41 protein-coding genes and 1 pseudogene are annotated in these 50,094 nt (G+C 71.9%); 20 read left to right on the forward strand and 22 right to left on the reverse strand.

The window, feature by feature from the left end:
- The 3 genes from ACOJTC_RS31650 to ACOJTC_RS31660 form a co-directional block, all read left to right on the forward strand.
- A partial coding sequence (locus tag ACOJTC_RS31650; protein ID WP_420119630.1) for a hypothetical protein occupies window positions 1-425 on the forward strand: 425 nt, incomplete at its 5' end.
- Entirely contained in the window at window positions 422-1,216 is a 795-nt protein-coding gene (locus ACOJTC_RS31655) for a response regulator (RefSeq protein WP_208565009.1), read from the forward strand. The genes ACOJTC_RS31650 and ACOJTC_RS31655, both read left to right, overlap by 4 nt.
- Before the next feature lie 266 nt (window positions 1,217-1,482).
- Window positions 1,483-3,570 (forward strand): copper-translocating P-type ATPase, encoded by a 2,088-nt coding sequence (locus ACOJTC_RS31660; protein WP_420119631.1) that lies wholly within the window; start codon window positions 1,483-1,485, stop codon window positions 3,568-3,570.
- 77 nt (window positions 3,571-3,647) lie between these two features.
- Here ACOJTC_RS31660 and ACOJTC_RS31665 read toward each other — a convergent pair.
- Window positions 3,648-4,356: pseudogene (locus ACOJTC_RS31665) on the reverse strand (TioE family transcriptional regulator).
- An 80-nt stretch (window positions 4,357-4,436) separates the two neighbouring features.
- Here ACOJTC_RS31665 and ACOJTC_RS31670 point away from each other — a divergent pair.
- The gene (locus tag ACOJTC_RS31670; protein WP_420119632.1) at window positions 4,437-6,023 is read left to right on the forward strand and encodes a DUF6194 family protein; all 1,587 of its coding nucleotides are present in this window, start codon (window positions 4,437-4,439) and stop codon (window positions 6,021-6,023) included.
- A gap of 19 nt (window positions 6,024-6,042) precedes the next feature.
- Here the strand turns inward: ACOJTC_RS31670 and ACOJTC_RS31675 are convergent, their stop codons facing one another.
- Both ACOJTC_RS31675 and ACOJTC_RS31680 read right to left on the reverse strand, forming a co-directional pair.
- Entirely contained in the window at window positions 6,043-6,522 is a 480-nt protein-coding gene (locus ACOJTC_RS31675; protein ID WP_420119633.1) for a GNAT family N-acetyltransferase, read from the reverse strand.
- A 21-nt stretch (window positions 6,523-6,543) separates the two neighbouring features.
- Window positions 6,544-7,470 (reverse strand): zinc-binding dehydrogenase, encoded by a 927-nt coding sequence (locus ACOJTC_RS31680; RefSeq protein ID WP_420119634.1) that lies wholly within the window; start codon window positions 7,468-7,470, stop codon window positions 6,544-6,546.
- A 95-nt stretch (window positions 7,471-7,565) separates the two neighbouring features.
- On the opposite strand from ACOJTC_RS31680, the gene ACOJTC_RS31685 reads away from it, so the two are divergent.
- From ACOJTC_RS31685 to ACOJTC_RS31695, 3 genes are all read left to right on the forward strand, one after another.
- The gene (locus tag ACOJTC_RS31685) at window positions 7,566-8,231 is read left to right on the forward strand and encodes a TetR/AcrR family transcriptional regulator (RefSeq protein ID WP_420119635.1); all 666 of its coding nucleotides are present in this window, start codon (window positions 7,566-7,568) and stop codon (window positions 8,229-8,231) included.
- A gap of 336 nt (window positions 8,232-8,567) precedes the next feature.
- Window positions 8,568-9,680: a serine hydrolase domain-containing protein gene (locus ACOJTC_RS31690; RefSeq protein ID WP_420119636.1), complete on the forward strand. Its 1,113-nt coding sequence runs from the start codon at window positions 8,568-8,570 to the stop codon at window positions 9,678-9,680.
- 282 nt (window positions 9,681-9,962) lie between these two features.
- Entirely contained in the window at window positions 9,963-11,204 is a 1,242-nt protein-coding gene (locus ACOJTC_RS31695) for a serine hydrolase domain-containing protein (RefSeq protein WP_420119637.1), read from the forward strand.
- Between the two features lie 174 nt (window positions 11,205-11,378).
- Here the strand turns inward: ACOJTC_RS31695 and ACOJTC_RS31700 are convergent, their stop codons facing one another.
- Window positions 11,379-11,591 (reverse strand): hypothetical protein, encoded by a 213-nt coding sequence (locus ACOJTC_RS31700; RefSeq protein WP_204925386.1) that lies wholly within the window; start codon window positions 11,589-11,591, stop codon window positions 11,379-11,381.
- A 155-nt stretch (window positions 11,592-11,746) separates the two neighbouring features.
- The gene (locus ACOJTC_RS31705) at window positions 11,747-11,953 is read right to left on the reverse strand and encodes a hypothetical protein (RefSeq protein ID WP_204925385.1); all 207 of its coding nucleotides are present in this window, start codon (window positions 11,951-11,953) and stop codon (window positions 11,747-11,749) included.
- Window positions 11,954-12,088: 135 nt separating this feature from the next.
- Here ACOJTC_RS31705 and ACOJTC_RS31710 point away from each other — a divergent pair, with 135 nt between their 5' ends.
- Window positions 12,089-13,324: a sensor histidine kinase gene (locus ACOJTC_RS31710; RefSeq protein ID WP_420119638.1), complete on the forward strand. Its 1,236-nt coding sequence runs from the start codon at window positions 12,089-12,091 to the stop codon at window positions 13,322-13,324.
- Window positions 13,312-13,971 carry a response regulator gene (locus ACOJTC_RS31715; protein ID WP_420119639.1) on the forward strand — a complete coding sequence of 220 codons (660 nt, stop codon included), beginning with the start codon at window positions 13,312-13,314 and terminating at the stop codon, window positions 13,969-13,971. The genes ACOJTC_RS31710 and ACOJTC_RS31715 overlap by 13 nt, the downstream gene beginning before the upstream one ends.
- Before the next feature lie 131 nt (window positions 13,972-14,102).
- Here ACOJTC_RS31715 and ACOJTC_RS31720 read toward each other — a convergent pair whose 3' ends face one another.
- The 4 genes from ACOJTC_RS31720 to sigJ all read right to left on the reverse strand — a co-directional run bounded on the left by ACOJTC_RS31720 (window position 14,103) and on the right by sigJ (window position 19,818).
- Window positions 14,103-16,613 carry an ABC transporter permease gene (locus tag ACOJTC_RS31720; RefSeq protein WP_420119640.1) on the reverse strand — a complete coding sequence of 837 codons (2,511 nt, stop codon included), beginning with the start codon at window positions 16,611-16,613 and terminating at the stop codon, window positions 14,103-14,105.
- Window positions 16,614-16,616: 3 nt separating this feature from the next.
- Window positions 16,617-17,390, reverse strand: a complete 774-nt coding sequence (locus ACOJTC_RS31725; protein WP_420119641.1) for an ABC transporter ATP-binding protein — start codon at window positions 17,388-17,390, stop codon at window positions 16,617-16,619.
- A 214-nt stretch (window positions 17,391-17,604) separates the two neighbouring features.
- Complete coding sequence (locus ACOJTC_RS31730; RefSeq protein ID WP_420119642.1) at window positions 17,605-18,792, reverse strand: NAD(P)/FAD-dependent oxidoreductase; 1,188 nt, start codon at window positions 18,790-18,792, stop codon at window positions 17,605-17,607.
- A gap of 81 nt (window positions 18,793-18,873) precedes the next feature.
- The gene (gene sigJ, locus ACOJTC_RS31735) at window positions 18,874-19,818 is read right to left on the reverse strand and encodes an RNA polymerase sigma factor SigJ (RefSeq protein ID WP_420119643.1); all 945 of its coding nucleotides are present in this window, start codon (window positions 19,816-19,818) and stop codon (window positions 18,874-18,876) included.
- A 120-nt stretch (window positions 19,819-19,938) separates the two neighbouring features.
- On the opposite strand from sigJ, the gene bla reads away from it, so the two are divergent.
- A complete protein-coding gene (gene bla, locus ACOJTC_RS31740) occupies window positions 19,939-20,844 on the forward strand; it encodes a class A beta-lactamase (protein WP_420119644.1) in 906 nt (301 codons plus the stop codon).
- Between the two features lie 26 nt (window positions 20,845-20,870).
- Here bla and ACOJTC_RS31745 read toward each other — a convergent pair whose 3' ends face one another.
- The 3 genes from ACOJTC_RS31745 to ACOJTC_RS31755 are packed head-to-tail and all read right to left on the reverse strand — an operon-like array spanning window position 20,871 to window position 23,124.
- A complete protein-coding gene (locus ACOJTC_RS31745; protein WP_420119645.1) occupies window positions 20,871-21,836 on the reverse strand; it encodes an ABC transporter permease subunit in 966 nt (321 codons plus the stop codon).
- Window positions 21,833-22,732 (reverse strand): ABC transporter ATP-binding protein, encoded by a 900-nt coding sequence (locus ACOJTC_RS31750; RefSeq protein ID WP_420119646.1) that lies wholly within the window; start codon window positions 22,730-22,732, stop codon window positions 21,833-21,835. The genes ACOJTC_RS31745 and ACOJTC_RS31750 overlap by 4 nt, the downstream gene beginning before the upstream one ends.
- On the reverse strand, window positions 22,729-23,124 hold the full coding sequence (locus ACOJTC_RS31755; protein ID WP_204925376.1) for a GntR family transcriptional regulator: 396 nt from the start codon (window positions 23,122-23,124) through the stop codon (window positions 22,729-22,731). The genes ACOJTC_RS31750 and ACOJTC_RS31755 overlap by 4 nt, the downstream gene beginning before the upstream one ends.
- A gap of 219 nt (window positions 23,125-23,343) precedes the next feature.
- On the opposite strand from ACOJTC_RS31755, the gene ACOJTC_RS31760 reads away from it, so the two are divergent.
- From ACOJTC_RS31760 to ACOJTC_RS31775, 4 genes are read left to right on the forward strand one after another with little or no spacing between them, the layout of a single operon-like run.
- Window positions 23,344-24,606, forward strand: a complete 1,263-nt coding sequence (locus ACOJTC_RS31760) for a serine hydrolase domain-containing protein (protein ID WP_420119647.1) — start codon at window positions 23,344-23,346, stop codon at window positions 24,604-24,606.
- Window positions 24,607-25,296 (forward strand): VanZ family protein, encoded by a 690-nt coding sequence (locus ACOJTC_RS31765; RefSeq protein ID WP_420119648.1) that lies wholly within the window; start codon window positions 24,607-24,609, stop codon window positions 25,294-25,296.
- A gap of 40 nt (window positions 25,297-25,336) precedes the next feature.
- Window positions 25,337-26,020, forward strand: coding sequence for a response regulator transcription factor (locus ACOJTC_RS31770; protein ID WP_204925374.1), 684 nt, complete (start codon window positions 25,337-25,339; stop codon window positions 26,018-26,020).
- A complete protein-coding gene (locus tag ACOJTC_RS31775; RefSeq protein ID WP_420119649.1) occupies window positions 26,013-27,155 on the forward strand; it encodes a sensor histidine kinase in 1,143 nt (380 codons plus the stop codon). Before ACOJTC_RS31770 ends, ACOJTC_RS31775 begins: the two co-directional genes overlap by 8 nt.
- An 18-nt stretch (window positions 27,156-27,173) precedes the next feature.
- Here ACOJTC_RS31775 and ACOJTC_RS31780 read toward each other — a convergent pair whose 3' ends face one another.
- The gene (locus ACOJTC_RS31780) at window positions 27,174-30,044 is read right to left on the reverse strand and encodes a CHAT domain-containing protein (protein ID WP_420119650.1); all 2,871 of its coding nucleotides are present in this window, start codon (window positions 30,042-30,044) and stop codon (window positions 27,174-27,176) included.
- A gap of 53 nt (window positions 30,045-30,097) precedes the next feature.
- On the opposite strand from ACOJTC_RS31780, the gene ACOJTC_RS31785 reads away from it, so the two are divergent.
- Window positions 30,098-30,466, forward strand: coding sequence for a hypothetical protein (locus tag ACOJTC_RS31785; protein WP_204925372.1), 369 nt, complete (start codon window positions 30,098-30,100; stop codon window positions 30,464-30,466).
- A gap of 832 nt (window positions 30,467-31,298) precedes the next feature.
- On the opposite strand, the gene ACOJTC_RS31790 is transcribed toward ACOJTC_RS31785, so the two are convergent.
- From ACOJTC_RS31790 to ACOJTC_RS31830, 9 genes are all read right to left on the reverse strand, one after another.
- A complete protein-coding gene (locus ACOJTC_RS31790) occupies window positions 31,299-32,903 on the reverse strand; it encodes a hypothetical protein (protein WP_420119651.1) in 1,605 nt (534 codons plus the stop codon).
- Window positions 32,900-33,754, reverse strand: a complete 855-nt coding sequence (locus ACOJTC_RS31795; RefSeq protein ID WP_420119652.1) for a protein phosphatase 2C domain-containing protein — start codon at window positions 33,752-33,754, stop codon at window positions 32,900-32,902. The genes ACOJTC_RS31790 and ACOJTC_RS31795 overlap by 4 nt, the downstream gene beginning before the upstream one ends.
- A complete protein-coding gene (locus ACOJTC_RS31800) occupies window positions 33,751-34,428 on the reverse strand; it encodes a vWA domain-containing protein (protein ID WP_357924500.1) in 678 nt (225 codons plus the stop codon). Before ACOJTC_RS31800 ends, ACOJTC_RS31795 begins: the two co-directional genes overlap by 4 nt.
- Before the next feature lie 127 nt (window positions 34,429-34,555).
- Window positions 34,556-35,674, reverse strand: a complete 1,119-nt coding sequence (locus ACOJTC_RS31805) for a polyprenyl synthetase family protein (RefSeq protein ID WP_420119653.1) — start codon at window positions 35,672-35,674, stop codon at window positions 34,556-34,558.
- Window positions 35,671-36,813: a DegT/DnrJ/EryC1/StrS family aminotransferase gene (locus ACOJTC_RS31810; protein ID WP_420119654.1), complete on the reverse strand. Its 1,143-nt coding sequence runs from the start codon at window positions 36,811-36,813 to the stop codon at window positions 35,671-35,673. The genes ACOJTC_RS31805 and ACOJTC_RS31810 overlap by 4 nt, the downstream gene beginning before the upstream one ends.
- Before the next feature lie 13 nt (window positions 36,814-36,826).
- Window positions 36,827-37,375, reverse strand: coding sequence for a cupin domain-containing protein (locus ACOJTC_RS31815; RefSeq protein ID WP_204925366.1), 549 nt, complete (start codon window positions 37,373-37,375; stop codon window positions 36,827-36,829).
- Between the two features lie 17 nt (window positions 37,376-37,392).
- Window positions 37,393-38,508 (reverse strand): type III polyketide synthase, encoded by a 1,116-nt coding sequence (locus ACOJTC_RS31820; RefSeq protein WP_420119655.1) that lies wholly within the window; start codon window positions 38,506-38,508, stop codon window positions 37,393-37,395.
- Window positions 38,509-38,621: 113 nt separating this feature from the next.
- On the reverse strand, window positions 38,622-39,380 hold the full coding sequence (locus tag ACOJTC_RS31825) for a DUF3050 domain-containing protein (protein WP_420119656.1): 759 nt from the start codon (window positions 39,378-39,380) through the stop codon (window positions 38,622-38,624).
- A 105-nt stretch (window positions 39,381-39,485) separates the two neighbouring features.
- Complete coding sequence (locus ACOJTC_RS31830) at window positions 39,486-41,069, reverse strand: AMP-binding protein (protein WP_420119657.1); 1,584 nt, start codon at window positions 41,067-41,069, stop codon at window positions 39,486-39,488.
- Between the two features lie 1,659 nt (window positions 41,070-42,728).
- Here ACOJTC_RS31830 and ACOJTC_RS31835 point away from each other — a divergent pair.
- The 5 genes from ACOJTC_RS31835 (at window position 42,729) to ACOJTC_RS31855 (ending at window position 49,943) form a co-directional block, all read left to right on the forward strand.
- Entirely contained in the window at window positions 42,729-45,464 is a 2,736-nt protein-coding gene (locus ACOJTC_RS31835) for a BTAD domain-containing putative transcriptional regulator (RefSeq protein ID WP_420119658.1), read from the forward strand.
- 86 nt (window positions 45,465-45,550) lie between these two features.
- A complete protein-coding gene (locus ACOJTC_RS31840) occupies window positions 45,551-46,621 on the forward strand; it encodes a methyltransferase (RefSeq protein ID WP_420119659.1) in 1,071 nt (356 codons plus the stop codon).
- A gap of 82 nt (window positions 46,622-46,703) precedes the next feature.
- Window positions 46,704-47,702, forward strand: coding sequence for a methyltransferase (locus tag ACOJTC_RS31845; RefSeq protein ID WP_420119660.1), 999 nt, complete (start codon window positions 46,704-46,706; stop codon window positions 47,700-47,702).
- A 78-nt stretch (window positions 47,703-47,780) separates the two neighbouring features.
- Window positions 47,781-48,695, forward strand: coding sequence for an aromatic prenyltransferase (locus ACOJTC_RS31850; RefSeq protein ID WP_420119661.1), 915 nt, complete (start codon window positions 47,781-47,783; stop codon window positions 48,693-48,695).
- A gap of 57 nt (window positions 48,696-48,752) precedes the next feature.
- A complete protein-coding gene (locus tag ACOJTC_RS31855) occupies window positions 48,753-49,943 on the forward strand; it encodes a cytochrome P450 family protein (protein WP_420119662.1) in 1,191 nt (396 codons plus the stop codon).
- Window positions 49,944-50,094 lie beyond the last annotated feature (151 nt).

The following is a 50,094-nucleotide window of genomic DNA, read 5'->3' on the forward strand; positions in this document are numbered from 1 at the left end:
CCGCCGCCGAGGCTGGCCGGCTGGACGAGGTCGCGGCGCAGGCCCGCGCCGGCCTGGTCGCCCTGCGACGGCTGCTGCACGGGCTGCCCCAGGACCGGCCCGACCCGCCGCCCGCCGTCGCCGCCCTGTCCGACCTGGCGGCGCGCCGCCGGTCGGCGCTGCGGTTCGTCGGCGAGCCACGGTCCCGGCCCGCGCCCCTGGAGGTGGCCGCGCACCGGGCGGGCGCGGCGCTCATCGCCGACGGCGCGGTGGCCACGGTGACGTACGTCGCCGGCGGGATCGGCCTGGAGGTCCGCCGCTGCCCACCCGTCGGTGCGGAGGTGCTGCGGTCGCTGCGGGATTCGACGGACGCCGCCAGCGGTTCGGTGGCGGTCGACACCGACCGCACCACGGTCCGCGTCTGGTTGCCGGAGGCGCTGCGATGATCCGGGTCATCGTCGCCGACGACGAGGCCACGGTGCGCGCCGGCATCGCCGCGATCCTCGACGCAGAGCCGGACATCGCGGTCGTCGGCCAGGCCCACGACGGTGACTCGGCCGTCGCGCTCGTCGCGTCGACCACTCCCGACGTCGCCGTCCTGGACGTACGCATGCCAGCCCGCCGGCCCCCCACCCCGGGTCCGCCGGTTCGGGGGCTCCGCCCGGAGGGCCCGCCCTCGGGCCGGCCGACCTGCGCCGACGGGATCGCGGCGGCCGCCGCGATCGGGCAGCGGCATCCGGCGACCCGGATCGTCATGCTGACGACGTTCGGCCTCGACGAGTACGTGTTCGCGGCGCTACGGGCCGGAGCGGCCGGGTTCCTGCTCAAGGACGCGGAGCCGCAGCGGGTCATCGACGCCGTCCGGGTCGTCGCCGCCGGGGACGCGATGCTCGACCCGGGGGTCACCCACCGGCTCATCGACCGGTTCGCGACCGGGCCCGGGCCCGAGGACGCCGCACGCCTCGGCGGGCTGACCCCCCGCGAGACGCAGGTGCTGCACCAGGTGGCACGCGGGCTGTCCAACGCCGAGATCGCGGCGGTCCTGGGCATCAGCGCGTCGACGGTCAAGGACCACGTGGCGGTCGTCCTGGGCAAGCTGGGCGTGCGCGACCGGGTGCAGGCGACGATCGCGGCGTACGAGGGCGGGCTGATCCGCCCGGGGGTACGCGAGCAGCAGGCCCCGGAATCGTCGGGGCACCACGGGTCTCCACCGTCGAAGGGCCGGCTGCTCGGATGAAGGTCCGGCCGGTCGGCCATGCCGCACCCGGCCCCTACCGCCCCGTCGACTCCCTGAGTCACGCACGGCTTTTTTCAAGATCTCCTTCTCCAGCTAGTCAGGAGGTGTCCGGTCTCAGGGGGTCACTTCACTCGGGGCTGGGTGGTGACTCCTGTCGAGGGGCCGGTCCGAGACCTTCCTTGGCCGCGCGGTGAGACCGAGTGAGGCGCGAACCACTCATCAGATACCCCCGGGGGGTATAGGATCGATGGCGAGGAGGTGACGAGATGCCCCGTCACACGCACCAGCACGGCGATCACTCGGCGGCTGCGGGACACGAACAGCACGGCGCGCCCGGGCACGGGGGACACGACAAGCACGCCGGGCATGATCCGGAGGCGTTCCGCCGCAAGTTCTGGCTGAGCCTCGTGCTGACTGTGCCCATCGTGGTGACCAGCCACATGGTGATGGACTGGTTCGGCTATCGGGTCGACTTCCCCGGGATGGACCTGGTCGGGCCGGTGCTGGGCACCGTCGTGTTCGGCTACGGCGGCTGGCCGTTCCTCCAGGGAGCCGTGCGGGAGGTCCGGGATCGCGCGCCCGGGATGATGCTGCTGATCGCGATGGCGATCACCGTGGCCTACGTGGCCTCGCTGGCCACCGCGCTGGGCGCCTTCGACCTGGACTTCTGGTGGGAACTGGCCGCCCTGGTCACCATCATGCTGCTCGGTCACTGGCAGGAGATGAAGGCCATCGGCCAAGCCCAGGGGGCCCTTGCCGCGCTGGCCGCGCTGCTGCCCGACGACGCCGAACGCGTCGGCGAGGACGGCCAACCGCGGCCGGTGGCGGTCGCGGACCTGCGCGTCGGGGACGTGGTGCTGGTCCGGCCGGGCGGGCGGGTACCGGCCGACGGCCAGGTGGTCGACGGCGGCGCCGAACTCGACGAGTCGATGATCACCGGAGAGTCCCGGCCGGTCGACCGGGGTGTTGGTGACCGGGTCGTGGCCGGAACGGTGGCCACCGACGCGGCGATCCGGGTCCGCGTGAACGCGGTCGGCGAGGACACCGCCCTCGCGGGCATCCAGCGACTGGTCGCGCAGGCGCAGCAGTCCAGCGGGCGGGCGCAGGTGCTCGCCGACCGGTTCGCGGCCTGGCTGTTCTACATCGCCACCGCCACGGCGGCGGTCACCCTCGTCGTCTGGACCGTCGTCGGCAACCTCGGCGAGGCGGTGGTCCGCACCGTCACGGTGCTGGTGATCGCCTGCCCCCACGCCCTCGGTCTGGCCATCCCGCTGGTCATCGCCCTGTCCACCGCCGTGGCGGCCAGGGGTGGGATCCTGGTGAAGGATCGGCTCGCGTTGGAGCGGATGCGTACTGTGGACGCGGTGCTGTTCGACAAGACCGGCACCCTGACCCGCGGCGAACACGCGCTGACCGGCGTCGCGGGCGTCGGCGGCACCGCCGACGACGAGGTCCTCGCGGTCGCGGCCGCGGTCGAGGCCGACAGCGAGCACCCCCTGGCCCGGGCGATCGTGTCCGCCGCCGAGGCACGGCAGCCGGCCCGCCGGGCGTCGGGGTTCCGGTCGTTGACCGGGCGGGGCGTGCGGGCCGAGGTCGACGGCGTCAGCTACGCGGTCGGCGGCCCCGCGATGCTGCGGGAAATGGGCGTGGCAATACCCGAGGAGCTGACCCACCGGCAGCGGGAGTGGTCCGACCGGGGAGCCGCGGTGTTGCACCTGCTGCGCCTGGACGGCGACCGGGCCACCGTGGTCGGGGCCCTGGCGTTGGAGGACGAGGTCCGCCCGGAGGCCCGGCAGGCCATCGCCAATCTGCGGGCCCGGGGTGTCCGGAAGATCGTCATGATCACGGGGGACGCGCGGCCGGTCGCCGAGGCGGTTGCCGCAGACCTGGGCTTCCGGGCCGGCGAGGATGAGGTGTACGCGGAGGTGTTGCCCGCCGACAAGGATGACGCCGTGGCCGACCTGCAGCGGCGGGGCCTGCGGGTGGCGATGATCGGTGACGGGGTCAACGACGCCCCGGCGCTGGCCCGCGCCGACGTGGGTATCGCGATCGGCGCCGGCACCGATGTGGCCATCGAGTCGGCAGGGGTCGTGCTGGCCTCCTCCGACCCGCGTGGGGTGACCGGGGTGATCGCGCTGTCCCGGGCCTCCTACCGCAAGATGATCCAGAACCTGGCCTGGGCCGCTGGCTACAACGTCGTCGCACTTCCCCTCGCGGCGGGCGCGTTGGCGTGGGCCGGGGTGACTCTCAGTCCGGCCGTCGGGGCGGTGCTGATGTCGGCGTCGACGATCGTGGTGGCGCTGAACGCCCAACTGCTGCGCCGCGTGCGTCTGCGCCCGGAAGAGATGACGTGACGAGGTTGGCGTCGAGACCCGGCAGGAGCCCGGTGGCGTGATGACCGTGACCGGTATGTCGGCGGTGGGCTGATGGTTCACGCATTGCTGTGCGTCAGCTCGCGGAGGACAGGTAGTCCGCGAGGCGGGCCGAGCCGGTGAGCATCGCCCGACCGCGGGTCGTGATCCGCTCGCGCCACTGGTCGATCGACGCTGCCAGCGGGCCGGGGCCGCCGGCAGCGTGGACTTGCTCGATCACGGCCGCGATGTGCTGTAGTGGGTAGCCGCCTCGGCGCAGCAGGTGGGCGAGTTCGGCGTCGCGTACGTCGTCGGCGTGGTAGGCGCGTGCGGTCCGTGACCGGGTTGGGGCCAGGATTCCGGCTCGTTCCCATTTTCGCAGGGTGGCCGGGGTGACACCGAGCCGATGAGCGAGGACTCCGATCGAGACGGGCCGATCTGAGTCCAGCGTGGCCGGCGGGCCGGAGGCGAGCAGGACGACAGCTGAGGCGACTCGTTCCACGGTCTCCCGGTCGCGGTGAAGCTGTATGTGAGCGGTGTCGAGCACGGCCAGCGCCGTCGGGAGGTCGTCGCCGAGCACGGATTTCATGATCTCCCCGGCGGCGCGGTGGCCGTATCCCGCGATGAGCGCGACGTAGGCGGACAGCGCGCGCACGTGGTCATCGGTGTAGATCCGGTAGCCGCTGGCCGTGCGGGCGGCGGGCGGGATCATCCCGGCCTGCTCGTAGTTGCGGACCGCCTGCGCGGCAGCCCGACTGCCCGGCCCAGATCCACCGGCCGGTACCTCACTGTTTGAGGCTTCACGTGGCAGTCTCCGAGCGAGAGATCGGTGAAGTTTCACAGGTTGGTTCAACGATACGGTTGAGGTCATGGCTTTCGACGCCGAGTTGCTGTCCCTTGTCCGTGCCCGCCGGCCGCACCTGCTCGCGATCGGTGAGCCCTACCACGGGGAGCCGGCATTCCCCCGCCTGCGTAACCGGATCCTCGAAACCCTCGTCGGGCACGGCTTCCGGTCGATCGCGATCGAATCGGACCGGGCCGCCGGCCTCGCCGTCGACGACTACGTCCAGGGCCGGCGCGACGAGGTGGACCTGAGCACCGGCATCAGTCACGGCTGGGGTGCTCACCCGGCCACCCGTGAACTGGTGGACTGGCTGCGCGAACACAACGGGAAACTGCCACCCGCAGAGCGCGTCACCTTCCATGGCTTCGACGCCCCGACCGAGATCACCGGTGCGCCGAGCCCTGGCCCGCTGCTGCGTGAGCTGTGCGAATACCTCGGCGCAGCGACGACCGACCTGGACCGCCTGGTCGGCGAGGAAGACCGCTGGAGCGCCCCGGAGATCATGTACGACGCGTCGCGTTCACCGGGCCGTTCACCGCAGGCCGCCGCGCTACGCGGCCTCGCCGAGGATCTGCGATCCCGGTTGTACGCCGACGCGCCCCATCTCATCGGCGACACCTCCGCCCAGGCCTGGAACCGCGCCAGGGTGCTCGCCACCACGGCGATCGGCCTGCTCACCTACCACGGCGCAATGGCCGAGCCGGGCACCCAGTCCCAGCGGATCGGCCGCCTGCTCGCGGCGCGGGACGCGCTGATGGCGCAGAATCTGCTCGACATCCTCGCCCTGGAACGCGACCGCGGACCGGTCCTGGTCTCCGCCAACAACGCCCACCTCCAGCGGCACCCGAGCCGGTGGGACACCCACTGGGATGGTCAGGACCTCGCAGCACAGTGGAACGGCGCCGGCTCCATCGTGTCGCCACTGCTCGGCGACAAATACCTGTACGTGGCCGGCAGCCTCGGGGCAAGCGGGCCGGTCGGCCTCGGCCAACCGGAGGCCGGCACCTATGAGGAACGTCTCGGCCCGCAGACCGGCATCTTCGCACCACCCGACGGCGGTAACCTGCGCCCACGCGTGACGGACCTGCTCGGGTACTTCCCGCTCGACGCGGCCACGATCCAGACCTGCGACGCGATCCTGCACATCGGCTCGGAGCCCGGCGCGGCTGACGCGGCCCGGATCGCCGGCCGTCCCGCAGTGACCGAGACCCGGATCGAAGCGGGCTCCGAGATGCCGTCCTACACCTGGGGCGACCGGTTCTTCTTCGCCGGCGAGGACCGGATGCGGCCGTTCGCCACGATCGTCGGGCACGACGTGCCCGGTTTCGACGAACGATCCCGGCTGTCCGAGCCCGGACGATACCGGCTCAACATCGAGGTCGGGCGCGCCGAGTTCCGCAACCTGTTCGACTACGGGCCCGAGGAGTTCGCCGCGCACAGCGACACACTCGACTTCACGCAGACCGACCAGCTGATGCCCCATCCCGCCTACGCCGTGCAGGGCTGGGTCTGCGTGGTCAACCCGGGCCCGGCCACCGCGGACGAGGTAGATCGACTGCTGGAACGGGCACGTGCCCGTGCCGCTGATCGTGAGCGCCGCAGGAACCGGTAGGTGCGGTAAGCCCGCGGCTCTACATCTGGTCCCGGCGTAGTTGCAGGGCGGGGTGGCGTGGCGGTGCGAATCCGAGGGTCCGGTAGAGACGTTCGCCGCCCGGGGTGGCGTTGAGGTCGACCACGCTGACCGTGGTGTCGTCGGCGAACCAGCGTAGGAGCGCGTTCAGGCAGTCCCGGGCGTGGCCACGTCCGCGTGCGTGGGGCACGGTGCTGATGTTGAAGACATGACCGCGCAGCCCTCCTGGGTTGCCGGGTCCCGGCGCGTGCCGGTCGCAGAGGCCGGAGGCGTTGCTGACGATGCCGTGTTCGGGGTCTTCGATCACGAAGGCGGCGAACATCTGCGGGTCGCTCAGCGAACGGGTGAACCAGTCCAGGGCGGCGGCCCGCCACGGTGCCGTGGCGTCGCCGACGGGTGCCCCCATCGCCTCCAGCATGGTGACGCGGAGTCGTACCAGCGCAGCCGCGTCGTCGGGGACGGCCCTACGTGGTCGTGCCATTGTTCGTCCTGCTCCCTGCGGCTACCGGCCGACGTCGAGGACGACCTTGCCGCGCACCCGTCCCTCGCTCAGCGCCCGGATCGTGGTGCCGGCGTTCTGCCAACTGTCGCGCCTGGCGATGTGCGGTGTCAGCGTATTGTCCGTGACCCGCGCGGCCAACCATGCCAGGTCCTCGGACAGCCCGGCATGGGCGCCCAGGAAGAAGGAGGTGATGGAGCGGTCGTTGCGCCCGTCGTGGCCGGAGAAGGCGAGGGCGGGGAAACACTCACCCGTACCGCCGACGTTGCCGACCGACACCAGGGTGCCGTGTTCGGCGAGTTTGTCGTATGCCTGCACCAGGGTCTCGCCACCCACCACGTCAATGACGCCGGTCACCGCCCGGTCGAGCTGCCCGGGGGACCGGATCACCTCGTGGGCACCCAGTTCCCGCAGTTCGCCGCCGTGGGTGTCGGGGTCGCTGGTCGACGCCGTGACGTGCGCACCGCCGAGCCGGGCCAGTTGCACGGCGTACCGGCCGACCGCACCGGTGGCACCGGTCACGAGCACCCGGCGTCCGATGATCGGGCCGAGTCGGTGCAGGGCGCGCAGCGCGGTCGTGCCGGCGACCGGCACCGTACTGAGGGCCCCCAGGTCGGCGTCCGCCGGTGCCACACCGATCCAGTCGGTGCGCACTGCGCGTAGCTCCGCCCAGCCGCCGGCGAAGCCCAGCGTCACCACAGGCGTGCCGACGGCCGGACCGGAACCGTCGGCGGCTGCCCGCACCACCACTCCGGCGGCGTCGTAGCCCGGCACGGCTCCGTCCGGGGTGTTGTCCAGGTACAGGTCGCCCGGATTGATGGAACTGGCGACGACACGGATCAGGGATTCGTTGGCGGCGGGCAGCGGGTCGGGTGCCGGGCCGAGCCGGAGACCGCCGGGCACGGTGCGATCAACGAGCAGAGCTTGCATGACGTCGCCTCCCAGGTTCAACTTGCTCTTGAAGCAGAATGCCACTGAGTGGCATTAGCCCGCAAGTGGCGTACGCCGCTCGGTAGTATCACCGCATGGCCACCGCGTCGTCAGCCTCCCCCCCGCCACGGCCCTCGCTGCGGGAACGCAAGAAGCAGCGCACCCGTGAAGCGCTGACGGACACCGCCCTGGACCTGTTCACCCAGCGGGGCTTCGACGGGGTGACGCTCGACGAGCTGTGCGACCGCGTCGAGGTCTCCAAGCGCACCTTCTTCCGCACCTTCGCCAGCAAGGAGGAGGTGGCGATGGCGCCCTACGAGGACCTGTGGAGAACGTTCCTCGATGACCTGGCGCTGCGGCCGGTCACTTTCGGCCGGCCGGTCCTGCTGGTGTTGCAGGACAGCGTGCTGGCCGCCATGCAGGTCATGGACTCGGGTGACTGGACCCGCCGGCTCCTGCTCTGCACGCAACTGGCCGGCAGGACCCCCGCGATCGAAGCCCACTGCCTCTACTTCTGCGACGTCACCGTCCGCGCCGCGCTCGACGTCCTGCACCGCAGGTTCGGTCTCGCGTCCGACGACCTCCGCCCCCGGCTGGCACTGGACGTCCTCGTCGCCGCGTTCCACCGCGGACTCCAGACCTGGACCGCCCGGCCCCATGCGGCCACCGCTGACCAACTGGCCGCCGACACCCGCGCCGCGTTCGCGGCGGTTCCCGGCGTCCTCACCCTCACCGCTGCCACCCCGGCGGAGACGGCCTGACCGCGACGTTGCGCTGTCGACCGGTGTGGTCAGCGCGTTCGGGACGCCGGCGCGAGTCCCGCGATGGATCTTCGCCGACGACCGCAGTTCCAGGGCGACGGGTGACTCCCGGCCGTCCGTCCGGGTCACGCGCCGATCCTCGGTGTCGGGTTGGGGTGCCACCGCTACCGAGGCTGTCCAGCAGGCTGGATTGAGGGCTTTCGTCGGGTTCCGCAGACTCAGGGAGTTCGATGTCGTAGGACCCACGAGGAGCTGTTCAACGTGCCTATCGTCCTCTTCCCGAAGGATCGACCCACCCGGCGGCGTCTCCGTGCACTCGCCATCACAGCGGTCGCCGTGACCACGGTCGGCGGTCTCGCGTTCACCGGCTCCGCCTCGGCCGGGCCGTCCGACGCCCGCCGCGACAGCATCCAGCAAGGTCTGGACAAGCTCGTCGGCACCGACCGGCACCCGGGCGCGCTGGCCGCGGTCCGCGACCGGCACGGCCGGACGAGGCACTACACGGCCGGCACCGGCGATCTGCGGACCGGCGAGAAGGTGCCGGTGAACGGCAGGGTCCGCATCGGCAGCGCCAGCAAGATGTTCGCCTCCGTCGTGATCCTGCAACTGGTGGGCGAGGGCACGGTGAAGCTCGACGAGCCGGTCGAGACCTACCTGCCCGGCCTGGTACGGGCCGAGGGCGTGGACGCCACCAAGATCACGGTACGTCAGCTGCTCCGGCACGACAGCGGCCTGCCCGACTACACCGACACCATGTTCTCGGCCATGGGCGACCTGCTCACCTACCAGCACATCTACCTGGAGCCCCGCGAACTGCTCGACCTGGCCAACGCGCGCACGGACGGCAGGCCCGCCGGCGGCGGCTGGTCCTACAGCAACACGAACTACCTCCTGGCCGGCCTGATCGCCCAGCGGGTCACCGGCCGCCCGTTCAACGAACTGGTCACCTCCCGCGTGATCGAGCGGATCGGCCTGCGCGACACCTACGCGCCCGGGGTCGGCGACAAGCAGATCCACGGCCGGCACCCGCACGGCTACCAGCGTGACCCGGCGACCGACAAGCTGGTCGACTTCACGACGATGGACCCCAGTTGGGGTTGGGCCGCCGGTCAGCTGATCTCCACACCGGGTGACCTCAACACGTTCGTGCGGGCCCTGCTGGACGGCAAGCTGCTGCGTCCGGCCCAGTTGGCCGAGATGCGTACGACCATCCCGGCGTACCCGGCGGGCCGGAGCTACGGACTCGGCCTGTTCCGCATCCCGCTCAGTTGCGGCGCGGTGGCGTGGGGCCACGGTGGTGACATTCCGGGTTACTCGACCGCCAACGCGGTCACCGACGACGGCCGCGCCGTGACCGTCGTGGTCACCTCCCTCAACGGGTCGGTGAAGGACGGGTCCGTCGGCGCGGACCGGGACGCGCTCGTCGACGCCGCACTGTGCGGGCGGTGACGGCCGCCGCGAGAGCAATTTCCCCGCAGAGCGCCTGGGTACGGTGTGTCCACACCGTACCCAGGTTGCGTCGGTGTGGGAGGGCCCAATCCGATCGGCAGGCGATGCCGAGGATGGGCCCCGACCTGCCCGCGTTCGAAGACGATTCGGCGCACATTCTGACGCACGACCCGGCCATCGGCCCGGGCGCTGGCATGCCCCCGACCAGATCGAGTAGTGCTGGCTGTACCGGTGTCGGGTAGTGCGGGGGATCGTGCGGCGTGGATATGCAAACAACACTGAGTGAGTCAGCGCGAGGCAAATAAATGGGGAGTTCCCGTGTTCAGTATGGTGAATCGTCCGACGCGTGAGCCGCGTTCCACCGGCGCCTGGCGCCGGGGTGTGATCGCCGCAGCGATGGTCTCGGTGGCGGCGGCCGGCGTTGCGGTCGCGGGCGTGGCGTCGGCGGACGTGTCGAAGGCAAGCACCGGCAACGGCCGGGACAGGTCGCTGCAGGCGGCCCTGGACGCCGCGGTCGCAGACGGAACGCTTCCCGGTGCCCTGATGTCGGTCCGGGATCGGCACGGACGGGTCACCAACTACACCGCCGGGGTGGGTGACATCCGGACCAGGGCGAAGGTTCCGACCGACGGATACGTGCGGATCGCCAGCAACACGAAGATGTTCACCGCTGTGGTCATCCTCCAGTTGGTGGGGGAGGGCACCATCGCGTTGACCGATCCGGTGGAGAAGTTCCTGCCGGGTGTGATGCGGGGGACCGGTGACGGCGCGGCGATCGACGGCCGCCGGATCACGATCGAGCAGCTGCTGCAGCACACCAGTGGGCTGGGCACCTACACCTTCCTCGACAAGGGGATCCTGCCGATCCGGAACCGGTTCTTCGAACCCCGGGAGTTGCTCGACTCGGCCCTGACCCAGCCTCCGACGTACACCCCGGGTGAGGACCCGGTGTGGGAGTACAGCAACGCCGGATACGTGGCACTGGGTCTCGTGGCGCAGCAGGTGACCGGCCGGCCGCTCGCCGAGGTGATCACGGACCGCATCCTGAAGCCGGCCGGACTGCGGGAAACCTACTACCCCGGCCCGGGGCAGCGGGGCATCCGTTCACCCCACCCGCAGGGCTACCTCTTCGCCCAGGACGGCAAGCTGCTGGATATCACCCGCTTCGACCCGTCGGTCGCCGGCGCCGCGGGGCAGATGATCGCGACCCCGACCGACATGAACAAGTTCCTGGTCGCCCTGCAGGACGGCCGGTTGCTCAAGCCGCGCGAGCTGGCGAACATGCGCCGGACGGTGTCGGCCCCCGGCCTTCCCGAGGGGTGGAGCTACGGGCTGGGCACGATCAGGTTCGAGCTCAGCTGCGGGGTGACCGCGTACGGCCACGGCGGCGACGCCGACGGTTTCCAGAGCCGTGTGGGGATCACGACCGACGGCCGGGCGGTCACCCTCGTCGGAACGAACGACGACGCCAAGGTGGATGAGTTGCTGGCCCTGTTCGACAAGGCGCTGTGCGCCGGCAGGTGAGATCGACCTGCCCTTCCCGGGCCGGTGCGGTGGATTCCACCGCACCGGCCCGTTTCCCTGTGCCGGTACGGCCCCACGCGGCACGGCGCGGCTACGGACGAGGATCTCGCCGTAGCCGCGCGGGACGACCTGGGTCTGAAGGCCCGGTCAGGGCACACCTGTTTCGAGGGTGGATCAGCTGCGGTACGCGCGATGCAGGAAGTACAGCCCGGCACCCACACCGCCGAGCAGCAGTACGGTGCTGCCGACGTGACCCCACCAGTGGTCCAGCAGACCGTCGGCCAGCGTGCCGGAGCGCAGCAGTTCCTCCATCACGACGGCCACCGCGAGGACGGCTGTCGCAGCGGCGATCCACCCCCGGCGGCCCGTGTTCCTGTCGCTCGTCATGGCTGGAATCGCCTCCCTGTCTTCCGCCCCGGCGGTATCGTGCCGCAGTGATCCGCCCGCCGCATCGGCCCGGGGGACACTCCGGCACCTGTGCCGTGCGGCATTGTCCGCTGACGCCGTTGCGGCCACCGGTGCGCCGGCCGCGGCGGACGGGTTCACTGTTCGCGGTGGCGGTAGTGGCCGACCACCAGGGAGCCGGCGCAGACGAGGGCGGTGACGCCGAAGAGGACGCTGACGACGGTGCTGCCGGTGGTGGTGTCGACGGACGACGCGATCGCGTTGGCGGTGATGCTCACGAAGAGCAGCAGCCACAGGACCGGCCGCCGGTGGCGGCCGTCGCTCGACGAGATGTGTTCAGCCATCAGCACACGCTAGGAGGATCGCGGGTCGGAAACGATCCCGCCAGCGCGACGACAGGCAGTACAGCCTGCTGTACTGCCAGGCCGGTGGCAGGTGCCCTAAGGTCACGGGCGACGGGGGGCTCGCGGGAGGTGGGCATGCGGCGGTACGCGGGGGAGCGGATACGCGCCGCCGTCGACGCCCTGGAAGACCTGGTCGGTGGCCTCACCACTGCCGTACTGGCGATCGGGGCGCTGCTGTGCCTGGTCATCGTGCTGGTGTCGAGCATCCTCGGCGTCGGCATCCCGCTGATCCCCGGCGCCCTGCGGGTCGTGCGATCGGTCGCCGACCGCGAACGGCTGCGGCTGTCCCGGTGGGGCCCGGAGATCCTCAGCCCGCCCCCGGCACCCGACCGGGCCCTGGCCGGGCTGCGTGACCCGGCCGTACGTCGTGAACTCGTCTGGTTGCCGGTGCACTCCTCCTTCGGCCTGGCGATGGGCCTGCTCGGGCTGACCCTGCCGTTGACCGCCCTGCAGAGCCTGACCTTCCCGTTCTGGCACCGCCTGGTACCACCCGAGGACGGCGGGCCCGGCCTGGTGTCGTGGCGGATCGACGGCCTGGTCGACGCGATCGGCGTGTCGCTGCTCGGCGCGGCCCTGATGGCAGTGCTCTTCGGCGCGGGCCGGTGGCTGGCCCGGCTCCAGGCGTGGCCGGGCCTGCTGCTGCTGTCGCCGCCTGCCGGCACCGACCTCAGCCTCCGGGTGGCCCAGTTGACGGCCACCCGGGCCGCCGCCCTGGACGCGCACGCCGCCGAACTGCGCCGGATCGAGCGGTCGCTGCACGACGGTACCCAGAACCGACTGGTTGCGGTCACCGTGCTGCTCGGCGCTGCCGGCCGGGCCCTGGCACGGGACCCGGCGGTCGGCCGGGAACTGGTCGAGCGTGCGCAACTGGCGGCCGAACAGGCGCTCGGCGAACTGCGTACCGTGGTGCGCAGCATCCTGCCGCCGGTGCTCGACGACCGGGGACTGGCCGGTGCGCTCGACGGTCTGGTCGCCGGGTGTGCCCTGCCCTGCCGTCTGGACGTCCACCTGCCCGGCCGATGCGCGGTGTCGGTGGAGGCCACCGCCTATTTCGTGGTCGCCGAGGCGCTGACGAACGCGGTCAAGCACAGCGGGGCCGCCGGCGTCGCCGTGAGTGTCACCATGGACGTGGTGAACCGCCGGCTCCGGCTCACGGTCAGCGACGACGGCTGCGGCGGTGCCGACGAGCACGGCGGATCCGGCCTGGCCGGCATCCGTCGCCGGGTCGAGGCCCACGACGGGAAGTTTTTGCTGATCAGCCCATCCGGTGGGCCGACGACGATGGACGTGGAGTTGCCGTGCGAATCGTGATCGCCGAGGACGACGCCCTGCTACGCGAGGGCCTGGTCCTGCTGCTGCGCGCGGAAGGGCTCGACGTGGTGGCGACCGCCGACAATCCGTCCGGTTTCCTCGCCGCCGTCGACGAGCACCGACCGGACGTCGCCATCGTCGATGTGCGGATGCCGCCCACCCATACCGATGAGGGCATCGTCGCCGCCGGTGAGGCCCGCCGCAGACAGCCCGGGTTGGCGGTCCTGGTGCTGTCGGCCTATGTCGAGCAGGCCTTCGCCACCGAGTTGCTCGCCGGCGGCAGCGAACGGCTCGGTTACCTGCTCAAGGAGCGGGTCGGCCGGGTGGAGGAATTCCTCACCGCCCTGCGCCGGGTCGCCGGGGGCGGCACCGCGGTCGACCCGGAGGTGGTGGGGCAACTGCTCGCCCGCAGCCGGCCGGACACCGCCCTGGACCGGCTCACCCCGCGTGAGCGTGAGGTGCTGTCACTGATGGCCGAAGGCCTCGGCAACACGGCCATCTCGGAGCGGTTGTACGTCACCGAGGGCGCGGTGCACAAGAATATTCGCAGCATCTTCGCAAAGCTGGACCTCACCCCGACCGACCGGGTGGACCGCCGGGTCAGTGCGGTGTTGCGCTACCTCGAGGACACCCAGCGCCAGTCGTGAGCGTCCACGGCGTGCGCCGCCAGCCGGCGGTGCGGCCGGGACACAGCAGGCTGTGCCGTGACACGGACGTCGACGGGCGGGCCCGTGATGCGGGCCCGCCCGTCGAACGTGTTCGGCCGATCCGTGGCTGACTACTCCTTGATGCCGATGCCGGCGACCGGCGGGACGCGGAGCAGCCGGGCAACCGGCAGGATCGTGGTGAACAGCGCCAGCAGCGTCGTGCCGCCGATGATGGACACCCATCCCAGCGGTGGTACGTAGGGCACCAGCTGGCCGGTGAGCGTGTGCACGATCGACACCAGGGTGACGGCGGCGATGGCTCCGCCGATGAGCAGCGAGACACCGAGCAGGCCGGTCTGTTCCGCGTGGACCATCCGCTTGACCTGCTTGCCGGTGACACCGACCAGGCGCAGCAGGGCCAGCTCGCGGCCCCGGGCGAGGGCGGCCATGACCATGGTGTTCGCCGCGGCGAGAGCGGCGTAGCCGACCATGATGCCGATCAGGAGCTTGTTGAGCCAGGCGCTCAGCGCGAGGTCGTCGGCGAGCTGACCGCTGACGTCGGCCGTGGTCGTCACCGAGCTGCCGGGGTACTGGCCGATGACCTCGCCCAGCGCGGCGGAGACATCCCTGCCGGGCTCGGTGCGTACCAGGATCCGCTCGTAGCCGGCGACGGCGGTGTGCCCGGCGACGACGTCCTTGACGACGGTGACGTCGCCGAACGCGAAGCCCCGGTCGTAGATCGCCACGACGCGCAGGTCGGCGGGTGTGCCGTCGCCGAGCCGCACCGTGACCTGGTCGCCCACCCGCCAGCCCCTCGACCCGGCCTGCAGCGTCGACGCTGCCATGGCCGACCCGCGCAGGTCCGCCAGGCTCCCGCTGCGGACCTTGAGGTCCATGGTGAGGTCGACGCCCTGCGGGTCGATCGCCTGCGCGTCCGCGCCCTCGGCGGCTCCGTCCGGGATGATCGAGGTGTTCCGTACGCCGGTCGCCGCGAGCACACCGGGGATGTCGCGGATCTGCGCCAGCATGGAGTCGGGCAGTCCGGTGGCGGAAACCACTGTCTGCTGGGCCAGCATCCCACCACGGTTCTCGGCGACGATCTGCTTGTCCAGGTTGTCCTGGAGGAACCAGATCGAGCCACCGAAGCCGACGGACAGCACCAGTGCGGTCAGCACCGTGACCATGCCCTGGGCGTTGGCGCGCAGATTCGCCGCGGCGAGGTAACCGCTGTCACCCCACACCCGCCGCAGCACCGGGGCGAGCAGACGGGCGGCCGCCCGGTTGACCCACGGCCCGAGCAGAGCGACCGCGAGGACGAACAGGCACAGCAGACCCATCGCGGGCCCGAGGGCGGCGGTCCCCTTCGCCGCGCCGGTGAGGGCGATCAGGACGAAGCCGCCGGCCAGGGCGGCGAAGCCGAAGATCAGGCGAAGGACACCGTTGCGGCCGGATTCCACGGCGATCTCACCGAGCGCCTCCGTCGGGCGGATCCGCACCGTCCGGCGCGCCGCGAGCAACGCGGCACCGGTCGCCACCGTGACCGTCGCCACCGCCACGGCGATCGCCGCCCAGCCGCCACCGCGAACCGGGAAGGTGTCCGGGATGAACGCCCGGTCCACCAGCTCCTGGTGCAGCCAGCGGCTGGCGAGCCAACCGACGGGCACACCGATGACGACCGACAACAGGCTGAGCAGTCCCACCTCGGCGAGGACCAGGCGGGCGACCTGGCCGGGGGTGGCGGCGACGGCGCGCAGCAGGGCGAGGTCACGGCGGCGGTGCCGGACCGCGAGACCGATGGTGCCCGCCACCACGAACATGACCAGCAGCGCCACATAGCCGCCGAACACGCTGCCCAGCTGGACCAGCATGAGGGAGGCCGCCTGGTCCGCGGACTGCTCCAGCAGGCCCCGTTCGTCGCCGGCGTAGGCCTTGACGCCGGCCTCGGCGGCCAGCCGGCGCACGTCGGCCACCACGGCCGCAGCGGCACCGGGTTCGGCCAGGACGGCCACCGCGTCGACCTGTCCCAGCCGTGGGTGGACGACCGCCGCGTGCGCGTCGGTGAAGAACACCGCGGGTGGTGCGTGCGGGTCGGGCCGGGGACCCGCGTGGCGGACGAAACCGCTGACCCGGTACGTCCGCGCGCTGCCGTTCACCAGGACCGGCACCTCGTCGCCGGGAGCGACCGAAGCGGCCAGCCGTTCGTCCAGCGCGACCTCGGTGTCGCGGGTGGGTCGGGCACCCTTGGTCAACTGGTACGGGGTGATGGCGGTGCTGCTCCAGCCGTGACCGGTGGCGGCGCCGTTCGGCAGGATCGCCGGCACCGTCCGGTCGGCGACGACGGTGGCCACCCCCGGCAGTTGCCGGATCCGGTCGACCATCGAGGCCGGGACGGTTCCGCCCTCGGGCAGCACGACGGTGTTCGTTTCCGTTTCGCCGAGCATGGTGGAGGTGAGCGTGATGTCGCGGTTGGCGACGACGACGTCGGCGGCCGCGTAACGCTGGGGGGCGGCGGTGAAGCGCAGGCCGGACTCCACGAGGACGCCCAGCGACATCAGAATCAGCACTCCGGCGGTCATCGCCAGGAGGGTGGCGACCGCGCTGCCCTTGCGGTGACGCAGCATCTGTCCGGCCAGTTTCAGCACGGGTCAGCCCTCCTGCGTCTGCTGCGGGCGACGCCCGAGCGTCGCGAGGTGCTCGGCGATCCGCGCCGCGCCCGGCCGCGGCATGTCCTGCACGATGCGCCCGTCGGCCAGCACCATCACCCGGTCGGCGTAGGACGCCGCCACCGGGTCGTGCGTCACCATGATGACCGTCTGTCCCGCCTCGTCGACCACCGAGCGCAGCAGGGCCAGCACCTCGCCGGCGGTCTGGGTGTCCAGCGCGCCGGTCGGTTCGTCACAGAAGATGACCTCCGGTCGGGTGGCCAGTGCCCGGGCGATCGCGACGCGTTGCTGCTGCCCGCCGGACAGTTCCGAAGGGCGGTGGGACAACCGCTCGGTGAGCCCGACCCGCTCGACGATCTGCTGAATCCAGAGGGGGTCCGCCCGCTTTCCGGACAACCGCAACGGCAGCGTGATGTTCTCCTGCACCGTCAATGCTCCGACGAGGTTGAACGCCTGAAAGACGAACCCGATCTCCGACCGTCGCAGCTTGGTCAGCTTTGTCTCCGACAGCTTCGACAGTTCCGTTTCCCCGACCCACACCAGGCCGCTGGTCGGGCGGTCCAGCCCCGCCGCGGTCTGCAGCAACGTGCTCTTGCCCGAGCCGGACGGCCCCATTACCGCGGTGAACGTCCCCCGCTGGAAGGTCGCGTCGACACCGGCGAGCGCGGTCACCGCGTGCCGATCCCCGCCATAGACCTTGCGCAACTGCTGGACCCGCACCGCCGCCGCCGGCGTCGCTCTGTCCACCGTCGGCACGAAATCGAGTCGTGCACTATTAACCGCCATCGCCGGACTCCCATTTTTTCGTTGATTTCTTCCGCGCCTGGAAACCATATTTTTGGGAATCCCCGCCAGCAATCCAGGTGGCGGGCCGACCGAGGTAGCGCTGGCTGTACCGTCAGGAGCCCGGCACGGTCGTCAGATGACTCCGGCGGGGCGGATCGCGCGGCGACACGGGTGGGCGCTCCGTTCAGCCACGCGTCCGCGTACGGGACGCGGCGGTGGGGAGCACGCGGCGACGGCGGGTCGGCAGCATCCCGGTCGGGTGGGACATGCTCCAGGCCGCGGTCCTGCAGATCAGTTCCTTGAAGCGCGCGGCCGTCCTGCCGGTCAGCGCCGACGGCTTGGGTCGGTCGTCCGGGGTCACCCACTGCACGAGCGCGTCCCGGCGGCCGAGGCTGACGCACTGCCCGGCGTAGCCGATCCTGTTCGCAGGGATCCGGCCACCGGTCAGCCGCGCGGCGATGACGTCGGCTGCCAGATGTGCGGAGGGAACCCCCGAAGCGCAGGACATCCGCAGCGGCGCGCCGGTCACGCCCGGTGCGAAGGCGGCGTCACCCACGGCGTACACGTCGGGGTGGGAGACCGACCGCATGGTGTCGTCGACGACGATCTGCCCGGTCGCGCAGACGCTCAGGGTGGTGGCCGCGGCGATGGGGTGGACGCCGAATCCGGCGGTCCAGACGGTCACGTCGGCCGGGATCACCCGGCCGTCGCCGGTGACGACGCCGGCCCGCTCGACGGCGGTGACGTCGGCGTGCTCGTACACGGTGATGCCGAGCCGGTCGACGGCCCTGCGCAGGTGGTTGCGGGCCTTGTCGCTCAGCCAGTCGCCGAGGCCGGCCCGTGCGGCGAGCGACGCCCTGAGGTCGGGCCGGGCCTCGGCGATCTCGGTGACGGTCTCGATGCCGGTGAGGCCACCACCGACGACCAGGACGGTCGCGCCGGCGGTGAGGTCAGCCAGGCGGCTACGCAGCTGCAACGCGTACTGCTTGCCCGTGACGTGACAGGCGTGCTCGGTGACGCCGGGAACCGCGCGGTCGGTGGCGGTGCTGCCGAGGGCGTACACGAGTTGGTCGTAGGCGATCTGCCGGGGGCCGCCGGCGTCGACGACGGTGACCGTCCTGCGCTCGACGTCGACGGCGTCGACCTTCGCGATCAGTACCTGCACGCCCGTGCCGGCGAAGACGTCGACCAGCCGGCGGGGCCTGAGGTCCTGACCGGTCGCCAGCTGGTGCATGCGGACCCGCTCGACGAACTCGGCGTCCGCGTTGATCAGGAGGATCTCGGTGTCGGCGGGGTGCAGCCGCCTGTCCAGGCGCGCGGCGGCGTTGGCGCCGGCGTATCCGGCTCCGAGGACGACGATGCGGTGCTTCATGGTTTCGCTCCTGTCCGGTCGGTGTCGCCTCCTGAACCGGACGGCGGCGGAAAACCTGACAGTCGAGGGGCGTGACCCGGGTCACCAGGCGCCGGTCAGCGGCGCACCGTGCTCGGACGTGGCCCAGCGACGGGTCGCCCGTCGGAGCTTCGCGGGATTCACCTGGGCGTGGATGCCGGCGATGCCGTCGGTGGTCACATCCAGCGCGACGATCCCGACGACCCGGTCGTCGACCACCAGCACGAGCCCGGGTACGCCGTTGGCGAGCTCGGCGAACACCTCGGGGCGACCACCGATCGTCTCCCAGGTGGTCTCGCTGGGCGTGAACAGCGTGCGGAGGAACCTCGCCACCCGCAGGCCACCGACGACCGGTCGGGGCACCGAGAAGATCACACCACCGCCGTCGCCCATGCTGACCGCGTCGTCGGTCAGCATCTGCACGAGCGATTCCGTCCTGCCGCTGAGCGCCGCGGCGAGGAACTCCTCGGCGATCCGGCGGGCCGCTGCGGCGTCGACCGCCACCCGACGCCGGTCATCGGCCACATGGTGCCTGGCCCGCCGGAAGATCTGCTGACAGTTGGCCTCGGTGACGTCGAGGACCTCGGCGATCTCGGCGTGGGAGTATCCGAACGCCTCGCGCAGGACGTAGACGACGCGTTCCCTGGCGGAGAGCCGCTCCATCAGGGTGAGCACCGCCATCGACACCGATTCCCGCTGCTCCACGGTGTCGGACGGGCCGAGCATCGGGTCACCGGCGAAAACCGGTTCGGGCAGCCACTGACCCACGTACGTCTCACGCCGCGCCCGCGCCGAGGTGAGCCGGTTGAGGCAGAGGTTGGTGAGCACCCTGGTCAGCCATGCCTCGGGCGTCGCGATCAGGCCCCGGTCGGCGGACTGCCAGCGCAGGAACGTGTCCTGCACCGCGTCCTCGGCGTCGCTCGACGACCCCAGCAGGCGGTACGCGATCGCCTCCAACCGCGCCCTGGCACCCTCGAAGACTTCGACGTCGTGCGCCCCGACCGGCATGGCCCCAGGTTAACCAGCGGTGCCCGACCACCATCCGCGCACCGGACCAGCATGCCCGGCCGTACAGTGGCCTCGCCGTGCGATGCCGTCACCCGACCCCGCGAATGACCTGGAGCAGGCATGATCCCCGCGACACGCAGTCTCGCCGCCGTGGTGGCAGCGGTGTCCCTGAGCGCGTGCGGCACGGCCGGACCCGACAGCCGGCCGGTACGCGACGGCGCGGTGACGACCGCCCCGCCGTCCACGGCCGACCGGAACCACGCATTCCGGCAGCTCGAGGAGAGGTTCGACGCACGGCTGGGGGTCTACGCGATCGACACGGGCACCGGCCGCACGGTGGAATACCGGGCCGACGAGCGGTTCGCGTACTGCTCGACGTTCAAGGCCCTGGCCGCCGCCGAGATCCTCGACGGGACCACCGACGCCGAACTGGACCGGGTGGTGCGGTATTCGGCGGACGACCTGGTGACCTACTCACCGATCACGGAAAAGCACGTCGCCAACGGCATGACACTGCGGGCGATCGCTGACGCGGCCGTGCGCCACAGCGACAACACCGCCGCCAACCTCCTGCTGCGTCGCCTCGGCGGGCCGCCCGGGTTCAGGCAGAAGCTGCGCGAGCTCGGTGACGGGATCACCGAGCCGGTCCGCTCCGAGACCGCGCTCAACGAGGCGAAGCCGGGTGACCGCCGCGACACCAGCACCCCCCGGGTCCTGGCCCGGGACCTGCGGGCGTACGTCGTCGGCGACGCCCTCGAAACGGCGGACCGCGACGTGCTCACCGGCTGGCTGCGGGGCAACACCACAGGCGACGAACTGATCCGCGCCGGTGTCCCCGACGGCTGGATCGTCGGCGACAAGACCGGTGCCGGCGGCTACGGCACCCGCAACGACATCGCGGTGCTCTGGCCCCCGGACCGTGCGCCGATCGTCCTCGCGGTGCTGTCCACCCGCGACACGAAGGACGCCAGCTACGACGACGCCCTCATCGCCCGGGCGGCCGAGGTCACCACCGCACTCCTGTGACCGGATCAGGAAGGGGCGTCGTTCGCCTAGATCATGCGGCGTCGTACCCGCCACACCACCACAGCGACCAGGGCTGCCGCGACGGCGACGAACAGGGCCGCCTCGATGAACTGGAACGTCCAGAACCGGTCGGCCGGGTGGTAGACCCCGAACTGCTGGACGCCCCGGGCGTGCAGGAACTGGTTGAGGTTGGTGCCGGCCCGGTCGGCCGCGTCCTCAAGCTCGTGGTACTCGGTCGAGCTGAGCCTGCGCCCGGTCGCATCGGCGTAGCCCTGTTCGATCGTCCAGTCGGCGACGCCGGGCCCGGGTCGGTGCCCGGTGCCGCCGACGGGGACCGGCTGCATGGCGGTGAGCGGGGTGGCGTACGCGGGGCGGGCCACCAGCGCCACCGACATCCGGGCGGCGAGGAACGCCCCGAACGCGACGCCGAACGCGGGCAGGCTGCGCCGCAGGATCGCCCCGGCGGCGGTGGCGACGGCGAATGCGAACAGCGCGTACGCGACGGGAACGACCCCCTCCAGGTCGAACGCGTCGTACTGGAACCGCCCTTCCCACGCGTCGAACGGCTGCCGGAACCAGGTGAGGACCGCGGTGAACATGCCGGTGAGCGCGACGGTGACGCCGGCCAGTGCCACGAGCTTGGCCGCCAGCCAGCGCATCCGCGGCACGGCCTGCGTCCAGGCGAGCTGCCAGGTGCCGTCCTCCAGTTCGCGGGCGAGCAGCGGCGCGCCGAGGAACGCGCCGATGACGACGGGGACCAGGTAGAAGGCCGCGAGCAGGTTCTCGACGTCCCCGTACCCCTCGTCGAGCCGGCGGAAGGAGGCCGTGCAGGCCCCGTCGACGCCGGCCTGCCCCGCGCACCGGGCGGGACCGCCGGGGAACAGGTCGTGTGCCTGCGTCCCGAACACGAGCAGGGCGATGCCGAACATGCCGACGAGCAGGCCCAGCACGCAGACCTCGGTCCGGTGCTGCCGCCAGATCAACCAGGTCATGCCGGCACCCCCGGGGCGGTCGTCGTGCCCGCCCCGGACGGCCGGCGTAGGTACGCCAGCACCAGGTCCTCCAACGCGACCGGCTGGGCCTGCCAGCCGGGCGCGGTGGGGAGCGCGCCGTCGCGTACCAGCAGGGTGGTGTGCCGGTCGCTGTGGACGGCCTGCACGACGGTGTCGGCCCGGTCCACGTCGGCGGCCGTACGCGGGCCGACGAGCAGCCGGTGCTCGGCGAGGAGGGTGTCGATGTCGCCGGTGAGCGTGACCCGGCCGTGGTTGAGCACGACCAGGTGGTCGCAGACGCGTTCCAGCTCGTGCACGACGTGGGAGGAGAACAGGATGCTCACCCCGCCCTCGGCCACCGCGCCCATGAGGACTTGGAGGAACTCGTGCCGGGCCAGCGGGTCGAGGCTGGCCACCGGTTCGTCGAGGACGAGCAGGTCCGGCCGCTTCGCCAGGGCCAGCGCCAACGCCACCTGGGCCTGCTGCCCGCCGGAGAGCGCACCGGCCTTCCGGTCGAGCGGGATGCCCAGCTTCGCCAGCCGGCGTTCGGCCAGCCCCTGGTCGAACCGCAGGTTGCAGGACCGGCCGAAGCGGAGCATCTCGGCGACGGTGAAGCGCTTGTACAGCGGGTGGTCCTGTGCCAGGAACCCGACCCGGGACAGCGTCTGCGGGGTGCTGGCGGTGACGTCGTGGCCGAGCACCTCCACCGTCCCGGTGCTCGGTGCCAGCAACCCGACGACCAGGCGCAGCAGCGTGGTCTTGCCCGCGCCGTTCGGCCCGACCAGGGCGGTCACGCCGCCCGCCGGCAGGGTCAGGGTGCAGTCGCGCAGCGCCCAGCCCTTGCGGTAACGCTTGCCCACCCCGTCGGTGCGCAGCGCGATCCCGGTGTCCGTCACGCCACGTCCTCGTTCCGCGTCTGCTGGTGGACGGAGGTGAAGAGCGCGGTGACCGCCTGCTCGTCGAGGCCGGCGGCGTAGGCGCGCCGCAGCCAGGTCGCCAGGCCGCGTCGCAGTGAGGTGTACGTCGCCGGTGGTATCACCGCCGACTGCTGCTCGTTGACGAACGTGCCCTGGCCGGGTCGGCCGGTGACCAGGTTCTCCTGCTCCATCTGCCGGTACGCCTTGGCGACGGTGTTCGGGTTGATCGCCAGGTGTTCGACCACCTCGCGGATGAGCGGGAGGCGGTCGCCGGGCCGGAGGAAGCCCAGCAGCACCGCCTGGCGGACCTGCTGCACGAGTTGCAGGTACGGCGGCACGCCGGAGTGGGTGTCGAGCCGGAAGACGAACACGGGAGCCCCTTACTGCTTTACTAGCACCCTAGTAAAGCAGTAAGGGGCCGGTCAACACCGCCACACCGGCCGCAGACCGGTCGGCCGGCGGTACGCCGTATCGCGGACGTACCGGAAAACGCATACGCCCGTGCAACGTGCCGGCGTCTTGACTACGGCCATGAGTTGGAGCACACCACCGTCAACGCACGAACCGCCGACCGGGCAGGGAGCGTGACCATGAACGCGGATCCCGTACGGGGTGTCGACCGGCGGCGGCTGGTCACCTGGGGTGGCATGGCCGCCGTCGGGTTGGTGGCGGGTGCGCCGTTGACGGCTGCCGGCACCGGCCACGCCGGGCCGGCCCGCACCGGCTCGTCCGGGCGCGACCGGGCCCTGCCGGACACCCGGCCAGGCGGGGCCTACGACCGGTACGTGGCCCGGCTGGCCGCCGAGGGCAGATTCTCGGGCGTGGTGCTGCTGTCCCACGGGGGCCGGACGGTGCTGTCCCGCAGCTACGGCATGGCCGACCGGGAGCGGCAGGTCCGCAACCACGAGGGCACCGCCTTCAACCTCTCCTCGGGCAGCCAGCCCTTCCTGTCGGTGGCCGTCCTCCAGTTGGTGCAGCAGGGCAGGGTGGGGCTGGCCGACCCGGTGGGCACCTACCTGACCGGGCTCGCCGCTCCGATCGCCGAGCAGGTGACCATCCACCACCTGCTCACCAACACGTCCGGCCTGGACGCCCCGATGCCGGACTGGCAACGCGTCTTCCACAGCCGGGCGGAGGTGCACGGGTACCACCAGCAGTGGGTCCGGCAGGCGACGCTGACAGGGGTGCCCGGCACCGGGTCCAACGGCCACCTTCCCGGTGGGGGCGTCGGCCTGGCCATGGCCGCGCAGGTCGTGGAGGCCGTGTCCGGCACGACGTTCTGGGACTACGTGCACGAGCACGTGTTCGGGCGCTGCCGGATGACCGGCTCGGCGTTCTACACCAGGGACCAGTGGCTCACCGACGGGCACATCGCGCACCCGTACCTGCGGCAGGCCGACGGCAGCCTGATCGACGCCGTCCGCAACCTGGACAGGGGCAGCCTCGACCCGAACATCCCGGGCCGCAACCCGGGCCGGGCCTTCATCGGGTACGCCTCGGGCGACGGCTTCGCCACCGCACCGGACCTGGTCCGGTTCGCCGAGGCGCTGCGCGACGGCACGGTGCTCGACCGGCCGTACACCGACCTGTTCGCCGGGGCCAAGCTCCCGGGCCCGGTGCCCACGGCGTACGAGGGGTACACGATGCCGGTGAGCATCGTCAACGGCCAGTGGGTGATCGGCCGGGGCGGCGGGGCCGGCGGCATCGGCGCGAACTGGAGCATCTACCCGGACACCGGGTGGGTCGGCGTCATCCTCGCCAACACCGACGGCGTACCCATGCTGGACATCTGTCTGCGGGAGGCCGAGGCCGTCACCGGAGCACCGGTCGGCCCGCCCGGCGGCGGTGGCTGAGTGCTCCGGCGGGACCTTCCGACCCGCACCGCCGTGCTCGCCGGCCTGGCTGTCCTCGGGCTGGCGGGCGCGACGTTCACCGTACGGCGGCCACTGCTGATGTCCGCCCCGACGTGCCTGGCCGGGCGGTGGCACGGCTGCTACGACACGTTCAACGGGGTGGTGCTCATGACCCTGGTTGGCCTGCCGGTGGCGGCCCTGCTGGTGTGGGCGCTGGCACGGCTGCGGCGGGCCGCCGGCGTCACCTCGGCGTGGCGCAGGTCGCTGGCCGAGGTGGGCATGGTCTACGGGACGGTGCCGTTCGTGTGGCTGACCCTGATGCCGGGGGCCGCGCCGGGCGTCGCCCCCGGCCGGGTGAGTCTGGTGCCGCTACGGGACCTGGTCACCATGGGGCCGATCGGGATCGGCGGCAACCTGCTGGTCCTCGCGGCGCTGGGATTCTTCGCCCCGATCCGGTTCCCGGCGCTGGCGTCGGTGCCGCGGGCCCTGGCGCTCGGTGCCGGCTGCTCGGTCCTGATCGAGACCGCACAGTACGTCCTGTGGCTGGACCGGGTGTCGTCGGTGGACGACGTGCTGGTCAACACCGTCGGTGCCGGGCTGGCCGCACTCGCCTCACGCCGGTGGTGGCGTACCCCGGGCAGGGTGCCGCCCCGTCCCGCGCCGGCAGCGGCCGACCCGGGGCCGGCATGAGCACCCCGGTGCCGCTGCCCGCCGACCATAGGCTGCCGACGTGCGCGTACTGATCGTGGAGGACGAGCCGTTCCTGGCCGAGGCCGTCCGGGACGGCCTGCGGCTGGAGGCGATCGCCGCCGACATCGCCCCCGACGGCGACACGGCTCTGGAACTGCTCGCCCTCAACCACTACGACCTGGCGATCCTCGACCGCGACATCCCCGGCCCCTCCGGCGACGAGGTCGCCCGACAGGTCGTCGCCTCCGGCAGCGGCATGCCGATCCTCATGCTCACCGCCGCCGACCGGATCGACGACAAGGCGTCCGGCTTCCAACTCGGCGCCGACGACTACCTGACCAAACCGTTCGACCTGCGGGAACTCGTGCTCCGGATCAGGGCGCTCGACCGCAGGCGCGGGCACGCCCGACCCCCGGTCCGCGAGACCGCCGGCCTGCGGGTCGACCCGTTCCGCCGGGAGGTCTTCCGCGACGGACGCCACGTCGCGCTGACCCGCAAGCAGTTCGCCGTGCTGGAGGTCCTCGTCGCCGCCGAGGGCGGGGTCGTCAGCGCCGAGGAACTGCTGGAACGGGCCTGGGACGTCAACGCCAACCCGTTCACCAACGCCGTCCGGATCACCGTCTCCACCCTGCGCAAACGGCTCGGCGAGCCGTGGATCATCGCCACCGTCCCCGGCGTCGGCTACCGCATCGACACCGGACACCCGGGAGACGGCCGTGGCTAGGGCGCCCGGCCTGAGCGTCCGGCTCAAACTGACCCTCAGCTACGCCGGGTTCGTCATGCTGGCCGGCGGTCTGCTCCTCGGCACCGTGTGGGTGTTCCTGCTGCGGTACGTGCCCGAGGTGATCGACGCCCCCCGGCTGCCCACGCCGGCACCCGACAGCTCCCCGCTGCCCGCTCCCACCATGTTCGTGCCGGACCGCTTCGACCTGCTGCGCGCCTTCGCCCCGAGAGCGGTCCAGGTGCTGGCGATCCTGCTGGTCTTCGGCCTGCTGGGCGGCTGGGTCCTGGCCGGCCGGATGCTCGCGCCGCTGACCCGCATCACCCACGCCACCCGGGTGGCGGCGGCCGGGTCGCTGTCCCACCGGGTCCGGCTGGAGGGCCGTCGGGACGAGTTCCGGGAACTCTCCGACGCGTTCGACTCGATGCTCGAACGACTCGAATCCCACGTCGCCGAGCAGCAGCGGTTCGCCGCGAACGCCTCGCACGAACTGCGTACCCCGCTGGCGATCTCCCGTACCCTGCTCGACGTCGCCCGCCGGGACCCCGACGCCGGGCCGGCCGAACTCCTCGACCGGCTGCACACCGTCAACCAGCGGGCGATCGACCTCACCGAGGCGCTGCTGCTGCTCGGCCACGGCGACCGGGGCACCTTCACCCGTGCCGACGTCGACCTGTCCCTGCTCGCCGAGGAGGCCGCCGAGACGCTGCTCCACCTCGCCGAACGACGTCGGACCACCCTGGAGGTCACCGGAGGGGCGGCCCGGACCAGCGGCTCCGCCGAACTCCTGCTGCGGATGGTGACGAACCTCGTGCAGAACGCCGTCGTCCACAACCTGCCCACCGGCGGCACCGTGACGGTCCACACCGGGGCGTCCGGCGACAACTGCATGCTGCGGATCGAGAACACCGGTCGCCGGCTCCCGCCCGAGCTGGTGCCGACCTTCACCGAGCCGTTCCAGCGCGGCACGGAACGGGTCCGCACCGACGAACACGCCGGCTTCGGACTCGGCCTGGCCATCGTGCACAGCATCGTCCGCGCCCACGCCGGAACCCTCGACCTCGTCGCCCGCCCCGACGGAGGTCTCACGGTCACGGTCCGGCTCCCCGGCATCGGCCATCCCGACGGGCCGGGGTGACCGGCCGGCCCGGGACTGCTACGGACCGGTGTGGATCAGCGCCGCCCACACCTCCGGACGGTCCGGGTGCGCACGCCGTACCCGGTCGATGGCCCGGTCCAGCGCGACGGCCGCATTGTCGGCGTCCAGGCGGCCCCCCGCCTTCAGTCCGGCGTAGACGTCGTCGGCGACCTGGGCCGCCACCCGGTCGGAGACCGCCCACTGGCTGCCGATGACGTGCCGGAAGCCGGCCATCTGCAACGCCGCGGTGAGATGGATGCCCTCGTCGGGCAGGTCCCGACCACCGGCCGCGGTGCGGCACGCGGACAGGTAGGCCAGGTCGCAACCGCCGGCCGACCTGCTGCGGGTGGCGAGCCGGCCGGCCAGCTTCAGGACGCTGAGCTTGCCGTCGACCAGGCGGAGGGCGGCGGCGCTGGGCCGCTTGAAGTCCTGGTCGCCGTGGCAGGCGAAATGCGCCCAACTGTGCTGCTCGAGCGCGGTCAGCACGCCCTCGACGGTGGCGCTGCGGCCGGAGAGCACCCGCAGGCGGGGCACGTGCGAGCTGACCGCGCGCAGCTCGTCGCTGACCGCAGGCAGCGGCGCCTGGCCGGGCAGGGTGCCGAGCCCCACCGCGAACGCCTGCGGCGCCCCGTCCGGCGTCGGGGTGGCGCGGGCGCGCAGCAGCGCTGACAGGCTCGGGGTGTAGGACGACACGCAGCGGGCGGCGACCGAGATCCGGCGTCTCGCGGCGAGCGGGGCGCTCGCGCCGAACCGGCCGGCGGCGTGCAGCGGCAGCATCGTCAACGGCCCGGTCGGGCACCACCACACCCGGTGCCGCCGGTCCGGCCCGCCACCGAGGATGTCGTCGAGGGCCGCGCAGACGGACTCGCCGACGGTGTCCCAGAGCCACCGTTGCAGGGACACCAGCGTCTGGTGCAGGGCGGCCCGCTCGACCGGCCCGCCGCCCTCCTCCACCGCCCGCTGCACATCGAGGAACGCCACGGCCCGACGCTGCGCGGTGTCGTGGGACAGCCACGGCAACGGCACGGCGCGTACCCCGTCGGCGGTGACGATGATCGCGTCGCTGCGCCAACGGGACGTGTTGACCAGCACCGCCGCCCCGCCCGCGCAGGCCGGCTGGAGGGCGGCGAACGACGGCGGGTGCAGGAAGTTCTCGAAGCCCGGCAGGCGGCGGGCCTCGGCCGCGAGCTGCTCCCAGCGTTCCGCCAACCGGCGACGGTGACCGGCGTCCTCGGTCCCCGCGTGGTGCGGTCCATCCAGCGCACCGGCCAGCAGGTCGCGGCCCAGCTCCCAGCCGGGACGGGCCGGCAGCTCGACGACCGGGGACGCCCCGGTTCCGTCCAGCTCCCGACGGGTCCGGTCGAGTTCCCCGGCGAGCGCGGGCGCGACCGTGGCCAGCGCGGACAGGTCGCTGCGGGTCTGCAGGGCCTGCGACCACAGCACCTGACGGCCCTGCTCCAGCAGCTCCACCGCGCGGTGCGGCTGCCCGGCGGCGATGGCCCAGGCAGCCGCGTCACCGGCCAGGCCGGACACCGCGGCCAGCCGTTTCTCCTGCACGGTACGGTCCAGCCCCCGCCACGCGAGCAGCGGCAGCAGACCCACGGCGGTGCCGTACGCCTCCAGGGCCAGCTCGGCGTCACCGGCCTCGGCGGCGGTCTGCGCCCAGGTGCGGGCCGCGGTCATCCGGATCTCGACGGCTCCCGCCCGGGACGCCGACGACGACCGCCACATGCCGACCGCGGCGTCGAGGTCGGCCGGGTCCCGACCGATCAGGTAGCGCGTCCGCAGTGCCGTGCCGAGCACGTTGAGGGCCCGCGCCCGGTCCGGGTGGCCGGGGGAGAATCCGGCCAGCGCGGCCATGCCGGTGTCGACGGCGTCGCTGACCCCGGCCGGGTCGCTGCTCATCCGGCCCCGGATGAGCAGCGAGTGGGCCAGGCTGACCAGGTGGCCGGCCCGTTGGGTGCCGGCCGTCGGCGCGTCGGCGGCCTCCCGGGAGCTGCGGATCGCCTCGTCCAGGTGCGCCGACGAGTTGCTGCTGAGGCCGTGCATGACCAGCAGGACACCGTGGGTGGCGAGCAGTTGCGCGCGGACCGTGCCGATGCTCGGCAGGTCGGCGACGACCTGCCGGCTGACCTGGACCGCCTCGCGCAGGTCGGCGTCGTCGTCGCCGTCCAGGTTCACCCAACGTTGCATCAGCGCGATCGCCAGCACACCGTTGAGGGCGGCCCGGTCGATGTGCCGTGCGGGAATGGTGGCCAGCCCGCGACGGCAGTGCGCGATCGCCTCGTCGAGGTCACCCGGGCTGCCGGTCCGGGCGAACCGGGTGACCAGGCAGAGCGCCAGCAGCTGGTGGGCGGTGAGCACGTGGTCCGGGTCGGTCGACCGGTGCACCTCCCGGCTGAGCCGGACGGCGGTGTCGATGTCCGCCACCTGGCCGAACCTCTCGGAACCGAGCCGGTACACGTTCGCGCAGCGGAGCAGCACGTCGATCCGCAGCGGGTCGTCCTCGCCGACGGCGGCCACCGCGACGTCCGCGTGCCGTTTGGCCAAGGACAGGTCCGACACCTCGCGCCGCTGTTCGAACCGGAAGCCGACGACCATGGCGAGCTGGGCGTTGACGTACGCCCACCACGGATCGTCAGGTGGGGTCAACGCCGTGGCCCTCCCGGCGGCGGCCACCGCGGCGTCGAGCTGCTTCGGGTCCGAGGTGCGGCCCCGCAGCATCAGCACGGTGGAGAGCGCGGCGAGCGCGTCCACCCGGGACGGATCCGCCGCGAGCAGGTCCCGCGCCACGCCCTCGGCCCGGACCAGCCGCGACTCGTCGCCACTGTCGTTGTAGGCGGCGATGAGCGCGTCCACCGCATCGATGGACCGCTCGGACGCTGGCACCGGCTCAGTAGATTCGACGGCGGCTCGGGCGTCAACCGACGGGAGTGTCGTACATGGAGCAACGCCGTCTGCTGGCCTCGTTGTGCGCCGCCGTACCGACCCTGCGCGAACGTGCGGAGGCGGGGGCGTGGAGCGACCTGCTCGACGAACTCCTCGACGAACTGGCCGCCGGCAGGCCGGTGGTGGAGGTCTGCCGGCAGCTCGGCTGGACGACCGGGACCGAGACCGAGCGCAGCATCGGCGTCGGCCCGTCGGACCACGCCGAGGGGGCCCGGCTGGAGGGCCTCGCGCCGGTGGTGCTCGACGGCGACTACCGCTGCCCGCTGCACCGCTGCTCGCGCCGGGCCCACCGGGACGACCGGGGACGGGTGCCGCACTGCGCGCTCGCCGACACGGCGATGACGTACCGGTCCGAGCCATGATCGAGGTGCTGCTGGGCGAGGTCGGACGGCGGATCAACGACCGCTGGCTGACCCGGGCGCTCGGCCCGGCCCTGCTGTGGCTCGCGGTGGCCGCCTTCGCCGTGCTACCGGGGCGTGATGCCGTCTTCGACGTACCCGGGGCGGCGCTCGCCGCCGCCGACGCCGTCGACCACCTGCGGGAGCGGGTCGGCCTGGCCCTGGTGGTCGGGGCGCTCGTCGTCGCGGCCGCGGCGGTGGCCGCCGGCTGCGCCCAGGCGGCCGGCAGGATCGTCCGCCACGTCTGGCTGGGCACCTGGGCCGGCCCGGCCCGCCGGCTGGCGACCGCGTTGACCGCCCGCCGGCGGGCCGCCGCCGCGCGCCGGTTCACCGCACGGGCACGGGTGGTTCCGGCGGTGTACCTGCCGGCCCGGCCCACCTGGATCGGTGACCGGATCCGGCTCGCCGACGACCGGGTGGCCGCGCAGTACGGCCTGCGCCTGGGCCTGATCTGGCCGCGCCTGTGGCTGCTGCTCACCCCCGAGGGGCGCACCGACGTGATGCAGGCGCGCGACCGGCTCGACCGGGCCGTCGCCTGGGCCGGCTGGGCGGTGCTCTGTCTCGCGCTGACCCCGTGGTGGTGGCCGGCGGCGGTGCTCGGCGTGACCGTCGGTGTCGTCTCCTGGCGGCGGGCCCGGTCGGCGGCGGGCCTGTTCGCCGACATCGTGGAGGCGACCGTCGACCTGCGGCACCGTGGCCTGGTCGCCGAGCTGGGTTTCCCGGTCGAGCAGGGGCGTCCGCTACCGCCGTCCACCGCTGCCGCCGTCAACGACCTGCTGCACAAGGGTGCCAGCGGTCACGGGCAGTACGACCGGGTCGGCGCGGAGAGCGAGCCGACACCGTACCCGTCGTCGTCGGTGACGAGCGACAGCCGGGAGCGCCAGCAGCCGGCCGACGAGGCGGCACCGTCCGGGTCGAACACCACGTTGACCTGAGGGTTGCCGTCGGTCGCGGTGCGGATGCCGATGATCGTCGCGACGGGGAACGGGCCGTTCTTCGCCAGGGTGGCGGCCCGGGCGAGCTGGGTCCGGCTCCGGTCGTCCAGGCGTGGTGAGTCGGTGTTGATCCCGCACAGGAAGCCACGGACGGCGACGACCGAGGACTTCGTCCGGGCGGACGTCCGGTTCAGACCACTGCCCACCCTGACGTCGGTGAAGAGACAGGGCCTGGCCAGCGGAAGGAGCTTCTCAAGGTCGAGCCCGGTCCGCAGGGGCAGGCCGGGATACCGGGTCGCCCCGGCCGCACCGCCGGTGGGCCGGGTCAGACCCGGGATCCCCGTCGGCAACGGGGGATAGGACGGCTGCCCGATCAGTCCCGTCGGGAGAACCGGCCTGGTCGGGTAGGGCCTGCCCGGGGAGTCGTCGTTGCCACTGAGCAGGCCGGCCAGCACCGCGACCGCGGCCAGCGCCGCGACGGCCAGACCCCAACCCCGGCCGGGCGGGCGGGCAGCGGCCATCGCGGACGCGGGGACGACGCGGCGGACCGGGTCCGGGCGGGTCGGCTCCGGGCCGTTCGGGGCGGGGGCGGCCCGTTGCGGCGGTGCCGTCGGCGGGGTGCGGCGGATGCTCCGCTCCAGGGCGTCCGACCACTGCTGCGGGGCGGGCCGCAGGTGTGGGGCGGGGTCCAGGCTCCGGCCGGCGAGGGTGACCAGCTGCCGGTCGAGTCGGGGCCGGGTCGCCTGCGGGTCACGGGTCTGCTGGTCACCGGCGAACAGGCGCACCGCGAGCAGCCCGAACTTGTACGCGTCGGTGGCGGGCGTGGCCAGCTCCTCGGCGTCCGCGTCCGGCACGTGCCACTCGGGGGTCTCGGCCTGCGCCAGCACCGACTCGCCGTGCAGCCGCATCGCGTCGCAGTCGATGAAGTAGCACCGGGGCCGGGAGTCGAGGCTGAACAGCAGGTTGTTCGGTGACAGGTCGCCGACGCAGACGCCGAGCCGGTGCAGCAGGGTCAACGCCTCGCCGGTGTCCCGCAGCAGTTCCAGGCGCATCCGGTCGTCGATGTGCAGCCCCCGGTCGAGCAGATAGTCGTCGCTGTTCAACAGGTACTGCACCTGGGCCAGGACGGTGTCCGGTCCGCGCGGCAGTTGGATGCGGACCCGGAACCGGTCGGGTACCCGTGGCATCAGGAACCCACGGACCACGCCCTCCTTGCGGACGATCGCGGTGGGCCAGGCGGCGAGACCGAGCAGCGTCTCCGCATCCGGGCCGGCCCCGGCGGTGAGCCGGACGAACCGGTTCAACGTGGTGACGTCGACGTCGTCGACGAACCGGGTCGCGTACTCCTTGTAGACCCACCGGGGGTCCTCGGTGAGGGCGTAGACGGTGCCCTGGCCGCCGGTGCCGATGCGGGTACGCGGGCCGAGGGCGGACAGGCTCACCTCGGGCGGCAGCGGGCCGGTCATGACGGCTCGGGCGGCACCGGCCAGACGGCCAGCACGGTGCGGTCGTCGTCCCAGGACCCGCCGGTGAAGTCGAGCATCCAGGCGAGCCGGGTCATCGCGGGCGGCGTGGTCAGCGCGTCGCCGAACAGCCGCCCGAGGTCCCCGGTGCCGTGCCCGAGCGGCTCGGCGAAGCCGTCGGTGGCCAGCACCAGCACGTCGTCCGCGGTGAGCGTCACCGTCACCGGGTCGACCTCGGCGGGCACCCGGGGCAGGGCGGCGACGCCGTCCGGGAGCAGTTCGTCCTGCGGGTCGGCCGGGTCGGTGAACAGCGGCTCCCACCCGCCGTCGCGCAGCCGCCAGGCGGCCGAGTCGCCGACCCGGACCAGGTGGGCGACCGCCCGCCCGGGGCCGTCCGGCCGGACCAGGGCGACGACCACGGTGCTGGCCAGCAGCGACTCGGCCCGCTGCGGATCGGTCTCGCCCAGTTGCCGTCCGGCGTACTCGACGAGCGCCCAGCCCGCGCAGCGCAGCAGGTCGTGCCAGTCGACGGGGTCGTCGGCGCGTTGCAGGTAGTCGACGACCGTCCGGCACACCATGGTCGCGCCCAGGTGGGACAGCGGGGCGTTGGAGACCCCGTCGGCCACCACCGCGATCACCGAACCGGCCGCCGTGGCCAACGCGAAGTCATCCTGCCGGGGTACGCCGGACGCCCGGTGGCCGGGCCCGCGCACCGAGGCCGCCCGTACCTCGAAACCGGCCGCCGCCCAGCCGTCGGCCACGGTGTCCGGCCGGTACGGCTGCGTCTGCGGGGCGCGGGACGGCACCTGCGGACCCGGCACCCCGATCAGCGGCGGCACCCAGTCGAAGCTCACACCACGTCCACGGCCATCCGGAAGCTGTCCGGCCGCTCCACGACCAGCTCCGCGGTGTCACCCCCGACGGCCTGCCCCGACCTGATGACGCTGCGGGTCAGCGCGGTGCAGAACTCGGCGATCGCGAAGCCCACCTCGACCCCGGGCGTGGCCACGAACGCGAACTCCGGCCGGGTCGCCACGTGCAGGATCGTCTCGGCCCGCGCCTCACCGATGCCGCACGCGATGATGTTCGGTGCGGTCGGGGTGCGCTCCCGGTCGGTCAACTCGGCGTAGACCGGCTCCCACTGGCCCGGGTCGGTGGGCTGCCCGTCGCTGAGGAAGAACACCGCCGGCCGGTGCACCGCGAAACCCTCCCGCTTGAGGGCCCGTACGTCGGCCGGGATCCGGTCGACCAGCAGACTGAACGCGGCACCGTAGGAGGTCCCGGCGCGTACCGACAACTGCGGCAGCGCCGTCTCGTTGCGCAGGTCGGACAGGGCCGAGTGGACGATCACGTCCTCGGAGAAGCCGATGATCGAAAACCTGACCTTGGCCGCCGCGAGGGGCTCGCGCAGCAGTGCGTCGTGCAGCGACTGGAGCCCGGCGTTCAGCTCGCCCACCACCGGTGTCATGGAGACGGACTCGTCCGCCACCAGATAGACCGGCAGCACCCGCCCGGCAGTCTCCGCCATGCGTACCCCCAACCGTCGTCAGTGGACGGCTTCAACGTAACACCGTGCGTCTATGTGACGACGGCGGTGCGCGACGTGCCGCCCCGCCGGGTCGCCGGGAGGTGGCGTCGAGCGGCGTCGAACCCGCTCACCAGCGTCGTTGCGTCGCGCTGACCGCCATCGCGGCGAGCCCACGACGACCGTCGGACGTGGCGTCGCTGGCCTCCAGCACGGCGAGGGCCCGCCCGGTGCGGCGGGCGATGTCCCGCTCGACGTGGTCGACCGCGCCGATGTCGGTGAAGATGCCCCGTATGCTGCGCAGTTCGTCGGCCGTGAGACTGGTGCCGACCTTGGCCCGGAGGTAGGCCGCCGCCGCCCGGTCGCGCTCGTCGGCGAAGCGCAGGGCCGTGGCGAGGAGCACCGTCCGTTTACCCTCGCGCAGATCGTCGCCGGACGGCTTACCGGTCAACTCCGGGTCGCCGAAGACCCCCAGCAGGTCGTCGCGCAACTGGAAGGCGACGCCGATGTCGACGCCGAACGCGCGGTACGCGGCGACGAGACCGGCACCCGCGCCCGCGACAGCCGCGCCGATGTGCAGCGGGCGCTCCACCGTGTAGGCGGCCGTCTTGTACCTGTCGATCCGTAACGCCGAATCGACCTCCTCGTCGTTGCCGGCCTCGGCCCACAGGTCGAGCAGTTGGCCGGCCAGGACCTCGGTGCGCATGGCCGACCAGACCGGGCCGACCCGCTCGTACGCCTCGACCGGGAGGCCGGCGCCGCGGATCATGTCGTCGGCCCAGCCCTGGGCCAGATCCCCGGCGAGGATGGCGCTGCCGGTGCCGAACGACTCCGCGTCACCCGGCCAGCCGTGGTGGCGGTGCTGTTCGGCGAAGGCCACGTGCGCGGCGGGGTGACCGCGGCGGGTCGGTGAGGCGTCGATGATGTCGTCGTGGATCAGCGCCGACGCGTGGAGCAGTTCGAGCGCGGCACAGGTGTGACGGACCGCCTCCGCGGTGGGGCCGGCCTCGTCGCCGCCGGCACCGATCCACCCCAGCCAGGCGAAGGCCGGCCGTACGCGTTTGCCGCCGCGCAACACGTGACCCTCCAACTCGGCGACCGCGGTGGCGAAGCCCGGCCCGATCGCGTCGGCCTCCGCCCGGCGGTCGACGAAGAACCGCCGCAGCACGGCGTCGATCGCCTCCGTGCTCACGGTCACCCCGGCGGCCGGACCGGCCCGGTGCTCCACGACGGGTGGACGGGTGTTCACGCCGCTCCCGCCCGGGTCCGGGTGCGCAGCGCGGTGCGCAGGGTCGCGACGACCCGTTCCACCTGGCCGGGGGTGAGTTCGGCGTGCATCGGGATGGCCAGGTTGCGCCGGGCGAGGTCGGCGGAGACGGGGCAGTGCTGGCTACTGGCGTAGACGGGTTGTCGGTGGCTGGCCCAGGTGCCGTGACCGCAGCCGATGCCGTGCGTGCGCAGGGCGGTGGCGACGGCGGCGCGGTCGACGTCCGGATGCAGGGTGACCAGGTAGGACTGCCAGGCGTGGCTGCGGTCGTCGGGTACGTGCGGCAGGGTGACGAGGTCCTCGTCGGCGAGCAGGTGGGCGTAGTGCGCGGCGACGGCACGGCGGCGTTCGAGGAGTTCCTCGACGCGGGTGAGCTGCACCTGGAGGATCGCCGCCGCGATGTCGGAGAGTTTGTAGTTGTAGCCGATCTCGGTGAACTCGGGAATGGGGAGGCCGACGACCTGGGCCTGGTCGAAGATGCTGCCGATGCCGAACGAGGAGCGCAGGCGCGCGTCGACGGCGAGGGCGGGATCGGTGGTGAGCAGGGCACCACCCTCGCCACTGGTGATGCCCTTGCGTCCGTGGAAGGACAGGCACGCCACGGGGGCCAGGGCACCGGCGGGTCGACCGCGGTAGGTGGCGCCGATGGCGCAGGCGGCATCTTCGACGAGGAACAGCCCGTGACGTCGGGTGAGGTCGTTCAGCTCGTCGTAGTCCGCCGGCAGGCCGAGGGTGTCCACGGCGATGACGCCGACGGTACGGGAGCCGATCAGAGCGGCTACGGCTTCCGGGTCGACGGTGCCGGTGTCGGGGCGTACGTCGGCGAAGACCGGGGTGGCGCCGACGTAGCGGGCGGCGTGGGCGGGCGCGGGGAAGGTGTAGTCGGCGACGATCACCTCGTCGCCCTCGGTGACGCCGAGGGCGAGCAGTGCCAGGTGCAGGGCGGCACCGCAGTTGCTGACCGCGACCGCGTCGGCCACGCCGTACCGGCGGGTGAGGTCGGCTTCCAGGGCCTTGCCGCTCGGTCCCTGGCCGGCCGGCCAACCCGAGGAGAACACCTGCGCGACCGCGGCCAGTTCCCGCTCGCCCAGACTCGGTCGGACCAGAGGAATCGCGTCCACTCTCATCTCCCCACTACGCCGGATTGCCGTTGGTGCCGGTCAGGGCCGGGAGCCCGTAGCGCAGGGGGGTGATCTGGTCGACGTCGTACCTGTCGCGCAGTCGCTGCACGGCGTCGGGGTCCACCGATTTCCCTGCGGAGAAGATCTCCACGATCTCCTCGAAGTAGTTCTCGTGGTCGGGCGACGGATGGCTCTGGAACAGCATCCGCGCCGGCTCGTCGGTGGAGTTGCGGAACGCGTGCGGGCAGCCGGCCGGGACGAACATGCAGCTACCCGGACCCGCCGTCACCACCCGGTCCCCGTCGGCGGACGCCCAGTCCTGCCATCCGTGCGGGGTGCGGGTGGTGGGTTCGAACGCCAGCAGGTCGAGTCGGCCGTCGAGGACGTAGAAGAACTCCTGCGCGTGGTGATGGGTGTGCGCCCCGACGTCGAAGCCGGGTGGCACCACCACCTCGAAGATCGACGTGGCCGAGCCGTGTGCCTCGGTCACCTTGAAGGTGACCTCCTGTGCCTTGGTGATCAACTTGCGTCCCTCGCCGGGTGGGACGATGAGGCCACTCATGCGATGGTCCCCTTTCCCTAGACCAGTTCCGGGTCGCGGTGCGGAACCGCGGCGGCGGGGGGTGCCAGGTCCAGTGCCGCGCGGGTGTCGGTGCTCCAGCTGCCCACCGCCATCTCGGCGGTGATGCCGGGGCCGAAGGCCGCGATGATCCCGTGGTCCCCCGGGGACGGCGGGTCCTCGTCGAAGAGCCTGCGGGCGGCGTCGAGGACGACCGCGCTGGCGATGTTGCCGTACTCGGTCAGGGTCGCCCAGCTGTGCCGGAACATCTCCCGGTCGACGTCGAGGAACTTGGCGAGGTCGTCCAGGATGCGCGGACCGCCGGCGTGGATGAGGTAGAAGTCGAGGTTGCCGACGTCCCAGCCGTGGCCGTCGGTGAAGCGGCGCAGCACCGGGGCGAGGGGTTCCATCGTGCCGGGCACCCGGCGATCCAGCTGGAAGTGGAATCCGGTGGACCGGACGGCGTAGGAGATCCAGTCCTCGGTGTCCGGGATCAGGTACGAGGCGTTGCGTTCCAGCGTGATGCCGGTGCCACCGTGGCCCCGCACCACGGCGGCCGCCACCGCGTCGCCGAACAGCCCGTCGGACAGCAGCGAACCGACCCCGTCGTCGGTGGGTTGGTAGCAGAGCGAACAGAGCTCGCAGGAGACGATCAGCACGTTGCCCCCGGGGTACGCGGTGCAGAAGTCGTGCGCCCTGTTGATCGCCGTCCCACCGGCCGCGCAGCCCAACTGCGCGATCGGGAGCTGCCGGGTGTCCGGTCGGAAGCCCATCGTGTTGATCAGCCAGGCGGTCAGCGACGGCATCATGAAGCCGGTGCACGACACGTAGATGATCGCGTCGATGTCCCGCGCGGTCACCCCGGCGTGTGCCAGGGCCTGCTCGATGACGCCCGGACAGCGCTTCTTGGACTCGATCTCGTAGATCCGGTTGCGCTCCTCGAAACCCGGGTGGCGCAGCGCCTGCTCGATCGGCTGCACGATGTGCCGCTTGCGTACCCCGGTGTTCCCGATCAGTCGGAGCGCGAGCGGAAGCTGCGGGTTGCCGGCGTGGACCGTCCTGGCGAACTCCAGGGTCTCTTCCATCGTGACGACGTGTTCCGGTACACCCACCGACGGCTTGCACAACGTAGGCATCTCGGGAATCCACTCTCTCTCGGCATTCGGGGGTCACCGGCCGCTGGCCTGGTCGAGGCGTCCGGGCACCCAGGTCCCGGTCCCTGACCGGCGGTCCGGCGGGACGTGATCGGTCAACGAACTGCGTCGAACTCCGCGAGCACCCCGTCCCAGAGGCCGATGCGTGCCCTGATCGCCGCGATGCTGACGGCGGTGGCCTCGGCCTCACGCTGCGGGTCGCCGTCGCAGAGCGCGTCGAGCAGCCGCAGGGCGAGCGGCCCGTGTTCGTCGTGGTCGAGGGCGATGTGGCGGTCGAGGTAGTGACGGAACACCGGCGCGTTGGCGAGTACGTCGTCGACGTTGGCGCGGACCGCCGAGAAGACGTCGGGCAGCAGGTTCTCCCGGCCGTGGCAGAACGACGACGCCACCTCGTGCGGTGCGCCGTCCAGCGCCACGGTGAGGGTGTGGCCGACGAAGTCGCGGACACTGGGCGGGATCTGCTCGTCCTTGAGCGCCGCAGTCGGGCTGACACCGCGGTCGAGGGCGGCGAGGAACCCGTCGATCGGCGCGGTGTCGGCGCCGACCTCGTCCATGGCCCGTCGGTACAGCTCGAAGTGGCTGACGTAACCCCCGCCGATGTCCTCGTCGGTCTCCTCGGCCAGGACGATCTCCAGGATGAACCGGCCGTGCTCGGCGTGCCCCCGGGGTCGCCAGGGCAGGGTCACCGAGGTCACCTCGGTCTGTAGGCGCTTGAGCAGGGTGAAGAAGTCCCATACGGCGAAGACGTGGTGCTTCATGAAGATCCGCAGCCGCTCCTCGGTGGAGATCTGCGCATAGAGGGGGTGGTCGATCAGCCTGGCCCGTGCCGTGTCGAACTCAGCAAGCGCGGTCAACTTCTTCTCCCGGTCAATCGGTGGGACGTCGTGGGGGTCCGCCGACCCGACGGGGACGGCCGGCACCGTGGGCCGGGCCCGCGACCGTCGACGTGGCGGTGCCCGTCAGCTCCGCTTCTCCAGCTCACCCTGGAGCCGGTGTGACAACGCGATCCGCTGGACCTTCAGGGTGCCGGTACGGGGCAGGTCGGCCTGGGGGATCTGGATCGGGGCGGCCAGTTGGGGGAACCTGGCGGCGGCGGTACGCCATCGGTCGAGGTCGAGCGGCTGGTCGTCCCGGGTGCAGATGACCGGGATCGGCTCGGAGTTCGGGCCGGGCACCACGACCAACTCGGTCAGTTCCTCCAGTTCCCCGAGCATGACGTCCTCGACCTCCAGCGCGCTGCGCAACCCGGGGATCATGTCGACCTCCCGGTCGAACATGTGCAGGCAGCCGAGCCTGGTCCGGTAGCCGACGTCCCCGGTGCGCCACCACTCGTCGTCCCGGTTGGTGTCGTACCGCTCCTGCTCGGCGAAGTAGGTCTTGGCCAGGCCGGGCCAGGCGACCTCGATGAAGCCGGGATTCGTCTCCGAGGGTCGCCTGCCGTTGCGGCTGACCACCCGGATCCGCGCGCATCCCGGCATCGCCCAGCCGACACAGCGGCCGTTCGCCCGGTGGGCGGAGTGGCGGAAGTACGGTCGGCCGACGGCCGGGCCGACCTCGCTCTGGCCGTAGATCTGGAAGAACAGCGCTCCCCGCCGCTCGGAGGACCTGAGCAGCCGGCTCATCGTCCGGGGGTGGATCGCGTCGAACGTCGTGCTGAAGTACTTGATCGACGCGAACGGCTTGCGCCGGTCCTCGGTGAGTCGCTCCCACTCCATCAGCGAGTTGGGGAGCACCTCGATGAATCCCGGCCGGTTGGCGAGGAACAGGTCGGCGACGCGGTCCGGATCGGACTCCCGCATGAGCAGTACGGGCATCTCGAAGAACAACGCCAGCGCCATCGCTGCGAACATCCGTGAGTGCACGAAGGAGATGTGGATCGCGACCGTCTCCCGTCGGCGCATCAGCGACAGCAGCCGCCACTGCGGCGTGAGCCGGGCGCCCATTGTCTGCGGCGTGTGCACGACGAGCTTGGGCAGTCCGGTGGTACCCGAGGTGTGGGTGATCATCGCTGGCTCGTCGAACTTCCGGCACACCGGTGTGATCCGCGGGGAGCCGGCGAGGTCGGCGAGCGACGCCGTACCGGGGCGGTGCCCCGTCACGGTGACCACCCGCCTGGTGAGTTCGGCGAGTGGCACGTCGGCCAGGTCGTCGAGCTTACGGTCATCGGTGAGCAGGTTCGGCTGCTCCAGCCGGCCGAGGAGCGCGCCGACGGTGGCGGCGTCCAGGGCGGGCGAGAGCAGCACGGGCACCGCGCCGACGCGCGACGCGGCGCTCGCCAGCACCCAGACGTCGAAGTTGGCGCTCTTGTAGATCGCGATCCGTTCTCCCGGTCGTACCCCGGCCGCCCACAGCCGGGCCGCCCGGTCGTCCACGTGGCCGGCGATCTCGGCCACCGTCAGCCGCCGGCCCGCCTGCGGGAGGACGTCCAGGTCGTGGTCGAGGGTGAGCAGGGTGGACCTGTTCCGGGCCGTGGCCATCTGCGGTACGAGACCGAGGTGCAGGCCGTCCTTCCGGATCGAGCGGTGGATCGCGGAGCCCTTCATCTGAACCGCCTCCTCGGGATCTCTGACGGCCGTTCGGGCCGTTGTTGCGTACCGGTGCGTGTGAGGGGTCCGCGCCCCTGCGGCGCGGGGTGCACCGGCCCGGCCGGGTCGATCGGTCCGGGACGCCGCGACCTCGATCGGGAGGAGTCGCCGGTGCGTGGACGGTGCTGGTTCGGTGACGCGCCGGCCCTGCTCTGCTACGGCTGTGCCCATCTGCGCCGGTCGACATCGGTCCCGGCGGCGTCCTGCTCCCGCTTCCGGGTGCGCTGCCTCGCACAGCATCGAGTACGGGGCTTGACCCGGACTGTCCGGCGGCTTGGTGCCGGCTTGGTGCGGTCTTGGACCAGCGCGCCGGTCAGGCGATCCACCGGCGCTCCACACCCGGTCGTCTCGACGTCCCGTCCTCGCCGCCGGCCGGTCCGGCGTGATCCGGCCGATCTGGACCGGCCGGGCGACCCCGGTGTCCGGGCGCGGTGCCGCCGGGCTGCCGGGTGGCGAGGAGGTGAGGTGCCCGTCGCGGTGGTCGTGCACGGTCTCCAGCCGGTCCCGGCGGGACCGCCCCGCTTTTCTGCCCGGGGCCAGGTATCCGACGCGACACTTTCGTGCCTGCGGTACCGCCTTGATGTCGACCGGGGCTGCGGTTCGTCGGAAACCGTTTTCGAGGCGGTTTCGTCGGCGCGCTCCCGCCCTACCCTTAGGGGAAACCGTACTCCGTCGCCGGCCGGCGGCAGTCTCCGTGAGTTCGACCATATGCGCCGGGTGTCGCGTATTGGTGAGGTCGACAGGTGGGAGAGCCTGTCCGGGGTCGTCCCCGGGGGCCGCTTGCCGAAAATTGGCTTGCAATAACAATTGATCACCAGTGCCGGTGTCGTCGATTATCCGATCACCGCGCCGGGTGGTCCGGTCGGCGGGCCGCGTCAAGTCGATTCCAAGTCGACACCAAGCCGACGGCAAGAGGGATGCCCGAAAATGGTGCCGCGCAGCCTGGCCCGGTGTAGCCGCCGGTGACGTCACGCGTTGACGGGGGACACCGGTCGGCCCCGGCGTGCGTACGGCCGGTCGGTGGCCACTGGCCGGTGTGTCCGCGCGGGCCCGTGGGTCGGTGTGGTTCGCTGGTCCGGCCCCGGCGGCGCACGCTGCGACGGCGCGGGATGCTGAGCTGGGCGGGCGGTGTGGATCGACTGTGGCCGCCGCCCGGCTGGCCCGGGGCGGACCCGGAACGCGTCCGCCGGAAATGCGCCGGGCAGCATGGACGCACCCCGGCCGGCAGCCGTGATCGCGCATAAGGGTACGCCGAAGTGGCACCGTGATCAGCCAGGCGGCGGAAACCCGACACCATCCACCCCGGCCTAACATCGTGACGCCTTTTCGGTGATGTCAACGGGTGCCCGAAGCGAGGGCGTCCCGACTCGATACCATCAATGACCTGCATCGATTAGCGAAGGTTATGGTCCTTATTGCCACCACCTCCGGTCGGCGGTAGCGTTTTGCCCGGCAACATGAGCGCAGCCTAGGTAGCCGCGGGGGAAGGGGCACCGTCATGCGGTCTGCGGTCCATGCCCGGGTAACGGGCAAGCGGGACCACAAACCATTTGGTATCGTCACACCGGACCCGTGTCGTTGCGCTTCTTCCGCTGTTCACACCGGAAGTGCCGACGCATGATCAATATTGCTGTCACGGGGTCCTCATTCCGTACCGCGTCGGACCCCTCCCGAAGGGACGAGGAGCGGGTCGCCTGCCGGGTCCTGGCGGAGTTCCGCGCGCTGGGGCCCCTGGAGGCGGTGGTCGCGGGCCGACTGGTCGATCTGGGCGCACCGAAGCAGCGCGCGCTGTTGGCGTTGCTGGTGAGCCGGGCCGGTCAGCCGGTGGCGGTCGAGGTGATTCTGGAAGCACTGTGGGCGGAGCACCCGCCGCCGTCGGCGATGGCCTCGTTGCAGGCGTACGTGGCCAATCTGCGCCGGGTGCTGGAGCCGGACCGGGCCCCACGGACGCCGGCCACGGTGTTGCGCACCTGCCCGCCCGGCTACCTGCTGGACAGGCGGGTCGTGGACGTCGATGTCCACCGGTTCAGCGGACATGCCACGGCCGGCTGGCAGGCGTGGGACCGGGGCGACGCGCAGCAGGCGCTACACGAGTTCGAGACCGCCCTGTCGCTCTGGCGTGGGCAGGCCTACGCGGAGGTGGCGTACGCCCCCTGCATCGTGCCGGAGGTGGCGCGACTGGAGGAGTTGCGGCTGTCGGTCGTCGAGGCGCGCTGTGCGGCGCTCCTGGCGGTCGGCGCGCACGAGGTGGCCGTCGCCGAACTCGACGCGTTCGTCCACGCCTATCCGTTGCGCGAGTACGGCTGCGAGCTGCTGAGCCTGGCGCTGTACCGGGCGGGCCGGCAGGCCGACGCGCTGGGTGTGCTGCGGGCGACCCAGCGGCGGCTGTCCGAGGAACTGGGCATCGACCCACGACCGTCACTCCAGCACCTGGAACGCGAGATTCTCAACCAGGTGCCGGCGCTGGAGTGGCGTCCCGCCCCGCCTGTCGCGGTGCCGACCGGTCCCGACCGGCCCGCCGCGACGGGGCGGGCCCGGACGACCGGCCCGCTCCCACCGGCGGCACCGTCGCCGCTGGTGGACGGCGAGGTCTTCGTCGGCCGGGAGGACGCCCTGCGACAGCTGCTCGACGCGTTGACCGGGGCGACCGGTCGGGGCCGGGTGGTGACCGTCTCCGGTGAGCCCGGCATCGGCAAGACCAGCCTGCTGCGCCGGTTCGCCATGCTGGCGGGTGCGCCGGTGCTCTGGGGCAGCTGCCCGGAACACGTCGTCGCACCGCCCCTGTGGTTGTGGGAGCAGATCCTGCGGGCGGCCGGCACCTGCTTCCCGCACCATCCCGTACCCGCGCCGGTGGCCGAACTCCTCAACGGCGACCACCAGCAGATGGCGGACGGCACCGAGGTGGCCACGGCCACGCTGCGCCGGTTCGAGGCGATCCTGCACTACCTGACCGACGCTTCCCAGGCCGCACCCCTGGTGATCGTCTTCGACCACCTGCACCGGGCCGATGCGAGTTCCCTGAGGTTGTTGGCCCACCTGGCCGAGTCGGTGCCGGAGAACCGCCTCCTGCTGGCGGTGTCCTACCGGTCGGGGGAGGCGGCGTCCCTGGCCGAGACGCTTGCCGCACTCGCCCGCTCGGAGCTGACCCGGATAGAGCTCGCGGGTCTGGACGTCCGGGAGACCCGGTGCCTGGCGAGCGACCTGCTGCACCGGGAGGTCGGTAGGCCGACCGCCGAGGGGCTCTGGGAACGCACCGAGGGCAACCCGTTCTTCCTGCGGGAACTCATCAAGCTGCTGACCACCGACGAGCATCTCGCGCATCCGCACACGGTGCCGGTGCCCGTGCCGGTACGCGAGGTGGTGCTTCGGCGGATGGGCTGTCTCCCGCAGTCCGCCCTCGACGTGGTGTCGGTGGCCGCCGTCGCCGGCCGACACTTCGCCATCGAGATCGTCGCCGAGGCGGCCGGCATCGGAATCGAGTCGGCGTTGGAGATCATGGACGCCGCCGGCGCGGTGGGCCTGATCGTCGAGGACGAGCAGCGACTGGGATGGTTCCGCTTCACCCACGCCCTGGCCGCCGAGGCGCTCTACGAGTCGATCGGGCGGCTGCGCCGGGTCAGGCTGCACCGACGGATCGGGATGGCGGCGGCCCGGGCCTGGGCGGGTGTTCCGGAACGGGCCGCCGAGATCGCCCGGCACTGGCTGCTGGCCGCCGAACTCGATCCCGCAGCCGCCGCCCGCGCCTGCACGTACGCGGCCGTCGCGGCACGGGCGGCCGACACCCGACTGGCGTTCGGGGAGGCCGCCACACTCTGGCGGCAGGCCCTGACCGCCGCGGAGTTGGCTCAGCGGGAGGATTTCGACAGGTATCCGCTGCTGCTCGGGCTGGGCACCAGCCTGTACCGCGCCGGGAACCCGCGCGACGGGTTGCCCGTGTTCATCCAGGCCATCGAGGAGTCACTGGTCGTGGGGGAGTCCCGTGGCAAACCGGCCACCTCCCGGCTGGTAGCCGTGGCGGCGGCGGCGGTCGGCGAGCCGCTCTGGCGTCAGTCCGGCGACGGTGAGGCCGGCCGTCGGCTCGTCGACGCCCTGGAGCGTGCACTGGCACAGGTGACCGACCCGGTGTCCCATGCCCTGTTGCTGTCCTGCCTGGGCGTGGCCCGCATGCGCGACGACGACCGGGGTCGCCGGGTCGCCCTGTCGGACGAGGCGCTTGCGCTGACCCGGCTCGTGAACGACCGCCTGGCCCTGACCGACCTCCCCCAAGTCGATGCCAACCGGTCGAACAGTCCCGGCCAAGCCCGGTGGTCGATGCTCGACGGCAGATCCGATCAGGGGCCGAACCCTAACTGACCATCAGCCGGTCCCGGGACGTTCCGTGGTGGGTGCCGGGGTCACCTGTCGTGCCGCGGCAGCAAACAATTCGGAGGGATCAGTACATGACGCCAGAAGCCACGCTCGCCCGGTTCCGTGAGTACATGGTGGGGCCGACGCGATTCATGAACCTGCTGTCCTGTTTCGAGCTCGGGCTGATCGATCGGTTGCGGGAGAACCCGGGTCTGACGGCGGTGAAGCTCGGTGACGCGGTGGGGGTGAAGCCGGACGCGGTGGAGCAGCTCCTGCAGTTGATGGTCAAGGAGGGCTTCGTCGCGTACGACGAGGGTTCACGCGCCTACTCGCTGGACGCCCTCGGTGGCGTCGCGGAGGCCGACCTCGACCGCGCGCTCGCCTTCATGAAGATGATCAAAGTGGCCATGCTCCGGCAGATGTTCTATCTCACCGAGAGCGTGCAGACCGGAACGCTCGTGGGGCTCAAGGAGTTCTACGGTTTCGACGGCACGCTCTTCGACGCCGCGGCCGAACACCAGGACATCCTCGAGTCGTGGGGCCGGTTGGCGCAGCTGGAGACCGGCCACGTCTACGGCTGGTTCTTCGAGAACCTCGACATTCCGGCCGGCGCGCGGGTGCTCGACCTGCTCGGCGGCAACGGTCTCGGATCGATCATGACCTACCGGTCGAAGGCGTCACCGGGCCTGCACGTCACGAACTTCGACGCGCCCGGCAAGGAGGAGGAGTCGCTGCGCAACTTCCGGGAACACGGCGTCGAGGAACACTGCTCGTTCGTCGGCGGCGACATCTTCACGGATGTCCCGACCGGTTTCGACGTGGTGCTGATCAAGCACTACCTCGACATGTACGACAGGGGTGACGTGCTCAGGATCCTCAGGAGCGCCAACGGGGCCCTGGAGGTCGGTGGTCAGCTCGTGATCCTGGCGCCGGTCTATCCCGAGGACGTCACCGATCGCGACGACTCCCAGGTCGACTTCTTCCCGACGTTCCTGCTCGGCTGCGCCACCGCTCAGGGCGGGTTGCAGAAGGTGTCGACGTACCGCGACTGGCTTGCCGAGTGCGGCTTCGAGCTGACCCGGGTGGTCGGCAAGGACCCCGCCGACATCCCACCGGACGCCATCCCGAGACGGTTCATCCTCTTCGCGACGAAGACCGCATGACCAGCCGGGACCGGAGCGCCCCACCGACCCCCGTCGCCGGCACCGGGTACGCACTGCACCCCCACACCCGAGCAGGAGCAGCATGACCAGCGACCAGCCCACCCCGGACCGCATCATGCACCTCGTCAACGGCTACTGGGCCACCGGCATCCTCGGCGCGGCGGCGAGCCACTCGCTCTTCACCCACCTGGAGGCCGGCGCGGACACCGCCGGCAGGTTGGCCGACCGGTCCGGCATCTCCGAGCGCGGAGCGCAGACCCTCCTGGACGGGCTCGTCGGCATCGGCCTGGTCGAGCTGCACGACGGTCGCTACCGCAACACCGCCGAGGCGAGCACCTTCCTGGTCGAGGGGAAACCCACCAGCCTGAGCGAGTTCGCCAAGCTCAAGATGACCCACATGGCTGCGCTGGCGGACCTGCCGGAGGTGGTCCGTGCCGGCGGACCGATCAGGGCCGCGACCGTGGAGGTCGCCGACAACCCCCACTGGAAGAAGGTGGTGACGGCCATCGCCCCGCAGTCCGTCCCGGTCACGGCGATCGTCGCCGAACTGCTGGGACTGGCGGACGCCGGCGAGATCTCGATCCTGGATCTCGGCGGCGGCTCGGGGATCTTCTCGGCCGCGTGGCTCGGGCTGAACCCGGCGGCCCGGGCCACCCAGCTCGACTGGGCGCCGATCAACGCGATCGCCCGCCGGCTGGTCGCCGAGCAGGGGGTCGCCGACCGGTTCACCTGTATCGACGGGGACTTTCACAGCACCGAGTTGGCGGCCGCCGCCTACGACGTCGTGGTCTACTCCCACGTGGCCCACCAGGAGGGTCCGGAGGACAACACGGCCCTGCTCGCGAAGGTGCGCGGCGCGCTGCGGCCCGGCGGCACCCTGGTCATCTGTGACTACGTGGTCGACGACGACCGGAGCGGCCCCTCCTTCTCGCTGATCTTCGCGGCGGAGATGCTGCTCAAGAGCAGGCGGGGCGGGACCTGGCGGCGGGCCGACTACCTGGCATGGCTCGCCAAGGCCGGTTTCGAGGACGTCACCTTCCACCCCACTCCGTCGCCGACCACGGTGATCCTCGCCCGCTAGCCGGGCCAACCCATGCTTCTGCCGCTGCCGACGGGTCGGCCCGTGCTCCGCGCGCCGGCCCGGACACCTGGAGGATGAATGTCCGAGCACCCCGAGTCAGCAGACCTGTACTCGGCCATCGAGGAGTCGGCCCGGTTGCTGGAGGTGCCCTGCTCGCGTGAGCGGGTCCAGCCCATCCTGGACGCGTACGCGGATTCGCTGCCGAGTGCCGTCATCGCGCTGCGGGTGGCGACCGGGACGCGGTACCAGGGTGATCTCGACTGGCGCTTCACCGTCGGGAGGGAGGTCGACCCGTACGCGGTGGCGCTGTCGAACGGGCTCACCGGGAGGGCGGACCACCCGGTCGGTGCCCTGCTCGCCGAGATCCGCGAGAACTGTCCGATCGCCGGTTACGGAATCGACTTCGGCGTGGCCGGCGGGTTCAAGAAGATATACGTCTTCTTCCCGCCGGACGGCATGCAGTCGCTGGCCACGCTCGCCGCATGTCCCTCGATGCCCCGCAGTCTGGCCGACAACATGGAGTTCTTCGCCCGGCGCGGCCTCGACGACAGGGTGAACACCTTCGGCATCGACTACCGGCACCGGACGGTGAACGTGTACTTCGGTGCGCTGCCCGACGCATGCCTCACCCCCGAGGGCGTCCTGTCGATGACCCGTGAACTCGGTCTGCCCGATCCGGGCGAGCGGATGCTCCGGCTCGCCCGGCATTCCTTCGGCATCTACGCCAGCCTGGGCTGGGAATCCTCGGCGGTCGAGCGATTCTGCTTCGCCGTGATGACGTCGGACTCGGCATCCCTCCCGGTCCCGTTGGAACCGAAGATCGAGCAGTTTCTGCGGGGGCTGCCCAACAACGCCGCCGACAGCAGGTTCGTCTACTACGCAGGGGTGTCGTCGACCGGTGAGGAGAACTACAAGGTCCAGTCGTACTACAACTGGCAGCCCCGGATGCTCGACCAGATGTTGCTGTCCGACTCCGGTACGACAAGCGGGTGACGCCACGCGCGTTGTCCCGGTCCGTAGCCGTCGCCGTGTGAGAGAGCAGTGGTGCTGATGAGCGACTCCCCGGATGTCCTCGACCTGACCGGTACGGTGCAGGACTTCCTCACCTCGATGCACGCCGCCGGACCGGTCCGGCAGGTGCGGCTACCCAACGGCGTGCCGGTCTGGATGGTCACCCGGCACGCCGAGGTGCGCGAGGCGCTGAACGATCCCCGCCTGTCCAACCGGGACCAGCACGACTGGTTCGACCAGGGCGCGTTGAGTCCGCAGGTGCGGTCCGCGATGAACACGTCGATGCTGCGTATCGACCCGCCCGACCACACGCGGCTGCGCAGGCTGGTCGCCAAGGCTTTCGTGCCCCGGCGGATCGAGGCGCTGCGTCCCCGGGTCGAACACCTCTCCGGGGATCTGCTGGATCGGCTCGCGGCCGGTGCCGACGAGGCGGATCTCATCGCCGCGTACGCGTCCCCGCTGCCCGTCCAGGTGATCTCCGAACTGCTGGGGGTGCCGGTCGAGGACCGGGCCAACTTCCGGAGGTGGGCCGACGCGTTCAGCGCCGGGCTGGGAGCGCCGGTCTTTCCGGTCCGCGAGGTCACCGACTTCGTGGCGCACCTGCAGGGGTTGGTCGCCCGGCGGCGGGTCGACCCGGACGACGCGCTGCTGTCGGCGTTGATTGCCGCCCGGGACCAGGCCGACCGGCTCACCGAGGACGAGCTGATCTCGACGGCCTTCCTGTTCGTCGTCGCCGGCCACGAGACCACGACGAACCTGATCGGCAACGGTCTCTACCTGCTGTTGCGGACCCCGGAGCTGGCCGACCACATCCGGGCCCACCCCGAGGATCTGCCCCAGGCCATCGAGGAGTTCCTCCGGTACGAGAGCCCGGTGACGGGTGCCGCGTTGCGCACCGTCACCACGGCGATGAACCTTTTCGGTACGGAGGTGGCGGCGGGGGATCTGGTCATGGTGTCCCTGCACGCGGCCAACCGGGACGGCACCGCGTTCGCCGACGCCGACCGGTTCCTGATGAACCGTGAGCGCAACCCGCACCTCTCGTTCGGCTACGGCATCCACTTCTGCATGGGGGCGCCGCTGGCCCGGATGGAGGCACAGGTCGCCATCGGGGATTTCCTGGCCCGCTTCCCGCAGGCCCGGCTGGCGGTGGATGCCGACGCCATCGAGTGGCACCCGGGCCTGCTCACCCGAGGGTTGGCCGCGCTGCCGGTCCGGCTCGCCGGTTGACGGCGTACGCCACGGGCGGCGTATGACGACCTGTCGCCGGCAGGGCGGCCCGGGTGGGTCCGGTCGGGCCGGACGACCACCGTCCCGTCCCCGCTTCGTGGGCCACGTCGAGGGGGGGGCCCCCCCCCCCGGCGGGCGGGGGCCCCCCCCC

The sequence above is a fragment of the Micromonospora sp. genome (assembly GCF_048594385.1).
Classification (GTDB): domain Bacteria; phylum Actinomycetota; class Actinomycetes; order Mycobacteriales; family Micromonosporaceae; genus Micromonospora; species Micromonospora wenchangensis.

Excerpts from the sequence above, each read along its gene's own strand:
- ACOJTC_RS31655 (WP_208565009.1), top strand. The coding sequence starts at position 422 with ATGATCCGGGTCATCGTCGCCGACGACGAGGCCACGGTGCGCGCCGGC.
- ACOJTC_RS31660 (WP_420119631.1), top strand. The coding sequence starts at position 1,483 with ATGCCCCGTCACACGCACCAGCACGGCGATCACTCGGCGGCTGCGGGA.
- ACOJTC_RS31670 (WP_420119632.1), top strand. The coding sequence starts at position 4,437 with ATGGCTTTCGACGCCGAGTTGCTGTCCCTTGTCCGTGCCCGCCGGCCG.
- ACOJTC_RS31675 (WP_420119633.1), bottom strand. The coding sequence starts at position 6,522 with ATGGCACGACCACGTAGGGCCGTCCCCGACGACGCGGCTGCGCTGGTA.
- ACOJTC_RS31680 (WP_420119634.1), bottom strand. The coding sequence starts at position 7,470 with ATGCAAGCTCTGCTCGTTGATCGCACCGTGCCCGGCGGTCTCCGGCTC.
- ACOJTC_RS31685 (WP_420119635.1), top strand. The coding sequence starts at position 7,566 with ATGGCCACCGCGTCGTCAGCCTCCCCCCCGCCACGGCCCTCGCTGCGG.
- ACOJTC_RS31700 (WP_204925386.1), bottom strand. The coding sequence starts at position 11,591 with ATGACGAGCGACAGGAACACGGGCCGCCGGGGGTGGATCGCCGCTGCG.
- ACOJTC_RS31705 (WP_204925385.1), bottom strand. The coding sequence starts at position 11,953 with ATGGCTGAACACATCTCGTCGAGCGACGGCCGCCACCGGCGGCCGGTC.
- ACOJTC_RS31710 (WP_420119638.1), top strand. The coding sequence starts at position 12,089 with ATGCGGCGGTACGCGGGGGAGCGGATACGCGCCGCCGTCGACGCCCTG.
- ACOJTC_RS31730 (WP_420119642.1), bottom strand. The coding sequence starts at position 18,792 with ATGAAGCACCGCATCGTCGTCCTCGGAGCCGGATACGCCGGCGCCAAC.
- sigJ (WP_420119643.1), bottom strand. The coding sequence starts at position 19,818 with ATGCCGGTCGGGGCGCACGACGTCGAAGTCTTCGAGGGTGCCAGGGCG.
- bla (WP_420119644.1), top strand. The coding sequence starts at position 19,939 with ATGATCCCCGCGACACGCAGTCTCGCCGCCGTGGTGGCAGCGGTGTCC.
- ACOJTC_RS31745 (WP_420119645.1), bottom strand. The coding sequence starts at position 21,836 with ATGACCTGGTTGATCTGGCGGCAGCACCGGACCGAGGTCTGCGTGCTG.
- ACOJTC_RS31760 (WP_420119647.1), top strand. The coding sequence starts at position 23,344 with ATGAACGCGGATCCCGTACGGGGTGTCGACCGGCGGCGGCTGGTCACC.
- ACOJTC_RS31785 (WP_204925372.1), top strand. The coding sequence starts at position 30,098 with ATGGAGCAACGCCGTCTGCTGGCCTCGTTGTGCGCCGCCGTACCGACC.
- ACOJTC_RS31790 (WP_420119651.1), bottom strand. The coding sequence starts at position 32,903 with ATGACCGGCCCGCTGCCGCCCGAGGTGAGCCTGTCCGCCCTCGGCCCG.
- ACOJTC_RS31800 (WP_357924500.1), bottom strand. The coding sequence starts at position 34,428 with ATGGCGGAGACTGCCGGGCGGGTGCTGCCGGTCTATCTGGTGGCGGAC.
- ACOJTC_RS31815 (WP_204925366.1), bottom strand. The coding sequence starts at position 37,375 with ATGAGTGGCCTCATCGTCCCACCCGGCGAGGGACGCAAGTTGATCACC.
- ACOJTC_RS31820 (WP_420119655.1), bottom strand. The coding sequence starts at position 38,508 with ATGCCTACGTTGTGCAAGCCGTCGGTGGGTGTACCGGAACACGTCGTC.
- ACOJTC_RS31830 (WP_420119657.1), bottom strand. The coding sequence starts at position 41,069 with ATGAAGGGCTCCGCGATCCACCGCTCGATCCGGAAGGACGGCCTGCAC.
- ACOJTC_RS31835 (WP_420119658.1), top strand. The coding sequence starts at position 42,729 with ATGATCAATATTGCTGTCACGGGGTCCTCATTCCGTACCGCGTCGGAC.
- ACOJTC_RS31840 (WP_420119659.1), top strand. The coding sequence starts at position 45,551 with ATGACGCCAGAAGCCACGCTCGCCCGGTTCCGTGAGTACATGGTGGGG.
- ACOJTC_RS31845 (WP_420119660.1), top strand. The coding sequence starts at position 46,704 with ATGACCAGCGACCAGCCCACCCCGGACCGCATCATGCACCTCGTCAAC.
- ACOJTC_RS31850 (WP_420119661.1), top strand. The coding sequence starts at position 47,781 with ATGTCCGAGCACCCCGAGTCAGCAGACCTGTACTCGGCCATCGAGGAG.
- ACOJTC_RS31855 (WP_420119662.1), top strand. The coding sequence starts at position 48,753 with ATGAGCGACTCCCCGGATGTCCTCGACCTGACCGGTACGGTGCAGGAC.